Here is a 57,671-nt window from a genome sequence, read left to right on the forward strand (position 1 = left end):
CGGACTACAGCATCTTGAAAGACGAATAAGAAGATTATCAATACCTTTAACAATTACCCCAGATTCAGTGACCTTCTTCGGAGAAGGAGAATTCATTTCTGTATGAATTTTCTCTAAAGCCTCTTCTTGATCACGAATTTTACGCATCTTTTCAGCTAAACGATTAACTACCTGCTGTGCGGTAATACCATTAAAACCGACAGCAGCATACAAATCCTCTTCACCGGCAAAAGCATATTTTTCACATACACGCTTAATGTTTTCAGGGGTTAGTACCTCTTTGACATCAAATTCCTGTGCCTTTATTTCCTTTTCAACTTGCTCTTTTCCTTTTTGGATATTTTCATCTCTCAGCTGTTTTTTGAAGAACTGCTTGATTTTATTTTTTGCTTGAGAGGACTGAGCAATGTTAATCCAATCTCGGCTAGGACCAAATGATTGCTTAGAGGTTAGCACTTCAACAATATCACCAGTTTTTAGCTTTGTATCTAGTGGCACCATCTTCCCGTTAACCTTGGCACCAATCGTCTTATTCCCGACTTCTGAGTGAACTCGATATGCAAAGTCAATCGGTACAGAACTAGCAGGAAGCTCGATCACGTCTCCTTTTGGTGTGAAAACATATACCATATCAGAGAATAAATCAAACTTTAATGATTCCATAAATTCCTCTGCATTAGAGGACTCTTGCTGGAACTCCAAAATTTCTCTAAACCAGGATAGCCTTGTATCCACTGTTTGAGTGCCAGAGTCAATCTTCTTCCCTTCCTTATAGGCCCAGTGAGCAGCAACCCCATATTCAGCAATATTATGCATTTCTTCTGTACGAATCTGGACTTCTAGCGGTTCACCATTAGGTCCTATCACAGTAGTATGGAGAGATTGATAAAGATTCTGTTTCGGCATTGCAATATAATCTTTAAATCTTCCTGGCATTGGTTTCCAAAGGGTATGAATGACACCTAGTACTGCATAGCAATCCTTAATACTATTCACGATAATTCTCATGGCAAGTAAATCATAGATTTCATTGAATTGCTTATTTTGTACTGCCATTTTGCGGTAGATGCTATAGATATGCTTTGGTCGACCAGAAATATCAGCATCTATTTCCATTTCATTCAGCTGCTTCTTAATATCGGTCATCACATCATTTAAGTATGACTCCCGCTCCGTACGTTTTTTCTTCATAAAGTTAACAATACGATAGTATTGCTGTGGATTTAAATAACGTAAAGCAGTATCTTCAAGCTCCCATTTCACAGCAGAAATTCCTAGGCGGTGCGCCAGAGGAGCAAAAATTTCTAGTGTTTCATTCGAAATACGACGTTGTTTTTCTTCTGGAAGGTGCTTAAGCGTCCGCATATTGTGTAAACGGTCGGCAAGTTTAATGAGGATAATGCGAATATCCTGTGCCATAGCAATAAACATTTTTCGATGATTTTCCGCTTGCTGCTCTTCCTTAGACATATATTTAATTTTTCCTAGCTTGGTTACCCCCTCCACAAGTAAGGCAACCTCCTCATTAAACTCTCTTACAATATCTTCTCTAGTGTACTCTGTGTCTTCTACTACATCATGTAAAAATCCAGCAGCAACCGTTTCAGGGTCCATTTGAAGATCGGCAAGAATTCCGGCTACTTGAATGGGATGTAAAATATATGGTTCTCCAGAATTACGAAATTGCTCCCGATGGGCGTGCTCTGCTAATTCATAGGCCTTTTTAACAAAGTCAACATGCTCTTTGTTCATATATCCGGAAACCGTATGAAAAACATCTTCTGCTGTTTTCACCTGATCTTTTGCCATGTCAACTCACCTTGTTTCATTATTTTTCAAAAATAGTATATAAGCTATATTTTATAAAAAAAAAGAGGGACTTGTAAAGTCCACCCTTCTATTGTATTACTAGCTCGAAAGCTTTGTCTCGTAAATTTACGGAAACAACAAACTAGTATTAGCTGTATTGCATTAATGTACGGATATTGTAATTCTTTAATTTCTCTCTACCATTTAGATACGTCAATTCGATAAGAAATGCGCAACCTACTACAACTCCACCAAGTTCTTCTACAAGCTTGATCGTTGCTTCAATCGTTCCGCCAGTAGCTAATAGGTCGTCCACGATTAACACACGTTGACCTGGCTTAACTGCATCTTTATGCATCGTTAAAGTGTCTTTTCCATATTCTAAACCATATTCAGCACGGATTACTTCACGTGGAAGCTTTCCTTCTTTACGAACTGGGGCAAAGCCAATTCCTAGTGCATAAGCCACTGGACAGCCAATGATAAAACCGCGAGCTTCTGGCCCTACAATAATATCTACATTAACTTCCTTTGCATATTCGACTATTTGGTCTGTTGCATATTTATATGCTTCACCATTATCCATAATAGTGGTGATATCTTTAAATCGAATGCCTGGTTTTGGCCAATCCTCTACAATTGTTACATACTTCTTTAAATCCATGTTTGCTCCTCCTCAGGAACGGTTTGCACTGCTATACGCTCTTCAAACCATTGTTTCAACTCTTTGTATGGTGCGTACAAAAGCTTTTGCTCTAGGTCAATCTGCTTTGCACGCATGCGATAGGCCGGTGCCTTTGATAAGTCTTGCTTTTCGACATTCTCATTGACCGCCAACACTCCATTTTCTATTTTAACAAAATTTAACTCAAAAAACACCTTTGACATGAAATTTATTGTTTGCTGATTCCAGCCTGTATGTTTTGCCAGCTGATGAACATGTGTTTTCAAATCAAAGACTCCTCTTTTCTTTAGAAAAGAGTAATACCATTTAAATTGCTCTCTAGTAGGGATTCCTTCAAAATAACTAGAACTATCAACATAAAAATGAGCATAGATTCGCTTCCAAGGGTAGGCTCTTAATAGCTCCGTTAAGTTTTCCTCCGAGGCTGGCATATCTAATAAACAAATATATTGTTGCTCCGACACTTTTAATTGATTAAACATGCAAATTGGTTCAGAAATAACAGATTGGAAATAATCCATCATCTCCTTGTGAAAGCATACAAATACAGTTTCCTCTGTTGGGATGTTTGGCAACCAGCGATTAATTTGTTTAATACCTCGCACGTCAAATAACTGCCAATCGTCTGTTTTGGCATCTTGAATCATCAGCTGTGGTTTTTTTCGGCCGTTCCATTCATTTATTTGCAAGTCTCCAATAAAAGATAGCTTAGCAGATGGGGAGATTTCGTCCGCAAGATTCCCTTTTCCAAAGCCTATTGCATCCAACAATACAGCATCCTGTGAAAGCTCTATTTTCAAGTGATCTTGGTTAGAGCCGATTTTTCGAACAGAGGCTACCTCCACATTCTCTATGCAATACACAGGCTTCGCAAAATCCATTCCAAACGGAGCGAGCTGCTGAATAGCTTGAATAGATTCCGTTGAAATTTCATGCATTTCTACAGGAACATCTATTGTAATAACCGGGATCAGGTGCTCTTCCTCTAAACATTCCATCGCTTGTCTGTTCATTCGAGTTTTAAAAATCTCGACATTTTCTAGCGGCAGGGTCATCCCAGCTGCCATCGGGTGACCACCAAAATGAGGTAGGATATCGCTGTTTTTCGCGAGCTCTTTGTACATATGGAAGCCCTCTATACTACGAGCGGAGCCCTTCGCAATTTGTTTTTCTGTATCGTAGCCCAAGACAATAGCAGGACGATAATATTTTTCTACTAGCTTGGATGCCACAATTCCTAACACACCAGGATTCCAGCCTTCTTTTCCTACCACTATTACACAAGGGCCCTTGACATCATATTCGGTCTCAATCAGTTCCATTGCTTCCTCTGTTATTTGCTTTACAATTACTTGTCTTTCTTTATTTTTGTCCTGGAGTAAACTAGCAATTGCCAACGCCTCATGTGGATCCTCAGAAAGAAACAACTGTACACCCGGTGCAGCCTCTCCTAGTCTCCCAATTGCATTGATTCGTGGTCCAAACATAAACCCGACTGTTTCTTCATTAATGGTGGATACTTCCACCCCACTTACATTTGCCAAGGCCTCTATTGCGATAGAATCAGTTTGGCGCATTTGTTTAACACCTTGTTGAACAAAATATCTATTTTCTTCTGTAAGTGAAACTAAATCTGCAATTGTACCTATTGCAACCAAATAGAATAACTCTTTTGGCATCTCTCCAAGCAAGGCATGTGCTACCTTAAAGGCAACTCCGACTCCGGCTAAATGCTTGAACGGATATTCATCGCTAAGTGCTGGATGAATAATAACATCAGCCTTTGGTAGTTCTTCCCCTGGCTCATGATGATCCGTTACGATGACGTCCATACCAAGACTCTTTGCGAATTCAATTGGCTGATGTCCAGAAATTCCGTTATCCACAGTAATGATTAGTTTTACTCCTTCATCAAATGCCTCTTGAAATAATCTTTCACAAGGTCCATATCCATCTATGAAACGATTTGGAATTTTATATATTACATCAGCCCCTAAAGACTGAAGTGTCTTCATCATCACCGTGGTGCTTGTTATACCATCTGCATCATAATCACCATAGATACATATTTTTTCATTAAGTTCTATTGCAGCATTCACTCTCTGCACCAAATCCTCCATACCTGTTAGTAGGAAAGGATTATGTATATGTTCTTCATTTATAAATAAAAATCGTTTCGCATCTTCTACTTGATGAAAACCTCTTGAAACGAGTACTTTTGCGCACACTCGTGGAATAGAAAGTGCGCTTTCTAATTCATTCACAAGCTGTTCCTCTGGTCGAGAGATTCTCCACCTTTTCTGAGACTGTATCACGCTATCACATCCTTCAATCTATTATAACCTATCCCGTCAAGAACGAAAGCACCTATGATTGGTAAGTTAATTTGCTAGGTTTAATGGATTAAGGTCAAATGTTGATGGCTTTTAATAAACTCCTTTGATCTCCATTGCTGCCGGACGCTTTCCGTGGAGGCCAACAGGATGTTGGTCAGGAAAACGTTGTCACAAGATGTGACGACCTTAGTTTTCCTTCCTTACCTTCACTCCTCTTAGTCTGGATCCTTCCCGCACGGGTGTTCCTTACGCTTTTCTTTCGTCGCAAATAACATTTGCTTTTCCCGCAGGAGTCTGCCACCCTCAATTCCAATCAACTCTCTATAACCAATGAGAATCCCAACATTTTTATATACATCTTCGGTCATATAGGTGTTTTATAGTGCACAAATCTACTTTTTATAGATTGTTCCTAGTCAGTTTTAAAAAAAGTGTAATCTTTTGCATTTATATAGATACCACCAACAAATATTGTAGAAATCGATTTATTTCACTATCATCGTAACCAGGCCTGCGGAATACATTAGCAATACAAGAATAAATATCTTGTACGAGCACCTTCACCTCCTCACATCCCGAATGCAAAATAAAAAACCTGAGCGCACCTAAGTGAACCCAGATTTTCTACTTATTAAACTACAGGCTCATCTGAACCCCATGTTTTTTCTTCTTTTTTCACATCAATTCCACCAGATTTACGTAGCTGTTTAACCTTTAGGTCATACCATAGCTGTGCACCGATGAATATAGATGAGTAAGTTCCTGCAATTAAGCCGATCAACAATGCAATAGAGAAATTGCGAATGCCTTCTGCACCAAATAGTAATAAAGCAACTACCACAAAGATGACTGTTAAAACAGTATTTACAGAGCGTCCTAACGTTTGACGTAGTGATTTATTCACAACCTCAGCAAGCTCAGCTTCGGATGTAATAACCTTACTTCGATGTAGATTTTCTCGTATACGGTCAAATGTAACAATCGTATCATTAATTGAGTAACCAACAATGGTTAGAACTGCTGCAATAAAGGTTATATCTACCTCTAGTCTCAAAATACTGAAGATGGCAACCATTAGGAAGGCATCATGCAGTAAGGATACGACGGATGCTAGTCCCATTCTCCACTCAAATCTAAATGCTACATAAATAACAATACCTATTGCAGCAAATAGCAATGCATACATTGCATTTTGAGCTAATTCACGACCAACTGTAGGAGAGACTGTATTTATACTTGGCTCAACACCAAATTCAGCCTTTAATTCTTCTTTTAAAGTATTGATTTCTTCTTGGCTAAAATCTTCTTTATATCGAACTACAGCGGTTTCGCTTTCATCTCCAGAGATAACAATATCTTCAGAAGGATGCCCGATACTTTCAATCTTTTCAGCAACAATACTTTGAGTTAAAGCTTGCTCAGATTGAATTTGGACACGTGTTCCTTGTGAAAAGTCAATCCCTAGATTTAGCTTGAATACACTTAGAATAATGATTCCAGCTACCGTTAAAACGATGGAAGCAATGTAGAAGATTTTTCTACTATGCACAAAATCGAAGCGATCGAATTTCGTTGTTAGGTCAAGTGTATCTACCTCGTCTTCAACTGGGTGCATCTTCTTCTTCGGTATACCAAACCAGCCAGGCTTGTTATCAAAGTATCCACTATTCACTAATAGACTTAGTAAAATACGAGATGCCCAAACTGCTGTAATAAATATTACCAAAATACTTATAATCAATAACGTAGCAAACCCTCTTACTGAGCTTGTACCAAAGTAGAAAAGAACAACCGCTGCAAGTAAGGTAGTAATATTTGCATCTAAAATTGCAGTGAAAGATGATTTAGCACCTGTATCAAAGGCTTTCTTCACTGACTTACCTACTCTAAGCTCTTCTCTTATTCTTTCATAGGTTAGGATATTCGCATCGACTGCCATACCTACCCCAAGAACAATCGCTGCAATACCAGGTAATGTTAGTACTCCGTTAATCCAATCAAAAATCAATAGAATCAAGTAAATATAAACACTTAAAGAGATAACTGCTACTACTCCAGGTAGGCGATAATAGAAAATCATAAAGATAAAGATTGCCGCTACCCCGATGATACTAGCTAATACGGTACTATCTAAAGCCTGTTCGCCAAACTGAGCTCCAACAGAAGTCGAATAAATTTCTGTTAATTTGACAGGTAATGCCCCTGCATTTAAAATTCCTGCTAAGCTTTTTGTTTCTTCTACTGTAAAGGAACCAGAAATTTCTACACTGTCTGAATTGATTGTTTGACTAACAGTTGGATTAGAGATAAATTTTTGTTCTTCTGGAGGTTTTACCACTTCTGCAGCGTAAGAATCTACACCTTCTTCAAAATCCAGCCAGATAATTAACACGTTGTCTGGAAATGGTCTTGATGAAATCTCGGAAGTAATTTGTCCAAACTTATTGGCATCCTTCAATTGGAGTGTTACAATTGGCTGACCGTTTTGGTTAAACTCCGCCTTTGCTCCACCCTCTTTTAAATCATTTCCATCTAACATAACGACATCGTTAGAATCTCGGAAAGTTAAGTTAGCTTGGGTAGACAGAAGCTCTCTAGCTGAGTTTTGGTCTTCTACTCCCGCCAGCTGAACTCGGATACGATTTCCATCCTCGATTTGTATACTAGGTTCGCTTACACCGATAGAATTGACCCTACTATTTAATGCTTCCGCAGTATCCGTTACAATATCGTCGGTAATTTCAGGGCTTTCTTCATTTAGTTGATCAACCTCGTATAAAACCTCAAAGCCTCCCTGCAAATCAAGTCCTAATTTAATATTGTTTAGAACTCCACCAACTGTCGGACTAATCGTTCCAGCAAACACTACGATGAGTAATAAAAACGCGACTATGCGTCCTCTAGTTTTCATATGTACTATTTCCTCCTATGATAACGCTAAAGACCTTTGTTCAAGGACAGTTAGTGTTGATAATACCTCTCTATTTTTCCATAAAGCAACAAGTTAATTATGAAACAGGAAAGGCTTACTGTCAAATGGCTATTCTATTCCTTTTCCTCTTCTGCTTCCGCTTTTTTAGGATTTAACAAAACCTGTAATTCCTCATGATTAATTTCTGCGAACCAATTTGATGACCTATAATTCTCAATCTGCTCAAAGGTCATGTATTCAGCAGGGGTTAAAGACATGATATCGTTCACGATTTGATGTAAAGAAATAGAACTAACCTCTTTTTTGCGCCATTTCTTGTGCACAAGATATTTCCATAGGTCCATTTCATTTACGGTGTCATACTGATAAACTTTAAACTCGTTCTTTTTACTTTCTAATGCTGGCAGTACGTGGGTATAAATATCATTGTGTAAGTTTTCCAAAATACCGCACCTCTTTATAGAATAATGTACTTAGCAATCTCATATTGTTATTGTAAACGAAGTTCCTGTATTTGAGAAGGAAGTGTTTATTTGTCAACTTTTTTAAGAGGCTCAATGGTTTTAATGGTTGCCATTTTTTTGTCCAAGTTCTTAGGTTTTATTTATCGTATGCAATTTGTTCGACTTACAGGGGAAGAAGCAGTTGGTATCTATAGTGCTGCCTATCCAGCATTTATCTTCTTCCTATCTATTATTCAACTAGGTATTCCAATTGCCATCGCTAAAATTATTGCTGAGCTTCGGACAAGGAATGCAGTAAACCAGTATTTTTCGGTTATTCGAACATCCATTATTGTAACCGTCATCACCCTGATTGTTTTTACACCAATTTTTATCTTGGTAACACCTCTCATCTCAAGCAGCCTACTTAAAAATGAAGCAATCACCATGACACTATATATATCTATTGCTATTATTCCAATCGCAGCTGCTGGAGGAATCTTAAAGGGCTTCTTTCAAGGGATTGCTCGACTAGAAGAAACCGCAATTGCTCAATTGATGGAACAGGTTGTAAGAATTGTATTAATCACTTTTGCTTTACCTTTCTTTTTGACCTCTTCTACGCCACAGGAAGCGGCTGCATATGCTATGCTCCTGGCATTAATTGCGGAAGCGGTTGCGTTTATTTATTTGAAATGGAAGTATGACAAGTGGAAAAAAAAGCAAACCCATACGAAACCAAGCAAATCCTATCCTCTAACCCCAATGATGTCTATTGCATTACCATCCTCAGGGAGTAAGCTTTTTGGATCTTTTACATGGTTTTTAGAACCAATTATTTTCATCAAGGCATTGGCCATAACTGGGATGACAGCTGTAGCAGCAACGACACTCTACGGAGTAATTTCAGGAGTACTTATCCCATTACTACTATTTCCGTCCTTCATTTCCGCAGCTCTCTCGATTGTGCTGATTCCAGCGGTAAGTGATGCCTATGCAAGGAATAATTTTGTGCTATTGAAGGAAAGAATTCATTTATCCTTAAAATTCTCCACGCTTACTGGGTGTTTCGCTGCGACTGTCTTTTATCTTCATGGCGGGGATCTAGTGTCTGCTCTTTTTCATGTAGAGAATGTTGACACTTACATGAGAATCTTAGCTCCAATCTTTTTCTTTTATTACATTCAAAGTCCGCTATTCTCAATCTTGCAGGCTTTAAATAGCTCAAACACTGCTTTTTTAAACTCTCTTTATGGTGGAATCGGCAAGCTGCTCCTATTATTTTTCTTAGCGTCTCAGCCAGCCATCCAAGAAAAAGGAGCAATCGTTGCGATTGGATTTGGAGTACTTATTACATCCTTCTTACATATCGCTTCCTTGAAGGAAAAAAAAGAAGCGCAAATCGGCTTCTCGTTTTTCGCTCTACCTTATGCTGTTTTCTTGCTTACGATCATTGGAAGACCCCTGCTTTATCAAATCGGACAACAGCCACTAATAATTGATTGCCTCATTACGCTAGTAATCTTAATAATCGGCCTCGCTCTTTTTGGTCAAATAAAACGCAAAGAACTTCGCATCATATTTAATATCGCAAAAACAACGAAAAATAAATTTTAATGCTCTAATTTCAACTGAATATACAACTCATCATTCTCATAGCTGCAGTAAAAAATATTTTCTACATTCTGCACAAGCTTTTTCTCTAGCTCTTCTCTAAGCCATTTTTCGCTCTTTCCAATAATTCTTAAATGGTTTTGCTGGATGTCCCCATCTAGGATTAAAGGGTAAACGTATTGCTCTTCCTCCTTCTTGAAGACGGAAAGATTTCCAGAAGGCTCTAAAAAAGCAGTTTCTACTGACTGAATGGATCCTACTTGCTGTTCTCTCAGCTGTTGCAGCAAGTCATCTAGATTATAACGTTGCTTTCTCATTTCCTTTTCCATGATGACGCCATTCTTTATAATCAGAGAAGCATTACTTTCCAGCAGGTCTCTAAATCTTTTGTATTTCATCGTCAGATAGGAAACTGATACTTGAATAATTAGTAGGATAACCATTGGAATAATTGCCTGGATGAAATCTGTTTCTGGGTCATCCAAAGAAAAGCTAGCTATTTCAGCAATTAATAGGAAAACTACCAAATCAAATATACTAAGCTCTCCAACCTCTCGCTTGCCCATTAGACGAAAGATGACTAATATTAACCAATATAATATAAAGGTTCTACCAATAATTATAAGTATATCCATCATAGGACTCACCTCTAGCATAGTGTTCCCAATGAAAAAGAACTTACTCATAAAGAGTAAGTTCTTTTTTTAGTTGCTTATTCAGTAATAACTCGTCCAATTGCGACACGCTCAAATTGCAAGCGAGTACCATCAGCAACAGTCACATACACCGTTGTATCGTCGATAGCATCTATTGTACCGTGTAGACCACCAACAGTGATTACTTTGTCTCCACGTTTTAAGCTATTTTGCATTTCTGCAGTTGCTTTTTGACGTTTTTGTGCTGGTCTAATAATAAAGAACCACATTACCGCAAACATAGCGATAATAGGCAACAATCCCACTAGTGTTTCCATGAATAATATTTCCCTCCTTTTTACTCTCTATACAGTATACAAGAATCAAAAGTTTTTTGCATTCGGTTTATTATAACCATACTCTTCAAAAAATTCTTCTTTAAAGTCTAATAAGCGGTCTTCTCGAATTGCTTGACGTACATTTTCCATTAATTTCATCAAGAAATGAAGGTTATGATACGATGCTAAGCGCAATCCGAATGTCTCATCTGCCTTAAATAAATGGCGTAAATAAGCACGTGAATAATTTTTACAAGTATAGCAATCACATTTCTCATCAATCGGACCAAAGTCACGAGCATAAGCTGCTCCCTTTATAACAAGACGTCCCTTATGTGTGAAGAAAGTGCCGTTTCGAGCAATACGAGTTGGTAGTACACAATCGAACATATCCACTCCACGTATAGAGCCATCTATTAAGGAGTCTGGTGACCCTACTCCCATTAGATATCGTGGCTTGTTTTCAGGCATTAACGGAGTAGTAAAATCAAGCACTCGATTCATGACATCCTTTGGCTCACCAACAGATAAACCTCCAATCGCGTATCCTGGAAAATCAAGAGAAATTAAATCACTTGCAGATTGTCTGCGAAGCTCCTCATACTCTCCCCCTTGAATAATTCCGAATAGCCCCTGTTTTTCCGTATTTGTATGAGCAGTCAAGCATCGCTCTGCCCATCGTGAGGTACGTTCTACTGATGCTTTCATGTATTCAAAGCTTGCTGGATAAGGTGGGCATTCATCAAATGCCATCATGATGTCCGAGCCCAATGCATTTTGGATTTCCATTGATTTTTCAGGACTTAAAAAGAGCTTGTCTCCATTTAAATGGTTACGAAAATGTACTCCCTCTTCTTCGATTCTACGCATATCACTTAAACTAAAGACCTGGAAGCCACCGGAATCTGTTAAGATTGCTCGATCCCAATTCATGAATTTATGAAGACCGCCAGCTTCTTTTATAATGTCGTGACCTGGGCGAAGCCATAGATGATAAGTGTTACTTAGTATAATCCCAGCCTTCATCTCTTTAATTTCCTCAGGAGCCATCGTTTTAACTGTTGCCTGTGTACCCACTGGCATAAATGTAGGCGTTTCAAAAGATCCATGTGGTGTATGCACAATCCCTAGACGCGCTCCAGTTTGCTTATCTTTTTTAATCAATTCATATGTTATAGCAGTCATTTAATAATTCCTTCCTTTTATAAACATTGCATCTCCAAAGCTAAAGAAACGATAACGTAAATTCACTGCTTCTTTATATGCATCTAAAATAAAACCTCTCGATGTTAGAGCACTAACCAGCATCACAAGCGTGGATTTAGGAAGATGGAAATTAGTAATCATCCCATCTATACAAGAAAATTCATAGCCAGGATAAATAAAAATAGACGTCCAGCCACTATCCTCTTGTAGTTCTCCATTAAACTTGCTAGCAACCGTTTCTAAAGTTCGTGTAGAGGTTGTCCCAACGGCTACAACCTTTCCACCGTTTTTCTTTACATTATTAATAAGGTCTGCCGTTTCTTTCGTTATACGATAGAATTCTGCATGCATTTCATGGTCATCTATAGAATCTACGCTTACTGGACGGAAGGTTCCTAGACCTACATGCAAGGTCACAAAAGCAAGCTTCACTCCCTTTGCCTGAATCTTTTCAAGCAGATCTTTTGTAAAATGAAGTCCCGCAGTTGGCGCTGCAGCGGATCCCTGCTCTTTGGCATATACCGTTTGATAACGATCCTTATTCTCGAGCTTTTCATGGATATAAGGAGGAAGTGGCATTTCTCCTAGCTTATCCAAAATTTCAAAAAACACACCGGAATATTCAAATCGAAGAATTCTCCCTCCGTGCTCCTTCACACCAATACATTCAGCAACGAGAAGACCTTCACCAAAAACAATTCTTGTGCCGATTTTTACTCGTTTTGCTGGTTTGACAAGCGTCTCCCATTCGTCTCCCTCTAGTTGGGTTAGCAACAATACCTCAATATTGGCACCAGTATCCTCCTTAACCCCCATCAAACGAGCAGGCATTACCTTCGTGTCATTTAGGACAAGGCAATCTCCCTCATGTAGCTCATCAATAATGGAAGCAAAAGTGGTATGGGACAGCTGGTTATTTGGGTAATCAGCCACAAGTAGTCGACTGCTTGTTCTATCCTGTAAAGGTGTTTGTGCTATTAATTCTTCTGGTAATTCAAAATCAAAATCTTCTACTCGCACATTAAGACCTTCCTTTTTTATTCATTTCATCTAACAATGGTATTCCTAAATGTTCGTATGCTAGTGGTGTCACAATCCTACCTCTAGGAGAACGTTGGATAAAGCCGATTTGAAGAAGATATGGCTCATACACATCCTCTATCGTGGTGGATTCTTCACCAATACTAGCAGCAATGGTATCTAGGCCTACTGGGCCGCCTCTAAATCTTTCAATCATCGAAATAAGCAGCTTATGGTCTATATGATCAATTCCCTTTGGGTCCACTTGAAGCAGTTCTAGAGCTTCGTTAGCAATCGGTAACGTTATATTCCCGTTTCCTCTTACCTGCGCATAGTCACGGACCCTCTTTAGTAGCCTGTTTGCAATACGCGGCGTCCCTCTAGACCGTCTGGCTATTTCACCTGCAGATTCGTAGTCGATGGATGCATTGAATAGCTCTGCACTTCTTTTTACTATAGAGGTTAATGCTTCCTCTTCATAATAATCCAGTCTCAGGAGGACACCAAATCTATCCCTTAGCGGAGCAGATAAAGAGCCGGCTCTCGTAGTAGCGCCAATTAGCGTAAAAGGTGGTAAATCCAATCGAACACTTCTAGCAGAAGGTCCTTTTCCTACCACAATATCTAAGCAAAAGTCCTCCATTGCAGGATATAAAACTTCTTCAATGGATCTGTTCAAGCGATGAATTTCATCTATAAATAATACATCACCAGGCTCCAGCGAGCTAAGAATAGCAGCTAAATCACCAGGCCGTTCTATTGCTGGACCACTAGTCATTCGAATTTGAACATTCATTTCATTTGCAATAACTGCAGCAAGTGTCGTCTTACCAAGACCAGGCGGGCCATATAATAGACAATGGTCTAGACTCTCACTTCTCATTCGTGCAGCTTCTATAAAAATGGCCAAGTTATGTTTAATTTTATCCTGTCCAATATATTGAGATAATAATTGAGGACGAAGCGACTGTTCAAAAGGCTCATCGTAATGAGAAGCCTCGCTTGATATAACCCTTTCTGACATACACAGTCCCTCCTCTCCTTATTTGCCGGAAAATAATAGCTGTAAGGCCTTTTTCATATATGCATCCGTAGTAGTTAAATCCTTGCTGTCTTTTAGGGTAGAGCGAATTTTAGAGAGCTCTCGCTCGGAATAGCCCAAGGCTGCAAGTGCAAGCATCGCTTCCTCTAGTTCATGATCGGACTCCTCTGAGAACAACGATGGCTCCACCTCTGTATAGTCTAATAATTCTATATCGATTAAGTCGTTTAGCTTTCCCTTTAAGTCAAGTATCATTTGACGAGCAGTCTTCTTTCCGACACCTGGAAATTTCACTAAAAAGGCTTCGTCTTCCCTCTCAATTGCTTGGATAACATGATTTGGTTCCCCACTCGCCAAAATAGCGAGAGCACCTTTAGGTCCAATTCCTGACACTAAGATTAACTTACGAAAAAGCTCTCTTTGTGGAAGTGTTGGAAAGCCCATTAACTGGTGTGCATCCTCTCTCACATGCAAATGGGTAAAAATCTGAATCACTTCTTCGCCTTTATGAAAAACAAAGGGGTTTGGGGTATATATTTGATAGCCGATCCCTTGCTGCTCTATTACCACATATTCTGGCGTCACTCTGGTGACCTGTCCTTTTATGTAATCATACATCTCAGTTTCTCCTCCATAATCTATCATTATTATAGCATATATACAAAGAAGGGACCTTCTGAAAAGTCATTTCCAGAGCCCCTTTGCTACAAGGATATTGCATTTCATGCGACATCTTAGGAATCTGCTACAAAACAAATATCAGCCAAAGAAAGAAGGGTGTTCCATAAGTATTCTACTTATGAGACACCCATTCTTATAATTTACTTAAATTATAGCACAACTTTGGCCAATTTGTTATAGCCTTCGTTGTATAAGGAACCAGTTGCTCAATAAACTTGTATTTCCTTTCTTCTGGCAGCGCAAAAGCATATAGCCATTCTCTAAAAATCTCATTTGGATACATAATGGCTTCCTTATATTTTGCGATAACCTCTTCCAAGGAAGGAAATTCTTCGATTATCTTGTCGACTTGATAGTCCAAGTCAGGTAGCACTCGATGAATCCAAAGAATATTTTCTATTTCACGCGGACCAAGGACTGCAAGATCAAAATCAATAATCTTATAAGAAAAATCATTCGTCAAAAAGTTATGGTGTACAACGTCTCCATGCAGGAGTGTTTGCTTTGCACTATCGAATTGCTGGATATTGGCCAAGGCAATTTCTCCATACATAATAAGGGTCTGGGTTAACTGATACCCTAAATGGATTTCCAGAAACCCAGAAATACTTTTTACCCTCATAAGCCTTCCTTGCCATTTATTCACTAAATCAAAGGGCTGTAAGTACCCACTATCCTCCCAATTGATTATAGAAGAAGACTGATGGAGCCTATCTAAGATGTTATAGACTCCCATTCGATCCTCTACATTTTTATAATTAACGGAACGGGTACTTTTAAACCATGGCTGGATAATAAAATCATCTTGAGTAGAGGGGACGATTGGCAAAACAAAAGGATCCTCTAGCTGTTGAAGCTCATAATGAATGAAACGAATCTTTTCGGCTTGCTCTAATAAAGGATACTTTTTTACAGAATACACACCATTTTCATTCTTCCATTTCCATACATTCTTTTTTATCTGCTTCGTGTATGTTTTCACTTAAGTTAGATTCTTAATAAGGGTATGGGTTGTATGGATGAACGGGATAATGGGATGTATGGTGGCAGCCGCAGCCTTGATGGGCATGGAATTGTGGCATCGGTTGCATGTATGAATGGTTATATACAGGCTCTCCATACATCGGGTACTGCTGATGACCACAATGTCCACAAAAACCGTGTGGTGCATAATACATTGGTCCTGTAAACATTGGTTGTTCACATGACTCATAATGCTTATGATAAATAGCAGATGACGGTTCATCTAACATAGGCGCAACCATTTGCTCTTTCACTTCTTCCTTCGGCGGCTGAACATTATAAGTATAATTTTCCTCGAAGTTTACATGAATATCGATGCCAGTGGATTCATCTAGCTTCCAGCCTTTCGGGGAAGGCATTTTTTCCACTTCAGGTTTATGCATCATGTGGAATGGTATGATATATGGTTGAATCGGCTGTACCGGGGGTGCTTGATAGATCGGCTGATGGTGGATATGAATAGGTTGTGGTGCTGGCATTGGCGTTGGCATTGGTGTTGGCATTGGAATTGGTACAGGCTGGATTGGCTGTGCTTTTGGCTGTTCCTTCATCGGCTGAGCTTTTATTGGCTGCTCCTTGGAAGGTGTAGTAGCTGGTGCCGTATATTGCTTCGCTTTCGGTGGCAGAGAACCATAATGAGGTGCCGCCCCCATATCTTTTTTTACTGGACGCCCATCTGAATATGGGTGTCCCATGGATGTTTCATTCGTCTTCATGTCTGGAATAAAAATTTTCATTCCCGGTACAATATAATCTGGGTTTGCAAGATGTGCATTTAGCTTTTTTACTTCATCAAAAGAAACTCCATATTCTCTAGATATTTTCCACAATGTATCACCTTTTTTGACAATATGAACTTGCAAAGTCTTCCTCCCTTCGTTCTCCTTTACATTATGTCTATCGTTAAAATTTGGTCACAGATTTTCAAACATTGACCCATCCCTTCATGATAAACTTATGAATAACCATTATATCGTTATGCAAGTTTGGAGGACTTTTGTGATGAAAAAGTTAAAAGGGGAAGAAAGAAGAAGCTGGCTTTATACGTATCTAAAAGAACAATCACAGCCTGTCACCGGTGCAGAGCTAGCAAAATTAGCGAATGTTAGTAGACAGGTAATCGTGAATGATATTACCCTCTTAAAGGCCACAAACCACCCTATCGTGGCAACTAGCCAAGGGTATATCTTACTGCCAAGCCAGGAAAATAATTACGTACAACGGAAGGTAGCATGTACTCACCAGCCCCACGAAACAGAGGACGAGCTTTTCACGCTGGTTGATGAGGGTGTAACCGTAGAAAAAGTAATGATTGAGCATCCTGTTTACGGAGAAATAACTTCTCCCATCATGGTTTCCAATCGACAGGATGTCGAATTGTTTTTAAAGAAAATAAAAGAGACGGAGGCAGCCTTTCTGTTAGAGTTAACCTCTGGCATCCATCTACATCTTTTATCTGCTCCATCCGAGGCAATCCTAGAAAGAGGAATAGACGCTATCCGAAAAAAAGGCTATTTGCTTGAGGACTAGAGTAGGAGTGATTTGACAGTGTATCTCTGTCTTCCACTTAAACACCAGTGATTCTTGCAAACGAACAAATCGATTCATTAGAAAAGGTCTTCAGGAGACGGCTCGTTACTACTGAAAAGGTAGCTAGTATAGTATAAGCCATGCGATAGTCCAAATTATAAATAAAAAGGGGGTCCCATAAGCTTACTACTCATGGGGCACCCCTTTATTTGTTTCATATGTATAATAGGATCCTAACGATTTAACCTCGCATCCTAACGCCTTCAACTCTTCTAGCGCTCCCACCATCATTGGCTTTTCTTCATCCTCAAGCACATCTATTATGAAAAAATATTGACCCAGCCCTGTCTTTAAAGGTCTAGATTCAATTTTACTCAGGTTCAGCTGTCTCCAAGCAAATACAGATAATACTTGATGAAGGGCTCCTGATCGATCATCCTTCGGAAGGTTAATCATTACCGTCGTTTTTATTTGTCCCGTATGTCCGGGAGTCACTACTTTATCCTTGCTCTTAGAAAGAACAAAAAAACGAGTATGATTAAAATGAAAATCGTGTATGTTCGGCTGTACGATAGTCAATCCATACTCCGTTGCTGCTGAAGCATTACCTATTGCAGCAATACAAAGCTCTTCATTTTCCGAAACATATTTCGCTGCAGCTGCAGTGGAGGAAGACTGCTCCAATGGAACCTTACCGCATCGATTATATAAATATTTGTGACACTGAGCCAAAGCGTGTGGATGAGAATATATCTGTGTAATTTGCTCCCATCTATCCTTGTTTTTTAGATGCACCATTAAGTGCTGCTCAATAGGAGCTAAAATTTCTGCAATCACCGATACTTCCACTTCATGAAACAAATAGTCGATGGTCAATGGGACTGTACCTTCTAATGCATTTTCTAGTGGCACCACTGCTATATCAACAGTTCCGTTACTAACAGACTCAATACATTCTGGAATTGTTCTCATAGGAATTAGCTCTTCTTGTTGAAATAAAAACTTAGAGGCTAGATGTGTAAAGGAAGCCTCTGGTCCTAAGTATGAAACTTGTTGAGTAGACAAAATACCCTCTCCTTAAATAGCTCCTGAGCTGATTACTTCTGCAGACTCCACAAAATCCAAACGCTTCATTTCGCTCATGAATTCATCTAGCTCTTTGTTCATGGCTGTGACATCTAATGATAACGTAACACTTGCCCTACCCTGGATCGGTATCGTCTGATGAATCGTTAAAACATTGCAAGCTGATTCTGCAACCAAGGAGAGGAGCCTTGCAAGCGTTCCCTCTCTATCCTCAAGCTGCAAAAATACAGTTAAGATTTTTTCTTGAACAATCGAATGGAACGGAAAAACCGCATCACGATATTTATAAAAGGCACTTCGAGACAAGTCTACCTGCTTTACCGCGTCCCATATCGAGGATACCCTCCCTGATTGTAGCAATTGCTTAGCATCAAGTGTTTTTTGCATTGCTTCGGTTAGCACGTCTTCTCTCACTAGAAAAAAACGTTGACTCGTAACATCCTTCATCCGGCTCTCCTCTTTCCTTATTCGATAAATTCAAATTCAAATTGTAGCAGGCGTACGGTGTCTCCATCCTTCGCACCTCTTGCACGTAAAGCATCATCTACTCCCATGCCGCGAAGCTGTCTAGAGAATCTTCTAATAGAGTCTTCTCTGCTAAAGTCAGTCATTTTAAATAAACGTTCTACTGATCCACCAGAAAGCACATATGCACCGTCATCGTCTCTTGTGATGACAAAATCATCTTTTTCCGCTTCATGCTTATACATAACTGCGGTTTGTGACTCTTCCTCTGTTACATGCTCTAGCGGGAATTCAGGTGCTGCCTCTAGCTCGTCTGCAATGGCAAAAAGAAGCTCATTTAGTCCCTGACGAGATATCGCAGAGATAGGGAATATTTTAAGATTAGAAGATACCTTCTTCTTAAATTCCGCTAAGTTTTCTTCCGCCTCCGGCATGTCCATTTTGTTTGCAACGATTAGCTGAGGTCTTTCAGTCAATCGAAGATTATATTGCTTTAGCTCTTCGTTGATTGTTACATAGTCCTCGTATGGGTCTCTGCCCTCCATACCAGACATATCAATCACATGCACAATAACTCTTGTACGTTCTATATGACGTAAGAATTGATGACCAAGCCCTACACCTTGGTGTGCACCTTCTATTAACCCTGGAAGGTCTGCCATAACAAAGCTTCGGTGATCCTCTGTTTCCACCATTCCTAGATTAGGAACAATCGTGGTAAAGTGGTATGAGGCAATTTTCGGTTTAGCTGCAGAAACTACAGACAACAAAGTAGATTTCCCTACACTTGGGAACCCAACTAGCCCTACATCTGCCAGTACTTTAAGCTCAAGTGTAACGTTTAGCTCTGCACCAGGCTCCCCTTTTTCAGACAGCTCAGGCGCTGGGTTCGCAGGTGTAGCAAATCGTGAATTTCCTCGTCCGCCGCGTCCACCTTTTGCAATGACAGCCTTTTGACCATGTTCTACAAGGTCTGCGATAACTTGTCCTGTTTCTTCGTTAATAACTACCGTGCCAGGCGGAACCTTTACTACTAAGTCATCAGCATTTGCACCATGCATGTTTTTACTAGATCCATGAACACCACGATCTGCTTTAAAATGGCGCTTATAACGGAAGTCCATTAGTGTACGAAGACCTTCATCTACAACAAAGACTACATCTCCGCCTTTTCCTCCATCTCCACCAGCTGGTCCACCCATGGGTACATATTTTTCACGACGGAAACCAACCATTCCATCTCCGCCGTCTCCACCCTTCACATAAATCTTCACGTGATCGACAAACATTTACTTCACTCCAATCTTTCTTTTGCAATAATGTTAAATTGCAAACGTCCTTCTTTATTTTGTATATATTCAATCGATGCAAACTGCGTTGATGGTGAAAACCAATCATAGGAGCTCCATTCTCCTATCATTTCTACCTGAATACGCAGGCTCTCTTCTATAAATATAGAAACAGTTAATTTTTGCTCTTGATATCCAGTCAAATGAGTATAAATAGACTGTACAAATTGCTCTAGTATCTCATAAATCTCCTGATCGTCTTCTGGCGTTGCCTTAAAATCTCTTAAAGAGGTTTCCACTTCGACAGTAATAAGATTAAACCTGATAGGAAATGTTTGCAGCCATTCATTTGTCAGGAACAAACCGATATTATTAATATCAAAGAATTGGGAGCATTTTTGTGCATAACTCCGGATTAAACTTTTGGCTTCCTCCTGTTTTCCCATATCAATATTTAATTGAATTAAATGCATATTATTCAAAAAATCATGCATGGAATGACGAAGTACTTTATTGATTGTAATAGTTTTATCAGTCATATTATTATACACACTCCACCGTTTGCTATCCTCTAATAAGTATAACAGGTAAGCGAACATTTTGCTTTGCTGCAATATATACTTTTTCCTATTTATTCATTTATCCTTCACTCATTGGGTATTGCTGCAAAACTTTTCCACAAAAAAAGGACTGCATAAATGCAGTCCTTTTGAATTCGCAAATTAAGCTTCTTGAGCTACAGGATATACACTTACTTTTTTCTTGTCACGGCCATAACGCTCAAAGCGTACTACGCCATCAACTTTAGCGAAAAGTGTGTCATCTCCACCACGTCCAACGTTTTCACCTGGATGAATTTTAGTTCCGCGTTGACGGTATAAAATGGATCCACCAGAAACGAATTGTCCATCAGCACGTTTAGCGCCAAGACGTTTGGATTGTGAGTCACGACCGTTTTTAGTCGAACCTACTCCTTTTTTCGAAGCGAAAAACTGAAGATCTAATCTTAACATATGTTCCACCTCCTACTTTTTGAAGGTAATTTTTATATACTTCCCATAATCCTGCTCAATCGTTTGTAAAGAGACAATCATAGATTCTAAAATTAACTGTATGTTTGCAGCTTTTTCAGAGTCTTCAATACTAGGCACTTCAACGTATAAATACCCTCCGTTACCCTTTTGCTTAATGATAGGAGTGATACCAGTCAATGCTATAACAGCATTTACAGCACCAAATGACACAGCAGATGCACCAGCACAAACTAAATCTTTCCCATGTTCAGCAAAGTCAGCATGTCCTTTCATTTCAAAAGAATGAATAAGACCTGATTGATCTCTTGTCACTGTCACTTTAATCATCTTATAAGCTAATAGATTCTACTACTAATTTAGTGTATGGTTGACGGTGACCTTGCTTTTTACGATAGTTCTTTTTCGCTTTGTATTTGAAAACGATGATTTTTTTAGCTTTGCCGTTTTTCACAACTTTCGCTGTTACTTTTGCACCTTCCACGAATGGAGCGCCTACTTTTACATCATCTCCACCTACGAATAAAACTTTATCAAAAGTAACAACTTCATCAGCATTTACATCTAATTTTTCAATGTAGATTTCTTGCCCTTGTTCTACTTTGATTTGTTTACCACCAGTTTCAATAATTGCGTACATACCTGCACCTCCTCTTAGACTAAGACTCGCCTTCTTAAAGGTGATTCGTTACCGAATACTTAAACCTTTTCAGAGCGGTTGTAGCAACGGGTGCTGCTACAAACAATAACATTAAAATATTACCACACTTAACTAATGAGAGTCAAGTGCTTTTCGTCAATCTATCAAAAGCTAGCTTATATCTTCTATAACGCCAAAAATTCAAGTTCTGAAGTAAGATATAAAAAAACAAAATGCTAAGAAAAAGAGCCTTTGGGAAGTGAAATAAACTCACGTAAAAGAGCAAAAAACTAACCAATATAGAAAAGCTAATAATTTCAATATACCAGGCTGGAAAAAGGGCAGAAAGAAGTCTCCCACCATCAAGTGGATAAATGGGAAGTAAGTTTATCGTAAGAATTGCCAGCTGGGTATAGGTAACGAGCTCAGATTGTGGAAAGGAGGCCCAAAGGCTAATAAGCAAAATGAGAACAGTAAAAAAGGGACCTCCTAGTATCACAATCAACTGGTCCCCTTTCTTCCATTTGGAAAATTGTTCAATTTGAATTTCCCCGCCATAAGGAAGGATGGTACACTTTCTCACCTTACCCCCTACCAGTTTAGCTCCAAATAAGTGTCCAAGCTCATGGAAGATTAGAGAGCCAAAGATTATTGCATAGAATGCAATCTCTCCTTCTAAAAGGAAAAAAAGTAGAAAAGGAATCATGATCGGGTGTATACGAAAAAACTGCTTACTCATAATTAGCCGTTAACCATTGCACGATATCGTTTGTTTCTAATATCTCTCCATCCTTCTCTACCTGCATATATAGGACATTGTCTTTTACAGAGGCAAAGAGCTCTCCTGCATTTACAGTCGTATATGGCAGCTGATAAAACTCATCCACAAAGCCATAAGTAACCGTCTCTCCCGAGTCGTATAAAACGGAAAGTGTTTTACCAGTTTTCTTTGTATAGCCCGTGTAAATAATCAGTCCATCATTCGTAGCCCCAATTTCCATATATGACTCCAAAGAGAGGATTGCTCCTTTATCAAACGGTTGGATCGTCGTATATTCAATTGCAGGAATATCCAGAACAGGCCCACTTACACTGACCAAATCCTCCTCCGGTGCTACCCATGATTTTACTTTTGCATACATTTCAGAAGGCTTCTGAGGAGCCATAAGCATAGTAGTATAATCGCTAGATAGCGTATCATTGCTTTCAAGCTTGTACCATGTAATAAAGAAAATGACGAAGATGATCGCTAGAAACCATTTCTTTTTTGATAGCATATAACATTCCCCCTAAGAAAAATGTATGATACTACTTGCAGTTCTATGTCCAAAAAAAGCTCACGAAAAAGTTTTTAGGTAGTTTCAGTCTTCTTGGATAGATAGTTATTGTTGGGATAAAGCGAATGAAAGGACTCTTATAAAGTCTGATTGTTTTTTTAGTTTGCATCTTCGGTTCTCCGCTGCGTCGGACGCTTGGCAACCAACTTTTTCTTATATGTCATCCCCACCTTGTGGCGAAGAACCATAAATTTTGTAATATGAATCCCAAGAAGGATATTCCCCACCAAGAAAGCATTGATTTGTGAGACCGAACAAACAATTTTTATTTACTTTTATTAACAATTGCTATGCGTTAGTGATAGTTTTTTATGTATTGGTCTTTAAACAATTTTTAATCACTGTGTTAGATAGGGCTAACAAAAACGCTTCCCATAGCCTTATCAATTCCAGTTTCTTAGACAAAATCTCAAGATCCCAGCAAAAAAAAAAGTAGCACAAACCACGGTCTTGGTTGTGCTACTAATGTTATGTTTATATTATTTAGAGAAAATAGATTTGATTTTTGATATAACTCCCTTTTTAGGGGTATCCATGGACATTAATGGTACGGATTCTCCTAAAATACGTCTTGCTATATTCCGGTAGCCTAATGCAGCTCGGTTGGTTGGATCCATCACTACAGGCTCTCCTTTATTAGACGAAGAAATGACATTTTCATCGTCCGCCACAATACCTAGCAAGTCAATGGAGAGATGAGTAGTAATCTCATTAATATCTAATGCGTCGCCCTTTAACATAAGGTGCTGACGAATACGATTGATAATAAGTTTTGGTGGATCAATTGCTTCCTCTTGCTCCAGTAAGCCAATAATTCTATCCGCGTCTCGAACGGCTGATATCTCCGGAGTCGTAACGACGATTGCCTTATCTGCTCCAGCAATGGCATTTTTATATCCTTGCTCAATTCCAGCAGGACAATCGATCAGCACATAGTCATAATCGCGCTTAAGCTCTGTCACAAGATTCTTCATCTGCTCAGGTGTGACTGCGTTTTTATCCGTCGTTTGAGCAGCCGGCAACAAGTAAAGTTTGTCCTCAAAGCGCTTATCCTTTACAAGCGCTTGATGAATCTTACAGCGACCTTCTACTACATCTACCAAATCATAAATAATTCTATTTTCCAGGCCAAGCACAACATCAAGATTTCGTAAGCCGATATCGGTATCCATCAAGCACACTTTTTTGCCTTGTAAAGCCAATGCAGTACCAAGGTTAGCAGTGGTAGTCGTCTTACCGACTCCTCCTTTTCCTGAGGTTATAACAATTGCTTCTCCCACATTAGCTTCCTCCTTTAAATGATGATAGATTTGGTCTTATTAATCTAAGTTCCTGCAAACGATCTATTGCGATAGATCCATTTGTATGTAAGTAAGCACATTCCATTTCTGGTTGTTCAGACAAAACACTTAGCTCATCTGTCATCGTTTCTATGACATTATCAATAATAAGATGTGTCGCCTCTAGCCAGGATGCTGCAATGACAGCCTCTCTATTACCATTAGAGCCAGCATGAGCAATCCCTTTTAATCTACCCAGGACAAATACGTTTCCGCCAGCGACAACTCTGCCATTTGGATTTACATCACCAATGACCACAAGATCGCCTTCTGCAGTAACGACTTGTCCTGACCTTACAATTCCTACATATGTTTCTGATTGATTTTCCAACAGCTTTCGGTTACATTCCTCGACGGTCATTACCTCGCTTTGAATTTTCGATACTCGAAGGTGTTCCGTCTTTTGCACACAATTAATAATTTCTTTTTTCTGTTCATCGTTGCAATATCGATAACCTAGCTGTAAAAGTACTTCGGCCTGTCCTTCAAAACCATCATCAGAAACTTTTTTCGTTAGTTCTTCTAAAAGCTCTGCATATGAACACTGATCGTCTAAACGTAATACAAGGCCTTCTTTCGTTCCTTTAATCGATATTAACTGCTTTTTTGTCAATCAAGTCACCTCAGATCCACCATTTAACGACTAGCATGCTAGGAAAGCGATGCTTTTTGATTAAAACGGTATAGAAGAAGATATTTAAACGCCCACCCAAACATTAGGATAAACACTAAATTGGCGATCATAGTAGGGATGAGATGATAGCTCGAAAAGCTTGCTAATGTCATTACCTTAATACCAATAAATGTATAGAAGAAAAATAACAATGTCTCTACAGCTGCTACTAACAAAAGTGCCAAGATAGTTGCTACCAACAAATGCTGGTGGATGAATTTAATAATAAAACTAGCAACTAAACACATTAACGGGTAAATAAAAGAATATAATCCAATAATATCAATGAAAAAGACATCATACAAGAGTCCAAAAAACAAACCGTACAACATTGCACGTTTTCTATCATAATAAATCGAGACAAATATTAAGTAGATAATCAAAAACCTGGGAACTAGCGTATATGTCTCTCCATTAAGCTCGATGGGAGAAAAAAGCCCAAAAATCGGTTCCATATAAAATAATAGAACCGAAATGATGACAATGACATATCTAATCATGATTCATCCCCTGCGCCTTCTCCTAAGTCAGCTTCTGTGTTTCCTCCATCTGCTCCATCCACCGAATGAATAGTGCGTTTCGCAACAATTACATGATCTAAAGAAGAAAAACTTGCTGCTGGCTTAATATAAGCGAGCTTTGTAAGGCCGTAATCATCTGTAGTCACCTCGGTAACCTCTCCAATTAGGATGCCCTTTGGAAAGATTCCTCCTAATCCAGAAGTAATAACCTTTTGGCCTTTTTTAACTTCATAATCTGAATCGATTCGCTTCATAATTAATTCTCTTCTTGTTTGATCATATCCTTCAATCAAACCAAACACTTCCTCTGAATCAGTAATTACAGCTGAAACACGATAATTTGGATTCTGAGTAGACATTAGCTGCACGGTCGCACTATAAGGTGTAGTCAATGTAACCTTGCCTATCAAACCTTTTGCAGTCATAACTGCCATGTTCTGTTCCACACCGTGTATTTCCCCACGGTCAATAATTATCTTTTCTTCCCACTGATCAGGGTTTCTTGCGATGACCGTAGCCTGAATAGACTCATAATCTCTTATGTCATCCTCTTTCTCTACGATATCCTTCAGTTTTTCATTTTCTTGCTTCAGGTCATTTACCTTCGCTTGAAGAGATGCATAATCCTCCAACCTTGCTTTTAACTTTGTATTTTCCTCATATGTATGAAGCAGAGACTCTACATCGTTAAAAATACCAGTAACATATTGAGTCGGCTTGGAAAACATAGATTGTCCAAAGCCGACTACGTCTTTAATTAATTGTTCAGGCAAAGATGCATGATTTCGGTCTCGCAAAGAAAAGCCGATGAGTGCCACAAGAAAAATCATCCCTACAAGTAGCAAGATTAATCGCTTATTTGAAAAAAATTGTGGCATAGCTCGCTTTCTCCCTACTATTTAGATTGTTGGCGTTTTAATAATGACATATGATCCAACGCCTTACCAGTCCCGATAGCCACACAGTCAAGTGGATTCTCAGCAATGAAAACTGGCATATTTGTTTGATCACTAATAACCTTGTCTAAATTTCTAAGCAGTGCTCCACCGCCAGTAAGCATGATTCCACGCTCCATCACGTCAGCAGAAAGCTCAGGCGGAGTTTGCTCCAAAGTTTTCTTCACGCCATCAATGATTGCTGCAATAGACTCCTTTAGCGCATTCGCGATTTCTTTAGAAGAAATATCAATAGTTTTCGGTAAACCAGTCACTAAATCGCGACCACGTATATCCATCATTTCTTCCTTATCAGTCACTCGAGCAGATCCAATTTCCATCTTGATCGCTTCTGCCGTTCTTTCCCCAATAGTTAGGTTGTACGTTTTGCGAACATAGCTTGTAATCGCCATATCCATCGCATCTCCACCTACTCGTACAGATTCACTCGTTACAACGCCACCAAGAGAGATGACAGCAACCTCGGTTGTCCCTCCACCAATATCAACGACCATACTACCGGTAGGTTCCCAAACTGGTAAATTCGCACCGATAGCAGCAGCAAAAGGCTCTTCAATTGTCAGCGCTTCTCTAGCTCCCGCTTGCTTTGCTGCATCAATTACAGCACGCTGTTCCACAGAAGTGATTCCAAACGGTACACAAATCATGACATTCGGCTTACTCCAAGACATACCTGATGCTTTCATGGCATTCTTCAAATAGTACTCAATCATGGCAGAGGTTGTGTCGAAATCTGCAATTACGCCATCCTTCATTGGACGAATTGCGACAATAGAGCCTGGTGTACGACCTATCATATTTTTCGCATCGTTTCCGACAGCTACAATATCACCATTTTGAACATTCTTCGCTACAACCGAAGGCTCTCTTAGCACAATACCTTTTCCTTTAATGAAAACAAGCGTATTTGCTGTTCCTAAATCTATACCTACATCTCTTGATCCAAATCCAAACACAATTTTTACTCCCTTTCTTCCAATACAAATATCAACTACTGTCTCAGTAATACCATTCATTATAACGGAAAGAGAGAAAAAAGCACAGTGTCACATATACCCCTTTTCTTTTAAGCTGATAAATTGATGGTCTCCGATGATAACATGATCAAGCAACTCAATACCCATGAGCTTTCCTGCTTCTAGTAAGCGTTTAGTCACATCAATGTCTTCAGCGGATGGAGTAGGATTACCAGAAGGATGATTATGCGCACAAATAATGGAAGCAGCGGAACGTTTTACAGCTTCACGAAATATTTCTCTTGGATGGACGATAGAGGCATTCAAGGAGCCTATGAAGATCGTTTGTTTGTGGAGAATCTGATTTTTTACGTTTAAGAATAAAACGACAAAATGCTCTTGTTGGAGGGAAACCATATCCGGCATTAAGTAAGAGGCTGCATCTTTTGGGGATTTAATGGTGAATTTTTCATTTGTCTGCTGCTGTGCAAGTCTTCTACCTAGCTCCACGGCAGCTAATAACTGCACCGCTTTTGCTTCTCCAATGCCCTTCACAGACATCATTTCTTCCAGCGTTGCATTTTTTAGCTCCTGGATATGCTCAAAGAAAGTGAGTACACGATTTGCAAGGTGTAGAACAGACTCCTGCTTTGTTCCTGTACGCAGAAGAATGGCGATCAGCTCCTGATTAGAGAGACTTTCAGGCCCTTGCCTGATAAGTCTCTCCCTAGGTCTATCTGCTGAATGCACATCTCGAATCATCAAAGTTGGAGGAAGCTGCACGGTCATCGCATTCCCTCCCCGTCTAATTCAAAGACTCTCATATCAAGAAGAATATGGAATAACCTACTTAAAGGAAGACCGACTACGTTATTGTAATCTCCCTCAATCCGCTGTACTAATAGCCCTCCCATGCTTTGTATTCCATAGGCACCAGCCTTATCAAGCGGATCACCAGTCGCTACATAAGCATCTATTAATTCATCGGTGAGCTCATGAAAAGTCACATATGTAGTTTCGGAAAATCCAACATCAGTTCCCATCCCTTTAATGGAGACACCAGTAATCACCCGATGCGTTTTTCCGGATAGCCTTCTAAGATATTCCTTTGCCTGGTGTTCATTTTTAGGCTTAGATAATAAATAATCATCTAAGAATACAGTAGTATCAGCTGCAATAACGATTGATTCTGGATGCTCGTTTGCAACATGCTCTCCCTTTTTCTTTGCAATGATTAGCGCAAGAGCTTCAGGTGTCGCTTTTCCAGCTATCTCTTCATCTACACCAGATACCTGAATCGTAAACGGGATATTCAGTTTACTTAGAAGCTCTTCTCTCCTTGGAGACTGACTCGCTAAAATAATTGGCACATTTGCTTTTATCATCATACATTCCTCCCTTATATATGTAAGCATACAGAAGAAAGGAGAAAATGGAAATTGGTTAAAAAATAAAACAACAAGATTTTCACGTCTTTTTGCCTTTAGAAACTTAATTTTATACAATTGTTCTTCTCTAGATAGTGAGTAAAAAGGTGTAGCCTAAGAACGGATGGAGCGTCGGAAAACGTTGATAGGGCTTGAACGATGCTAGGTAAATCCTCTGGATATTCCTCTTTATTAGACAGTGAATCAAAATAATTTTTAGAGATTGTTTCTTCATTTAGAGTTGTAAACATTTTTTGAACCTGTGAGCTTTCACAGCTACTGGTGGAAACATAAAAAGTCTTAATAAAGGAAGGGAGTTCCTCTTGTTGAATCACCGCAACCTCATTCACAAACACATCGCTCCATACATAGAACTTTCCTTCAATTTGGACAATCCCCGCCTTCGTTAAAGACGGCTCTGCAGACATAAAGGAAATAGCACTTTCCTTCGTCGTGAACATTCCATATTGCCGCGCCTTAAACGCCAAATTTGGCTCTGCTGCGACATCAATTTTTTCACCCTCTTTGTTATCTTTTGGAGCAGAAACGTCCGTGGACGGCTCATTGTCCTCCTTCTCAGCCACTTCCTTATCACTTGCTAAATTTAACAGGAGACCAAACAACAAAACCCCCACAACACCAATAATCACACCTTGCGCCCCTGCTAGCAGAATCATTTTTTTCGGACTATTTCTTCTTCGTATTGGCACCCGCTTCACCTCGTTTACCTACACCTTATCATCTGGCAAATAAAAAAGGACAAGACCTTTGTCGGCTTGTCCTAAAAAGTTATCTACTTAAACAAACAAATTAACATACCAATCGACAATCAAGCTTCCGTAAAAGTACGTAATAATTGCACCAATTGCAATGGAAGGTCCAAACGGAATCGGCGTTTTTCGTCCTTTTTTCATAATTCGCAACGAAATAAGTCCGAAAACTGTCCCAAAAACGGAAGCAAAGAATAACGTTAGTAAGGTATGAACCGTCCCAAGCACCAAGCCAATCACAAAGAAAAGCTTGATGTCTCCTCCTCCCATGCCGCCCTTCGATACAAGCGCCACAAGTAAAAGCACCGTAAAACCTACAACGGCTCCCAGAGGACTATCCCACCAAGGAGTTAGCGGAGACACAAACCGCATAATAGCTAAAGGCACAAGGAAGAACAACAAAATCTTATCTGGAATCAGCATATAAGCTAAATCAGAAACCGTAATAATCACAAGCAGGGAAATAAACAAAAGTGCCACGATAAACTCTAATGAGAACCCTAGATCCCAATAAGCCAACGCAAATAAAAGGCCGGTCAACAGCTCCATCATCGGATACACCCAACTGATTTTGTTGCCACAACCCTTACACTTTCCCCTTAAGAAAACATACGAAAAAACCGGCACCAATTCCCTAGCCGTCAAATTCCGATCACACGTCTTACAATGTGACGGAGGCCGAACAATCGACTCCTTCATAGGAACACGAAGTCCCACGACATTGAAGAAAGAGCCGAAGATTAGACCGTAAAAAAATATAATGAATGTAATAACTATTTCCACTTAAACACCTAATTTCTAGTAATAAGTTTCAAGTTTGATACTCCGCTTACTGTTATTGATTATGGAAAAAGGTAGTTAATTGTATAGTCTCTAAAGTATATGCAGTTTCCTCTGCTAGAAGTAACTCTTCTTCTCCCGGTGCCGCTAAAGTGACTTGATTCACTCGAATGACACGTTCAAGATTTTCAATTTCTTTTATTAATTCCACTAAATGCTGATAATTTTTAGTTGAGACAGAAAGATTAAAAGTGACTAACTTTAAATTATTAGGTAGATGAACAGTTTCTAGAGAAGACACGGGAGGCTCTTGACTTTCATCTGTTACTTCATCTGTCACTCCAACTGTTTCAGTTTCTTCCGCTAAATCAACAGTATTTTCATTCTCAACGTCCTGTATCTCAACGACATATTGCATACTATAAATTACGCCATCATCATAATTAAATGACTTACGAAGTAATAATATTGGTGGATTTTTTTACTCTGAAGATGACATAAAAATTTTAGGGATAGTTCCAAATATTAACATTGAGGAGGGGAATTTCAGGGAAAAACATTGAATTATATGGAGCTGAATTACTAGGTAATTCTCGACTTAAAATTAACTATGATCCTGAAATTGATAAAATATATAAAAATCTTAAAAGAAAACAACATATAATTTATAGAGTAGAGCCACCTATTATTATGGATAGAGAAGTATAAATTAGGATGAATAATGGGTAGAGATAATTTCCAAACTGCTTTTCTTCCTACATTATAGTTTAATCTTATAAATCTAATATAATCTTCCCAAGAAGTGATTGAAACGTCGGATTCATACATATTCTGTTTCATCACTTTTGTTTTGTCCTATGCCCTTCAATAAGGATACCAACAAATATTATAGTGCCTTGAAAATATTGCCTTCCAGATAATTAAAAGCCTTGGTCCTTTCGATCAAGGCTTTCTCTTTATATTCATTTCACATACTCCGCAACCTTATTCCTACCCGCTTGCTTGGCACCGATATATAGAGCGCGGTCGGCGTTTCGGATTAAGGATGTGCCTTCGTCACTGTCGTCCGGTGCGCTGGATACGCCAATGCTTGCAGTAATGAATATTATTTCTTCGGTAATTATTTCGGATAGGTCCTTTTGAACGGTAAATGGGGTATGCTCTATTTTGTAGCGAAGCTGTTCAGCTAGATTGATTGCTTGGATCTTCGTATAGTCTGGTAGAATGACAACGAATTCCTCACCGCCATATCTTCCTACTGTTCCCTCATTTCCTATTTCCTCCTTCAAAATGTTTGCAAATTTATGGAGGATTAGGTTTCCACTATGATGTCCATACGTATCATTCACAGATTTAAACTTATCGATATCTAACATGATCAAAGAGACAGACCTATATACCCCTAAAGACAACTTATTCATATCTGTTTCTAGCTGTCTATCAAGATAACGATAATTATGTAGCTTCGTCAGCTCACAAATTTCACTCTTCGCTACTTGTTCACGTACAAATCTTGCTTTTTCTAAAGAAACCGCAAAATAGGAACAAAGCAAGTGAACAATATTTAGTTGATAGGATTCAAAGGCATATTTATGTCTAGATGCTAATACGAGAATTCCTTCAATCTTACTATTGCGATAAATAGGAACCGTCATAACACTTTGGATATTTAGTCCGAGAAACGGAGGTCTCATAAACATCCACTCTGTCTGCTTGTTATATAACGCCGGCGAGGCCTTTTCATATGCTCGTCCGATCAGACTATATTTAATTTCTTCATGGGAACAAAAAATTTCTTTTTTCTCCTCGTACTCTATCGCCCGAAGAACGATAAACTTATCCTTTACAACATCGATAATATAGGCACTATCTATAGGAAACATTTTCGTTATTCTTTCCATAAATAAGTCCATAATTTCTTTTGAAGAAAGCTGCTCTGCTAGCTCATGCCCGAACTCACTAGCTCTCGTTAAATCGGCATTCACTCTTTCTGAGTCGTTATACATTCTGATCAATAAAGTGATAATAAAAAATGGGATACCTAAAAGCAAGATAGAAATATATCCAAGCTGTCCTTCTAGCATATATAAACTAATGCCGAATGGTAAGGTAATCAATAAATAGATGAGATCCCACAAAAAATCTTTCGTTAAAAACAGTGGTTTTAGGCCTGTTACTACTTCACGAAGATAAAGAAGAACATGGTTTAATATAATATTTAGCAAACCATATACAATACCAAATATAATAACGCTCTTAATATCTTTCGTTCCGAGCTCAAAGTCTAACAGTAAAGCAAACAAACCAGATACTACCGAGATAAGGAAAAACATAAAGGAGCTATAGTATACCTTATATTTAGTATCGTTCGTTATTTTCATATGATAGATCAGTGGTAGGATTGCAATCTGCATGGCAATTAATTCAGCGAGCACCCCATATTTCATAATAATAGCAAGGGTAACCCACTGTGTAAGGAACATGGTAGAGCCACCAATAAAGAAAGGGAACAAGGTCGTTAATAACCCTAGTACGATAAAGGATAAGTATATCCCCCAATCAATCGGCTTACTAGGGAAGTAGGAATACACAAACAAGACCCCTAATGGAACAACTAAAAGCCACAGGTAAAATATATTTTTTTTAGCTTTAACTGAAATATCCATAGGCCTATCCATCCCTTCCTCCGCTATTTACTATTACTTTTTACACTGTTGCTATTGAAAAATTATAACACGAATTCTCCGAATAATTAAAATTACCAATTACCTGTTTATTTTTCTAATCTCGGAAATTAAATAAAGAGAACCCGTGACTATAGTAATGTGATTTTTTTCCATATTTTTTAAATCTATCTCGTCTATATCCTTCGTTATAACCTTTTTACTGTGTATACAGTGTTTATATAATACTTCGGGAGAAAGTGCCCGCTCGTGCTTAAATTCAACGAATTCAAAGCTATCAGCCACTTCTTCTAGCTTTCGGAGAATCGATACATATTCTTTATCCTTAAGCATTCCTACAATAAAACGAATTGTTTGATTTGAAAACTTAGCTTTAATTGTTTCTACTAGGGCTTCCACACTTGCAATATTGTGCGCCCCATCCATATAAACGTTATCACTCACTTGCTCCATCCTACCCAATAAGGACGCATTTCCCACTGCTCTTCGTACCTTTTGTTCTTCTAGTTCGAAGCCTGCTTCTAATAAAGCAGTGATGCTTAAAGCTATATTAGAAAATTGATGACTGCCTAGCATACTAGGCTTTAATTCGGCAAACTGATAATCATTATAAATGAATGAATGTTCATTTATTGTTATATCTTTCGAAAGCTCTATTAGGTTAGCTTTTTTTTCCATAACTTCTCTTAAAATTATCACTTTAGCATCGTCTGGCAAATTTCCTATAATTACTTTGCTATTCTCTTTTATAATTCCTGCTTTATGCCAAGCAATCTTTTCGATTGTATCTCCTAGAAAGTTTGTATGATCGATGGAAATGCTTGGGATCACCCCTATGGACTGCGCAAACACATTTGTACTGTCAAATCTTCCACCCATCCCAGCTTCTATCAAAAGCACATCTAGGTTTTGCTCCTCGAAGACTAGAAATGCTACGACTGTCAGTAATTCAAATTCAGTCAGCTTTCCGCTTAGACCAGCTGCTTGAATTTTTTGAAAGGCTCTATCCATTTGTTCTTCTGTTACGTTTTTCCCATTAATCTGAATCTGATCATGCACATCTACCAGGCAAGGTGATGTAAATGCGCCATATGTATATCCATGCTCTTTAGCAAGCTCCTTCATAAATGTGATGGTGGAGCCTTTTCCATTTGTACCAGCAACATGAATGATCCTCTGTTTATCTTGTGGATTTTGCAGCTTTTCTAGTGCCGCTAAAATACTATCAAGACCTGGTTTAATAATTGTTTCACTCCCTACATTCCATTTTTTCTTATAGCTGTTAAATTTTTTTATTTCCAAGTCATTCACCCTATTCCCGTTGATTCACTTTCGTGCTAAACTTCTTGTGAACACATTATAACACGCACTCGTGGAGGTCATTCATAATATGCAAACATGTTGGATCATTTACAACGGTAGTCTTACACATGACAAATTTCTTGATCAAGCTCTCCTCCTAAAAGAAGCGGCTGAAAAGCAAGGAATTGAAGTGCTCCTTGTAAAAAATTATGAGCTACTTATCAATATTCATGAAAAACTGTCAGTAAGGCCAGACTTTGTCGTTTTCTTAGACAAAGATATCTTGCTAGCACGATACTTGAAGCAACAGGGTATCCCTGTATTTAATGATCCAGATGTAATCGAAATATGCGACAATAAGGCAAAGCAATATCTAGCTCTTTCCAATGCGGCTGTCCCGATGCCTCTAACAATTATTGCGCCAAAGGTATATCCGGAGTTCACGATTCAACATACTGGCTACTATGAACAAGTGCTTCAAACACTGCAGCTCCCGCTTATTATTAAAGAGGCACATGGTTCCTTTGGGATGAAGGTATACCTAATCGAAACGAGAGAGCAATTCTTCGAAAAGGTGGAAGAGCTCAAAGGGATTGAATATGTCTTCCAGCAATTTATTGAGTCAAGCAGAGGAAGAGATATCCGAGTAAATGTAGTTGGAGGTCAGGTAGTTGCTTGTATGCATCGTCATTCGGAAACTGATTTCCGTGCAAATATCACAAACGGTGGAACAGCCTCCCGTGTTGAGTTAACAGAGCGACAAAAAGAGGTTGCGATACAGGCCGCTCAGGCTCTAAACGCTGAGTTTGCAGGGGTAGATCTTTTATTTGGAGAAAATGAGGAGCCTTTAGTTTGTGAAGTAAACGGGGTTGCCCATATCCGAAATATTTTTAACGTAACTGGTATTAATGTAGGAGATGCAATGATTTCTTATATTCTATCAAAAATAGGGGCCTTTTCTGTATGAAAGGTCTGTTAATATATGAGCCTCAAGAAATAATAAGAAACCAAAGCTTTATTGATCGATTAATAAATGCAGGAAAAAATAACGGGCTTGATATGCAGGTAATGGATGATCAACAGAATCATTACCCACCTGCAGATTTTATCTTTTTTCGCTCCAGGAACGCTAAACTTTCCAAGGAGCTTGCGAAAAAAGGTGTCCCTTTGTTTAATCGTGCGCAGGTAAATGAAATTGCCAATGATAAATACAAAGCACTTCAATTTGTTCAGCTTCTAGGGATTTCGACAGTCCCTACTCAAATCGTAAAAGAAGCTTCGGAGCTTACTACTTTTCCTGTGGTCCTTAAGACAATTGATGGACATGGCGGGATGCAGGTGGAATTGTTTGAAAATGAAGAGGCTGCAAAGCAGTTTATAGAAAAATATAAAGAGCAAACTGTTATCGCGCAGCAATATATTGAAACCAACGCAACCGATGTGCGAGTATTTATGCTTGGAACAGAGGTAATTGGTGCAGTAAAGCGAATAGGAGCTCCCAATAGCTTTAAATCTAATTATACGCTAGGTGGGACTGTAGAAAAGTATGAGCTAGATGCTGCCGAGATTGCGGATGTCCAAAAAATCGCACGTGCCTTAAAGAGCGATTATATTGGAATGGACTTTCTTTTATTGCCAAATGGTGGTTGGATTTTCAATGAATTAGAGGATCCTGTTGGAGCACGTTCTTTTTTCCAGACGACCCAAACGGATATTGCTATCCCGATTATGAATTATATAAAGAAGCAGCTAATGCAAAAAGAGTGATCCTCAATGGGAATCACTCTTTTTTTTATACCTATTACCTGTATTCATATAGATTATGCCAACAAAAATAATAAAGAAGAAAAGCGCTGTCCCAATATGGAATACACCCATCTGATCAGTAGCAGCTCCTACGACCCAAAAAATCATACTAAAGCTGAGGGCAAACATTAATTTCCCCATCGCTTTACATACAGCTTTTACATCGTATTTCTCCTGCTCCTCCTTTGGCATCGTATTAAAGCCAGCAATTAGCATGGCACCCTTACCAAGGGAAAAATATATACCGAGCATATTAAATAAAACAACAATACCCAGCATCACCCATGCAGGCGTATTCATGTTTCTCACCCCTTAATCGTTTAACCATTCAATTATTCTATTTTATTATACATTTACCAATAATTACAGACAAAGGATGAAAAAAAGAGCAGCACACAGCTGCTCTTCCACCTTACAGATTATTTAATTCTTCGAGACGTTTCAACACAGTTGCATGCTTTTCTAGGTAATCTTGTTCCTTTGCACGCTCCTCTGCTACTACAGCCTCAGGTGCTTTAGCTACAAAGCGTTCGTTGGAAAGCTTGCCTTGTACAAGCTTGATTTCCTTCGTCCATTTTTCCAATTCTTTTTCCAGGCGAGCTTTTTCAGCATCGATATCAATCAAGCCTTGAAGTGGTAGATAAAGAATTGCGCCAGTAACAACCGCCGACATGGATTGACCTGGATCTGCCAGATTTAATCCTACTACTAGAGGCTCTGGATTACAGAATCTTTCTAGGTATTTCGCATTTTCCTCTAGAATTGCATGTGTCTGTTCATCATGAGCAGAAATATATAAAGGAACCTTTTTGCTCATTGGCGTTTGTACCTCGGAGCGAATGTTACGAACAGAACGAATAATTTCTGCTAGCAGCTTCATACCATTAGCTTTTTCATGGTCAGTGAATGCCTCGTTCACAGTTGGCCATGCAGCTTGCGTAATGGACTCCCCTTCATGCGGAAGGTTTTGCCAGATTTCTTCTGTAATGAATGGCATGAATGGGTGTAATAAACGCATCGTATTGTCTAATACGTAAGCAAGCACGGAGCGAGTTGTTAGCTTCGCTTCTTCATCGTCTCCATTTAACGGAAGCTTCGCCATTTCGATATACCAGTCACAGAAGTCATCCCAGATGAAGTTATAAAGGGCACGACCCACTTCTCCAAATTCATAGCGCTCAGATAATCTTGTTACCTGCTCAATTGTTTCATTTAGACGAGTGAGGATCCATGCATCCGCTACGGATTTTTTACCCTCTAGATTGATTTCTTCATATTTCAATCCATCCATGTTCATCAACGCAAATCGAGAAGCGTTCCAGATTTTATTCGCAAAGTTCCAAACAGCTTCTACCTTCTCCACAGAGAAACGAAGATCTTGGCCTGGTGAAGTACCTGTGCTCAAGAAATAACGTAACGAGTCAGCACCATACTTGTCGATTACATCCATCGGGTCGATTCCATTTCCTAGAGACTTAGACATTTTGCGTCCGTCTTCTGCGCGAACCAAGCCATGGATTAACACATCCTCAAATGGGCGTGTACCTGTAAATTCGATTCCTTGGAATATCATACGGGACACCCAGAATAAGATAATATCATAGCCTGTTACCAGCGTACTTGTTGGATAATAACGTTTATAAAGCTCGTTCTCTTCATCCGGCCAGCCAAGAGTAGAGAAAGGCCATAATGCTGACGAGAACCAAGTATCTAATACATCTTCATCCTGCTTCCAGTTTTCCAGATCCTTTGGTTCTTCTAGTCCAACGTATACTTCTCCAGTCTCTTTATGATACCAAGCTGGAATACGATGCCCCCACCATAGCTGACGAGAAATACACCAGTCATGAATATTCTCCATCCAGCGAAGATATGTTTTTCCGAAACGCTCAGGAACAAAGTTTACTTTTCCTTCCGTCTCTTGCAGCTTGATCGCCTCTTCTGCAAGTGGCTGCATTTTAACGAACCATTGAGTTGATAAATATGGTTCTACTACTGCATCGCTTCGCTCAGAGTGACCTACGGAATGCATATGCTCCTCGATTTTAAATAAAACCCCTGCCTCTTGAAGATCCTTCACAATCTGCTTACGGCATTCGAAGCGGTCCATTCCTTCGTATTTTCCAGCGTTTTCATTCATGGAACCATCTTCATTCATTACAAGCACTTGTTCTAAATTGTGACGAGCTCCGATTTCAAAGTCATTTGGGTCATGAGCAGGAGTAATCTTTACAGCCCCGCTACCAAATTCCATATCCACATAATCGTCCGCAACGATTGGAATCTCTCTTCCTACGATTGGCAGCGTTACTGTTTTGCCAATTAAATGCTTATAGCGCTCATCTTCTGGATGAACGGCTACCGCTGTATCCCCAAGCATTGTCTCAGGTCTAGTAGTTGCAACTTCAATCGTTCCAGTACCATCAGAGAGTGGGTAGTGCATATGATAGAATGCACCCTGTACATCCTTATGGATTACTTCAATGTCGGAAAGAGCTGTTTTCGTCGTAGGATCCCAGTTGATAATTCGCTTTCCTCTATAAATAAGGCCTTTATTATATAATTTTACAAAAACCTCTTTTACTGCATTGGATAGCCCTTCGTCTAAGGTAAAGCGTTCACGAGAATAGTCTAGACCGAGCCCAAGCTTAGCCCATTGTTCACGGATATGGCCTGCATATTCTTCCTTCCACTTCCATGTTTCTTCCACAAATTTTTCACGGCCTAAGTCATAGCGTGAAACATTGTTTGCACGAAGCTTCTCTTCAACCTTTGCTTGTGTTGCAATCCCTGCATGGTCCATTCCTGGTAACCAAAGAGCGTCATACCCCTGCATGCGCTTCATACGAATCAGGATATCTTGTAGTGTTGTATCCCATGCATGCCCAAGGTGAAGCTTTCCGGTAACGTTAGGCGGTGGGATTACAATGGTATATGGCTCCTTATCACTTTCCGGTTGAGCCTCAAAGAACTTACCTTTTAGCCACCACTCGTAGCGCCCCTTTTCAATAGACTGCGGATCGTACTTGGTTGACATCGTTGTTTCATTTGTCATGTTGGTTTCCTCCCGTTTCTGAAAATAAAAAAACTCCTCTCATCACTAAAGGACGAAGGAGTTTGTTTCGCGGTACCACCTTTATTCGCAGATGCAGAAATGCACATCACGCTCTCAATTAGATAACGGCTTCAAACCGGCTATTACTACTACTAGTTCACAATAGCTGCTCTTGGGCTACCTTCAAATGGTGGCTAACAGAAACATTTCAGCAGGCTGTTTCCTTTCTTTCGAGAGCCAAGTCATTTTACTCTTCCCATTCATAGCATCAAATATTTGGTTGTACCTATTGTATAAGATGATATTATATGCCGTCAAGCATTGGATTGTGAAAGGAGGTAAAACAAATGAAAAGAGGATACAATCCGTATTTCCTACCGTATTGGCTTCGGACGATTCGCTTCTATCTAAAAGGTATCATTATACCCATCGCCGGCTTTCAATTACTACGAGTGATTTTCGCACCAACGAGCTGGGATTTTATCCTACTAGTATTTTTATTTCTTCTTTGTTATTTATTCTCGAAAGATATTATTTGATGGATATACAACCTTAGAGTAGCCGTCTTCCAGGCTATGAATAAATTCGAGCTCCGAGTCTGCAAAAGCGGGGCTCTCTAATTTTGTTTCTGTTAATCTTATTTTAGCTTCTTCCTGTGGCATTTGCGGTGGTGCTTCCTGTGGTATTAGAGCTGGTGCTTCCTCCACTAAATCGTAAGTGGCATGGTTTATGGACTCAAATATTTTTACAGAAGAAGACTCGAAAAAAGTAGGAGTGCTATCAGGCTTAGGCTCTACTTGCTCAGGCTTGCTAGTCTCATATTCCAGCTTAACTGACCAGGTAATCTCTAATCCTTTCTCCTCTGTCTTTGATTCTATTTCTTTCAAACTAACTACCGGCTCACTGTGAGACTGGATACGTTCATCGATTATTTCATACATGGGAACTGCATATTCAAAATAACCGACTTCTCCATCGAGATCCAAATCGTCAATTTGAGTAAAATCACTCGGTGTATAGCTAGCAACCTTTTCCCTATCAAACTCCACATGACAAGTTACGTGATAAATACCTTGTAATTCCACAGTATCCTCAACCTGTCTATGAATATATTGTGGGGTCACATTTAACGATTTTACTCCTTTAAGCATGCCAAAACTTTCCGGAAAACAAAACTGCTCCTTAACATTCCAGCTTCTTACTCCCATACTCTCTCCTCCTTCTTATAGGACAAATTATGATAGCGCGAGGGAAATTATGATGAAAATAAAAAGCTGCTAGCGCTTGAGCAAGCAAAATGATAAGGATAGGAGATGGTATTGTGAAGAGTGTTTGCTTAACGGTAAGACCAATAAAGTTATCGTCAAGATCAACTAGCTAATTGCTAAGACTCGGCCATTCATCATTGAGATCAAGCAAGTATTAGTCAAGATCAAACCTAATCGTTAAGACCAGTAAATTTATCGTCAAGATCAATTAGATAATCGTTAAGACTCGGCCATTCATCGCTAAGATCAAGCAACTAATCGTAAAGACCAGACCCTTAATCACAAAGACATCCACCGACCTGCTAGACACCCTGCCCCCTATCCAAACCTCCACCACATAAAAAAGCCAAACGCTTCACTGTCTAGGACAGTCAGGCGTTTGGCATAAGTGGTAGGGCTCCCCCTACCATTTTCTCAATTATTTTGCTAATTTCTCGAATACTGTATGGAAGGCTTGTACCGTTTTTGCGATATGCTCCTCTGTATGAGCCGTAGATAAGAACATTCCTTCAAATTGAGATGGAGGTAAGTAAATTCCTTCCTCTGCCATCAGGCGATAATACTTCGCAAAAAACTCTAAATCAGAGGTCTTAGCTACGTCATAGCTTGTAACATGCTCATTTGTGAAGAAGAAGCCAATCATAGAACCTGCACGATTTACTGTATGAGGGATGTTGTACTTGCTTGCTGCTTCTTTAAAGCCAGCCTCTAGCATGTCCCCTAGCTTTATAAAGTGCTTATAAGAATCCTCTGTCAATTGAGAAAGAGTTTCATAGCCTGCAGTCATCGCAAGTGGATTTCCGGATAATGTACCCGCTTGGTATACAGTACCTGCAGGCGCGACCATTTCCATGATTTCACGTTTACCTCCAAATGCACCGACTGGAAGACCTCCGCCGATTACTTTACCAAGGCAAGTTAAGTCCGGAGTCACTCCAAAGTAGCCTTGTGCACAATTGTAACCTACACGGAAGCCAGTCATTACCTCATCAAAAATTAATACGGTACCATTCTTTTCAGTTAACTCTCTTAGTTCCTCTAGGAAACCAGCTACAGGTGGTACTACGCCCATGTTTCCTGCAACGGGCTCCACGATTACAGCTGCTAAATCGTCACCAAAGTTTTCAAATACATAGCGAACACCTTCAATATCATTATAGGCTACTGTAATCGTATTTTTCGCAACTGATTCTGGAACCCCCGGGCTGTCAGGTAAGCCTAGTGTAGCAACGCCTGAACCAGCTTTAATTAATAAGCTGTCTCCATGCCCATGATAGCAGCCTTCAAATTTTAAGATTTTATTTCTACCGGTATATCCACGTGCTAGACGAAGAGCACTCATCGTAGCTTCAGTTCCAGAAGAAACCATGCGGACCATTTCGATAGAAGGAACACGATCAATTACGAGCTGCGCTAGTTCGTTCTCGATCAAAGTAGAAGCTCCGAAGCTTGTTCCGCTTTCCGCAACTGCTTGGATCGCTTTCACTACGTTTGGCTCAGAGTGTCCGAGGATCAGTGGACCCCATGATAACACGTAATCGATATATTCATTTCCGTCGATATCGGTTAACATAGCACCTTTCCCGCTTTTCATGAAAATTGGATCCATATCCACCGATTTAAATGCACGAACAGGGCTATTAACTCCTCCTGGCATTAATTCCTTTGCAACTGCAAATGCTTTTTTTGATTGTTCATATGATTTTTCCATTATTTTTCCTCCAGCCAACGTGCCACATCTTTCGCATGGTACGTTAAAATAATGTCTGCTCCTGCTCTCTTCATACCTGTTAGCGTTTCAAGCACGATATCCTTTTCATTCACCCAACCATTAATAGCAGCAGCCTTTACCATTGCATACTCTCCACTTACATTATAAGCGACGATTGGTAAATCAAAGTTATTCTTCACGTCGCGAATGATATCTAAATAGGAAAGCGCAGGCTTTACAATTAAGAAATCTGCTCCCTCTTCCACATCAGAGGTTGCTTCTCGCATCGCTTCCATACGGTTTGAATAATCCATTTGATACGTTTTGCGGTCTCCAAATTTTGGCGCACCGTCTGCTGCCTCACGGAAAGGACCATAATAGGCAGATGCGTACTTCACTGCATAGCTCATGATTGGGATATGTGGAAAGCCTGCTTTATCTAAGCCAGCTCGAATGGCTGCTACAAAGCCGTCCATCATGTTGGAAGGTGCAATAATATCTGCTCCCGCTTTCGCTTGGCTAACTGCTGTTTTTGCAAGTAAATCTAAAGAAGGATCATTTAAAATGCGTTCATTCTCATCCACAACCCCACAATGTCCGTGATCTGTAAATTCGCATAAGCAAGTATCAGCAATCACTACTAAATCTGGGTGACGTTCTTTAATTAAACGAATCCCTTTTTGGACAATCCCATGATCATGGTAAGCCTGTGACCCTACTGCATCTTTCTCTGCTGGGATTCCAAATAGAATGACAGACGGAATGCCTAAACTTACTACTTCATCCACTTCTTCCCCAAGACGATCTAAAGAAAATTGGAATACTCCAGGCATTGAGGATACTGGATTTTTAATATTTTCCCCATCTATCACGAAAATCGGATAGATCAGGTCCTCTTTATGTAGGTATGTCTCTTTTACCATTGATCGAATACCAGCTGTATGTCTTAATCGACGATGACGCTGAAAGTGTAATTCTTTCATCATTCTCTTCCTTTCCATTCAGCGAGCTTCTTTATTAGCTCTAATAGTGTATACGTATCGGGCATCACTTGAACAGATATCCCTAACGTAGTCAAGTAATCTCTCGTTACATGTCCGATGGCACAGACAGTAAATAAAGTATAATTGATTTCTTTCCCTATCGTCTCATGAAAGGCCCTTGCGGTAGAAGGACTGGTAAATAGGATAGAGCAGCTCTTACCACTACCTAGTATTTCTTGGACTCTATGAACGTTTTCCTTCATCGTTACAGTCTCATAGACCGTCCATTCCTCTACGTAATGGGGAAGTTGTTGAGAGATTGTCTCCTTTGCAAGATTTCCTCTTAAAAACAAGCACTTTGCCGTTGTCGGTGCTATTTTCGGAAACTCCTGAACAAATACATCCGCACTATAAATAGATGGTGTAAAGTGAACAGGAAAGCCCTTCCTTTCAAGAGCAGCCTTTGTTTTCTCACCAACAGCAGCAAATTTAACTTGAAAATCTGACGGAGACATCCCAAACCGCTCTATTTTATTTATAAAGGCATGAACGCTGCTTTGACTAGTGAAGATAAACCAATCCCATGTATTGCCATTCATTAAATGTTCGTGGTCACATTCATCTGCAATCTCCTTAGTTGTGATAAAAGGAGAGACGATTGGTATACCACCAAGCTTTACAGTAAGATCTATTGGTTCCTCTGTTCGAACTATCCCAGTAAAAATAACGTATTCATCTAAAAGTGGAAGCTTAGACATCCATCTCAGCCTTCACTTTTTGAATTAAGTCATAGGCTCCTTGCTCTGTAAGTATACGTGCTGCTTCTTTCCCAACTTCCTCAGGGTTCGTTCCAGAAACAACCTCTTTATAGATAACAGAAGCATCTGGCGCAGCTACTAGACCAGTTAATGTAATCCCCGATTCTGATACAGTTGCATGTCCAGCGATTGGTACCTGACAGCCACCATCCATTGCAGCTAAAAAGGCACGCTCTGCCGCTACAGCATCCCATGTATCCTTATCTGTTAATTTATGAATCTCTGTTAGTAGCTCCTTATCGTCTTCCCGACATTCAATTCCTAAAGAACCTTGACCTACTGCCGGTACACAATCTTCTACAGAAAGGTACTCCGTAATTACATCCTCGCTCCACCCTAGACGTTTAAGTCCAGCTGCCGCTAAGATAATAGCATCGTATTCTCCATCTTTTAGCTTTTGATATCTCGTTTCCACATTGCCTCGAATCCATTTTATTTCAATATCAGGACGCATTGTCAACAGCTGTGCACTTCTACGAAGACTGCTTGTCCCTACAATCGCACCTGCTGGTAAATCCATGAATTTTACATGATTTTTAGAAATGAACACATCACGCTCATCCACACGCTTTGGCGTACATCCCATCGTAAGACCTGGAGGTAAGACAGAAGGCATATCCTTCATGCTGTGAACCGCAAAATCTATTTCCTTATTAAGAAGTGCTTGTTCGATTTCTTTTACAAACAGCCCTTTCCCACCAACCTTAGAAAGCGTGACATCTAAGATTATATCTCCCTTTGTCACAATTTCTTTTATTTCAAATTCAAACGGTGCTCCTTTATCCTTCATTTGTTGAATAAACCATTTTGTTTGTGTTAATGCCAATTTACTTCTTCTAGAACCTACGATAATCTTACGCATAAAATCGCTACCTTTCTTAATACCAAAAATGGAATTGTGATAATTGACTACCCAATAAAAAATTTATCAAGACAAACAGGAAAGCATACACATGGATCCACGCATAATTAGTCCCTGTAAATCTAGCTCTTTTTCGCAAGAAAAGAACCGCGATATAAATGACTAATAAAATAAAAGAATTCACAATCTTAAAATCAAAAATGGAGAATTCATTCAGCGATATATAAGCCCATTGCAGTCCAAGGATTAAACTAACGAACAACAGAGGAATTCCTGTGACTACTGACATTGTCATTCCAGATTCCGCTTTACTTAACGAAGGTAGCCGTGAAAATTGCTTCGTCCATTTCTTCCTCTTTAGTACTCTATATAATAGTAAGTATAAAATAGAGAAAACAAACGATAAAGCAAAAGCTGCATATGCTAAAAAAGCAAAGGTAATATGGATGAATAAAAGCTCTGATCTTAGAGAATCTCTCACAGCAGATTGTTCCAATTGACCAGGTGCAAAGGTATGAATCGTCATAAAAATAAAACCAATAATATTTAGGAAGAAGCCGGGCAGCTCTAGTTTAAATATAAGCTGAACGACCAGCGCCAGCAAGATAATCAACCAGGCATAAAAATAGATTCCCTCGAACAAGGAGAGGATCGGAAATCGCTTCATTTCGATAATATACATGATGAGAAAAACGGTTTGTAATATCCACACAATAGCAAGGAGACCTACTGCTAAACGCTGTGCACGCCTATCTTTACTTAGGTAGTCAATAAAATAGAAAACAAGGCTAACAGATTGAAGGATGACCATAATCTCGTGTAGCCTTGTCATCGCCAAATCAGCCATATTATTTCTCCCCTTAAGCATAAAAAGAGACGTTCGTATATCTAGTAGTCACCATCAGATACAAACGCCTCCTTTTGCTTAATTAAATGATAAGTCCTTTTTTAATGCTTTGTTATCCACTAGGGATTGATTTATGTTTATTTTTGTTTTGTCATGCTGTAATTCAAATTCTCTTCTTACTTCTTCCTCTATTCCGAAAATTTGTTGGAATAGTCTTAGCTGTTCTGCAGAGTTATTCGAAGTTGATAACTCCTTCACCTGTAGAATAGGCTCTTTTAGGAGCTGATTTACAATTGATTTCGTATGCTTGCTTAAAATCTTTCTCTCTCGTTCAGTGAGATCCGGCATTTTATTTTCTATAGACGCCATTGTTTCTACTTGTATTCGGTTAGCTTTTTGACGAAGTGCTGAAATAATTGGAACTACTCCTAGGGTAGTGACCCAATCATTAAACTGGGCAATTTCCTCATCTATCATCTTACTAATTTGGGCTGCCGCACGTTCTCGTTCAGCAAGGTTTGCTTCTACAATCCCTTGTAAATCATCTATATCATATAAAAATACGTTTGGCAAATCACCAATACGCGGGTCTAAATCGCGAGGTACTGCTATATCCACCATGAATAATGGCTTTCCTTTGCGTAGACGCTCCACAAATTGCATCAATTCCAGATCAATAACAAAATCTGTTGATCCTGTAGAGCTAATTAGAATATCCGCTTCTAGTAAAGCGCATTGTAGCTCATCCATAGGCTTAGCATTTCCAGCAAATTTTGCAGCTAGCAGTTTGGCCTTCTCGTAAGTTCGGTTAATGACCGTAATCTTACCTGCTCCACTGCCATGAAGATTCTGAATGGCAAGCTCCCCCATTTTTCCAGCACCTAAAATTACTACATGCTTATGGTTTAAAGAACCGAATATCTTCTTTCCAAGCTCCACTGCTGCATAAGATACAGATACAGCATTTTCTCCAATTGCAGTTTCCGCATGTGCCCTTTTTGCAAATGTGACTGCTTGTTTAAATAACTGGTTAAAAATTGTACCTGTTGTGCCGTATTCTTGACCGTTTAAAAAGCTTTTTTTTACTTGGCCTAAGATTTGCGTTTCCCCAAGTACCATCGAATCTATTCCAGCTGTAACATGAAACAGGTGCTTGTTCGCGTGGTCATCCTCATGGATAAATAAATATCTAGACAGTTCTTCCATTGGTATTTCAAACCAATTAGCTAGAAACTGCTTAACGTAGTACTTGCCTGTATGCAATTGGTCCACGGTTGCATAAATCTCTGTGCGGTTACACGTAGAGACAATTACATTTTCCAGTATACTTTTCTGCTCTTGTAGTGCCTGCATAGCATTTGGAAGCTCGTCCTCTATAAACGAAAGCTTTTCTCGAATCTCTACTGGAGCAGTTCGATAATTGACACCCACCACGATTGTATGCATGGAATCATGTCACCCTTTCACGTTCATTTCATTATTCCTATTATAGCATAGGTTATTAATACCAAATTTTTTATTTGTGACTAAGATATGAACTATTAGATTAGAATTATTATAAAATAATGATAACAAAATACATTCAGTAATACAAACGTTCTAACTGCTTTTTAAAATGTTTAACTATTTACGCATTTCTGTATAATTAGGTGGATTAAACATAATAGATATAAGACTTGTTTTGAGTATTTTATATGTTGGTTATAAATCTAATGTTGGAGTAGTGCCACACATAAAGACTGTCAATCTCCGTTAATGGCGGACGCTTTCCGCGGAGACCAACAGGATGTTGGTCAGGAAAACGTTGTCACACGATGTGACGACTTTAGTTTTCCTTCCTCTAGTGGATTTTCCGCTCGGTGCTCCTGTCGCTACGCTTTCGTCGCAAATGAATTTCGCTGTTTCCGCAGGAGTCTGCCGCCATCCACTCCGATTAATGTACAAATAACCTTCCTATAAATTTTTTCTAGTCAATACAAGTTTATAGAAAAGGGTGTGTTTGTACTTTTTTATTATCAAATTGTTTGAATATCCAATCGTTATTGTAGAACCTATCAATTTATTACACCGTAGATTCACTTGCAAATGAACATAAAAAAACCAATTAGGAGTATCATTCCCTAATTGGTTTTTTATAACCCTTCGAGAAGAAAGGTATTCTACTAAATTCTACTTTCTATCTCTGCCCATGCAGCATCCTTACCTAAGCCGGTTTCGGAAGAAAAGACGATTAATGGGTCCTCTTTCTCCATCTGAAGACCTTCTCTTACGATTTTCTTATGCTTATCCCATTTACCTTTCGCTATCTTATCAGCCTTTGTAGCAATGACGATACAAGGGATATTATAATGCTTTAGGAAATCGTACATCATTTCATCATCTGTTGTCGGCGGATGACGCAAGTCAATAATTAGAATAACAGCCTTTAAAACACTGCGAGAGGTAAAATAGGTTTCAATCATTTTACCCCATGCAGCTCTTTCTGATTTAGAAACCTTGGCATAGCCATAACCAGGTACATCCACAAATAGCAGGTCTTCCTCCAGCTTATAGAAATTAAGCGTTTGAGTCTTCCCAGGCTTTGAGGAAATCCTAGCCATACTTTTTCTACCAATCATCTTGTTGATGAACGAGGACTTCCCGACATTGGAACGTCCTGCCAAAGCAAACTCCGGAAGCCCTCCTTCTGGATATTGGTCTTGGCGTACTGCACTTATTAGTAACTCTACATTATTTATCTTCATTGTTTTGCCTCCTCTAAGGCTAGTTGAAGCACTTCCTCAGCATCGGAAACAAAATGGAATGTTAATACTTCACGAACGCTTTCTGGTATATCTTCAATATCCCGCTCATTATCCTTTGGACAAATGATCGTTGTCAATCCTGCTCGATGGGCACTTAATGTTTTCTCCTTTAACCCACCTATCGGTAAAACTCGTCCTCTAAGTGTTACCTCTCCCGTCATTCCTACCTCACGTTTAATCGCACGTCCTGTTAAGGCAGATACAAGCGCTGTAACAATCGTGATACCCGCAGAAGGTCCATCCTTTGGAACAGCTCCTTCTGGAACGTGTATATGAATGTCATGATTTTCATGAAAGGTCGAATCAATTCCAAGCTCTGTAGCCCTTGACCTCACATAAGAGAGAGCAGTCTGTGCCGATTCCTTCATTACATCTCCGAGCTTCCCAGTCAGTTGTAGCTTACCTGATCCTTTAGATAAGGAGACTTCAATCTGAAGAGTGTCTCCACCTACTGTCGTATAAGCTAGTCCTGTAGCAACCCCTACTTGATTTTCCGTTTCTGCCTGTCCATATCTGTACTTGTGTTTTCCAATCAAGCCTTCTAAGTTGTTGGAGGAAACAGTTACTCGTTTCTTTTCTCCAGAGACAATTTGCAATGCAGCTTTTCTGCAAATATTAGCAAGTACACGCTCGAGACTTCTTACTCCTGCTTCACGTGTATAATAACGAATAACATCCAATATTGCTTCATCTTTTACTTGAAGCTGTGTCTTCTTCAAGCCGTGCTCTTTCAGCTGTTTCGGTAGTAAATGGTTTTTGGCAATAGATTGCTTTTCCATTTCCGTGTAACCAGCAATTGAGATAATTTCCATACGATCTCTTAGAGGTCCAGGAATGGTACTCAAATCGTTTGCTGTTGCAATAAAAAGAACCTTTGATAAATCATAGGTTTCCTCAATATAATGATCACTAAATGAATTATTTTGTTCAGGATCCAATACTTCTAGCATGGCTGCTGATGGATCCCCCCGAAAATCATTCGACATTTTATCAATCTCATCCAATAAAATCAGTGGATTAATCGTGCCTGCTTTTTTCATCCCTTGGATGATGCGTCCTGGCATAGCTCCGACATAGGTACGTCTATGTCCTCTAATTTCCGATTCATCTCGAACGCCACCAAGAGAAATCCTGACAAAATTCCTTCCAAGGGATTCAGCGATTGATTTTGCAAGAGAAGTTTTCCCAACTCCAGGAGGTCCTGCTAAACAAAGGATAGGGCCCCGAAGAGACTTTGTTAGCTGGCGAACTGCAAGATATTCTAGCACGCGTTCCTTAACGGATTCTAGACCATGATGATCACGGTCGAGGATTTGTTCAGAGCGCTTAATATCTAGCTGATCCTTTGTTTCCTTCGTCCATGGAAGTGACAGAATCCAATCGATATAGTTACGTATAACACCGCTTTCAGGTGATTGAGTAGGAAGTTTTTCGTAGCGATCAAGCTCCTTGAGTACATTTTTCTTTGTATTTTCAGGAAGCCCTGCTTGTTCAATTCTTCTCCTAAGCTCTGCAACCTCTCCGGTCTTCCCTTCCTTGTCACCAAGCTCTGTTTGGATAGCTTTCATTTGCTCACGCAAATAAAATTCCTTTTGGGTTCTTTCCATTGCATTCTTTACTCGTGTGTGAATTTTCTTTTCTAATATCAATATTTCTTGCTCATTATAAAGCTGAGCGATCAATGTTTCGAGACGCTCTTTGACATCCACAATTTCAAGTAATTTTTGCTTATCTGAAATTTTTAAAGGTAGACTAGAGGCAACCATATCTGCAAGCCTACCTGGCTCATCAATATTCGCCACCGATTTATAGCTATCCTCTGTTAGGTGCTTAGAAGATCTCGTGAATTTTTCGAAATTAAGCAGTAAAGATCTAGTAAGAGCTTTCGTCTCCTGGTCTCCTTCTAGGACTTCCTCATATGCCTTTACAGTGACCTCATCGTAGGTCTCCGTCTCCCGATAATCAATGAATTCTGCTCGCTGTATACCTTCTACAAGGACACGCATCGTCCCATTTGGCAGCTTTATAATCTGCTTGATATGCGCAAGGATACCCATCGAGTAGATATCTTCTTCAGATGGCTGTTCCACTTCTATCTCTTTTTGAGCAGTGAGAAATAATTTTTCTTCTCTTTTCATCGCTTCGTTTAATGCAGCAATCGACCTTTCACGACCGATATCTATATGAAGAATCATGGTAGGGAAAATAAAAAGACCTCTTAAAGGTAACAAGGGATAATAGTTTTTATTTGCCATTCGGGATATCACCTCCGTATTATTGTGTCCGAAAGCAAACAGTATCATACAAATAACAGCCCCTCTACAGGAGCTTCAAAGAAAAATAGCTGACATCCTGCTTGCGTGCATGACGCAGTGGAAGCCAGCTGTTCAAATGGCTGAAATTTAAGCCGATGTTTTTTTGTTATCTGTATCTTTTACTTCGGTACCGTCAGCTAATAACAGTCTTGGTCTTTTACCGTTCGTAAGAGTTTCCTTTGTAATGATACATTCTACAATGTCCTCACGAGAAGGAAGCTCATACATCACATCTAGCATCGTATTTTCAATGATAGAGCGAAGACCACGTGCACCTGTTTTTCGCTCGATGGCTTCTTTCGCAATTTCAACTAATGCCTCGTCTTCAAACGTCAATTTCACGTTATCTAACTCAATCATTTTTTGATATTGCTTTACTAGTGCATTCTTTGGTTCTGTTAAGATACGTACCAATGCTTCATTATCTAATTGCTCCAGACTTGCAAGTACAGGTAAACGACCAATGAACTCTGGTATTAAACCAAATTTCAATAAATCCTCTGGAATGAGATTAGAAAGCATTGACTTAGATTGTAAAGCTGCTTTGTTTGGGTCTGCTCCAAATCCTATAACCTTTTCTCCAAGACGACGCTTGATGATTTGTTCTATACCATCAAATGCTCCACCAACGATAAACAGAATATTAGTTGTATCTATTTGAATAAACTCTTGATGTGGATGCTTACGACCACCTTGTGGAGGAACGCTCGCTACTGTACCTTCTAGAATTTTCAGAAGTGCTTGTTGTACACCTTCACCTGAAACATCACGTGTAATCGATGGATTTTCAGACTTACGTGCCACTTTATCGATTTCATCTATATAGATAATTCCTTTTTCTGCTTTTTCAATGTCGTAATCTGCCGCTTGAATTAGCTTTAAAAGAATGTTTTCTACGTCTTCTCCAACATATCCAGCTTCCGTTAAGGAAGTTGCATCTGCTATAGCAAAAGGAACGTTTAGGATACGTGCTAATGTTTGTGCCAGTAACGTTTTCCCACTACCTGTTGGCCCAATTAGCACGATATTAGATTTAGATAACTCTACCTCATCTATTACGCTATTTGAATTGATACGTTTGTAGTGATTATAAACAGCCACAGCAAGGGATTTTTTTGCTCTTTCTTGCCCAATTACGTACTCATCTAAGATAGCTAAGATTTCTTTTGGTTTAGGAACTTCTTTGAACTCTACTTCTTCTTCTGTACCAAGCTCTTCTTCTACAATTTCTGAACAAAGATCGATACACTCATCACAAATATATACACCTGGTCCAGCAACAAGTTTTCGAACTTGTTCTTGTGGCTTGCCACAAAAAGAACATTTTAAGTTCCCTTTTTCATCATTGAATTTGAACAAAATATTCACCCCTATTCAAGCCATTATCTTACAAGATTCTATTCCGAGAATCAAATAAAAAGTTTAAGTATATTTTTTTATCTAGAAACATCTATGTATGGTATAAAACAAGGCACAGATCAAATCTGTACCTTGTTCTATTATAACGCTATGTTTTCAATTAAGAAATTTTTGCGTTATCTACTAAGAATTCAACTGTTTTTTGGAAACGAAGGTCATTTGCAAGTACCTCAGTACCACCAAGAACTCGTTTAATGTCATCAGCAGACATGTTGAATTGAGCACTCATTTTTTCAAGTTCAGCGTTCACATCTTCTTCAGACGCTTGAAGATTTTCTGCATTAGCAATCGCTTCTAAAGTTAAAGAAACCTTTACACGATTTTTTGCATCTTCAGCCATTTGTGCACGAAGAGCCGCTTCATCTTGACCAGAGAATTGGTAGTAAAGATCCAAGTTCATTCCTTGTTGCTCTAAACGTTGACCGAATTCTTGTAGCATACGATCAGTTTCTGTTTCAATCATTGCTTCTGGAATGTCGATTGTTGCATTGTTTGCTGCAGCTTCTACTAGTTCATCACGTAAGCTTTGTGCAGCTTGTTGTTTTTTCTCTTCAGCTGTTCTTTCTTTTAACTTTTCACGTAATGCGTCGATTCCTTCTACCTCAGGATCGATTTCTTTTGCAAATTCATCGTTAAGCTCAGGAAGTTCTTTTCCTTTTACTTCTTTTACTGTTACTTTGAAAGTTGCAGCTTTTCCAGCAAGCTCAGCAGCGTGATATTCTTCTGGGAATGTTACTTCTACATCTTTTGATTCTCCAGCCTTCACACCAACTAATTGCTCTTCAAAGCCAGGGATGAATGAGTTAGAACCAATTTCTAGTGGATAGTCAGATCCAGCTCCACCTTCAAAAGCAACATCATCCACGAAACCTTCGAAATCGATAACTGCTGTATCTCCTTCAACGATTGCATCTTCTTTCACTACTAGTTCAGCTAAACGAGTTTGTTGGCTTTTTAATTGCTCTTCAATTTCTTCGTCAGTAACTGTTTCATCTAGTTTTGTCACTTCAAGACCTTTGTAGTCTCCTAAAGTTACTTCTGGTTTTACAACAACTTTCGCAGTAAAAACAAGAGGCTGACCTTTTTCCATAGTTACGATGTCGATTTCTGGACGATCTACTGGCTCAATTCCAGCTTCTTCGACAGCAGAAGCATATGCTTCTGGAAGAATGAAATCAAGTGCGTCTTGGTATAAGGATTCCACTCCATACATTTTTTCAAACATTTGACGAGGCATTTTTCCTTTACGGAAACCTGGTGCATTAATTTGCTTTACTACTTTTTTGAATGCTTGATCTAGTCCATTGTTCACTACGTCAGCAGCTACTTCGACTGTTAAAAGACCGTTATTTCCTTCTTGTTTTTCCCATTTAACTGACATATATTCTACCTCCAAAAATGATTTACAATAATTTAGTAGCCTGATAAAGAATTGAAAAGGCTTAGTTCATACTAATTATATTGACAACTTGTATATTATAGCATAACTAAAGAGAGTTTCAACACTATTGATTATTTGGTGCTTGAAGCGAGAGTTCTATTTTCCATATAAAATCGAGTAAAGGAGTAGATACATTTGGTTCTCCCATAAATAAGCTTTCCACAAATGTGGAATATGCATCTGCTATTTCCTCATCCTCATAGCCTTTCCAGTTTAGCGGAAAAAGTGCGTAAGCATGTCGATGGATAAGCTCTGCTGTCAATGCTTGTTGAGACGGATCCTTTGCTAGCTTTTCTTGTACCAATTGAGTGATATGCTCCATTCGATCAACTGCTGTATTAACTGGTGGCTTAGCAGGAGAAATACTCATCTGTTGCCCATATTTGTTAACTTTCACTTCTTCCAGAACCCCTGCACTACCAAGAAGTAAAAGAGCAAGCGTTTGAATGGTAGGTGGTACCATCTCACTCTCAGCAATCAACTTAATTTCTTTAATAGCGTCAGATATATTCTGATAAAAGGCCTGTTGCAGGATTTGCTCCTGCTGAACAAAGGGGAGACTGATAAAATGCTCATATTCAATCTTATCTTTTTCTATTTTTTCCACTTCTTCTACTTCTCCCTCAGGCATCAGCGGACTTTGTTCCCCCGCTAACCGACCGCTAAGCTCAAGCAGTTGCTGAAAGTTGGTCTTACGCTCATTAGAGAACTCATATTCAGATAATATGTAAGATATCGTTTCATTTAAAGCGGTATATTCCTTCAAATCAAGTAGGATGGTTAGGTAAAGCTCGACAATTTGCTCAAAAGCAGGGGATTTCCCCTCTAATAGCTCCTCACAAATTTCTCTTGCCTCTTGAGTTCTTCTTGTTTCCAATAAAGTCAGGATATATACACTCAAAATCATATCATCAAGCTTTACAAATTTCTTTGCCTCATCAAAGCATGCAGCTGCTTTTATATAATTATTCTTTTCTGCAAAAGCCAAACCTTCCGTTATCAATGTTTCTACCATGCCAGGGAACACGATAACCTTATCATTTGTCTGCAGGTAATGATTTTTTTTCTTCATGAAACCTAACCGCCTCTTTGTTCTATGTATGATGATGATAGTATATCATTTTCTATTTATTTTCTCACTTTTAAATGTGATTTTTTGTAAAAAATGAAAGAAAAATAAAAAGAGATATTCCAATATCGCTTTTTTCTGGAATATCCTAATAGGAGTCATTGTTTTTTGCTATCATCTCTTCTTTCATTATTCTTCTCACTGTTCAGCTTTTTAATACTTTGCAGCTGTGGTGTATTCGGTATATCCTATGTGTTTTTCTTTATTCTTTTCCCTGTATAGCTACTAATTAAACTTTATAGTATTCTTTGCAAGTAATAGGTTCATTTCTATTTTATAATAACTTTCTTATAACTAATCTCTGTCCCTTCATATATAATTGATGAATCAAAAAATGTACGATTAAAAGGTAGAATTTATTTTATGAATCTTAGGTTCTCCGCTGTGTCGGACGCTTTCCGCGGGCCAACAGGATGTTGGTCAGGAAAACGTTGTCACACGATGTGACGTTCTTAGTTTTCCGTCCTTAAAATGAGCCATAGCCGAACGCTAACGCGTGCCGTTGCTATGTCTCACCTGTCTCCATCCTCCCGCAGGAGTCGCCCACACTGCTCCGAACCCATTCGTGTACACTTCTAAAAATAGTTTTTAATTAATAGTTTTTAAAAGAATAGAACCTTTCAAGAAAGGAATAGTTTTATCCCATCCTCCTCTAACAATGTCAGGAAAAGAGGTTGTCCACATGGTTGGGCGTTTTCCGGAGTCCAACAGGATTCTGGTCAGGAATACGTTGTCACAAGACGTGAGGTACTTAATTTTTCCTACCCTAAGTTAAGCCATTGACATATTTCTTTTAAGGATCCCAGCATATTAAACTGATACATAACAAGAGGTAAAGTTAATTTGTTCTTTTACTATTTTCGGATGATTCTAAAGACTGTTCGGCTTTCCTCCATCTCTACTAAAAAAGTAGTACAAACCATAGCCTTGGTTTGTACTACTTTCGTGTATTTCATATGATTTTTCATAACTTCTAAGCAATTTGCATTGCTTCTTGCTCACGAAGCTTTTGAAATAATAGTAAGTCTCTTTGGTAAGACGCTATATATGTGGAAAGGCTATGTTGTTTGACTGCTTGAAAGGTCATCTCATCTGCAATAGCAAAATGTTTATTAAGCTTCTCTGCATTCTCCCATGCAGTCTCTTCAAAAACTAAATTCATATCATGCTCCTCAATCAGCATAGCGAGAAGTGCTAGGTTCGTATAAAGTTCTTTTATAGAATAACTATTTTTCATTTCAAAGATTTCATAAGTACGATCTATAGTAGCCATCAAATTATCTCTATCTATGGCATGGCCAAGCTCATGGATTGTTAGTATTTCAATATAAGTTTCGAGGGTAATAGGAAATGACATTTCTTCTTTTGCTTCTATTAAACGCTTTTCATCAAAGCTTAAATAATGCCCTATGAAGTTATAGCTCATATTTACTCCGGATCGGTCTTTTCTAATCTCAACATCCATTTCAACTGTATCCATTGTCGAGCTAATTATCTGCTGTATATTCTGAGTAGTTACCACTTGGTTCATTCAGTTATTCAGTTTCTCCTCTTTAAGGTAGTTGTCTACCATTTTTTTCACACAAGAGAAACTATATAACAAAAAAAGGAAGAAAACAAGATTTTTGCACGAGAAATACCCAAAGCCGAAATCTCGACTTTGGGTATTTCAAAACTTTTTATTTGTCTTCTAATTAGTATAAATTAATTGTTAGAGCGTCGGCTACGGCTGCTCGCTTCTCCGCCTTTGCGACCTGCTTCTTCACGGCTCATTTTGCCGTTGTTACCATTACCGGTATTGCTAGAGTTACCGGTATTGCTCCGTGCTTCTCCACCCTTGCGACCAATTTCTTCATAGAAATCTTGGCCATGGTTACTAGAAGTTGATTCCCCGCCTTTACGGCCGATTTCTTCATAGAAGTCTTGTCCATGATTTTTGGAGGTTGCTTCCCCACCTTTACGTCCCGCTTCTTCAAATGACAGCTTGCCGTTGTTGTTTCTGCGATTGTTTTGGTTGTTTGCCATGTTACATTCCTCCTTACATGTTTTAGTGAGCTTTTCTATCGCTCACGTAGTCTTTATATTCCCAGCAAAGATTATCTAAAACATAAGATGACCAAATTGAAGCTTAAGCCCTAATCAGTTACATTGTCATGATATTTTTTAGCTTTTCTAAGACAGATTGAAACTGCTCCGGCTCAATATCTTGTCGAAAGTGACGAAAAGGATCTCCTATTGTTTGTATCCTATCTATTACTGCCGGAATGGTAAAGAGCTCTGGATGTAACCCCTCCTTCACCTCTTCCCAAAGCAAAGGAGTGGCAATTAAGCCTCGATCATTTCCTCGGGTTGAATACGGTGCAATAATTGTCTTCCCTTCATGGTGCTGCACGTAATCTAGATAAAGCTTATTATTCCTATTCTTTTTCAACCTCTCTGTGGTAAACCAATTAGGCTCCTGCTCCACAAGAAAATCACATATAAATTTAGTGAAAATACGAGTTTGTTCATAGGAATACGTATTTTCCGGAAGTGGTATGTACAGCTGCAATCCTTTACCTCCGGAAGTCTTCACGTAGGAGGGCAGCTGAAACTGATCAAATATCGCTTTCATTCGAATTGCCGCTTCGATTGCTAGTGAAAATTCCTCTACAGATGGAGG

Annotated in this window: 56 protein-coding genes and 2 other annotated features (2 of these 58 only partly in view); of the genes, 5 read left to right on the plus strand and 51 right to left on the minus strand. The window is 39.1% G+C overall.

The features are described 5' to 3' along the window. The 5 genes from AC1VU3_RS09630 to AC1VU3_RS09650 form a co-directional block, all read right to left on the minus strand. Positions 1–1,809, minus strand: the 5' portion of a protein-coding gene (locus AC1VU3_RS09630) for a RelA/SpoT family protein (RefSeq protein WP_482983362.1). It extends 384 nt beyond the left edge of the window; the window shows 1,809 of its 2,193 coding nt (coding positions 1–1,809); its start codon is at positions 1,807–1,809; its stop codon lies beyond the left edge, outside the window. 148 nt (positions 1,810–1,957) lie between these two features. Continuing rightward, positions 1,958–2,473: an adenine phosphoribosyltransferase gene (locus AC1VU3_RS09635; RefSeq protein WP_480387526.1), complete on the minus strand. Its 516-nt coding sequence runs from the start codon at positions 2,471–2,473 to the stop codon at positions 1,958–1,960. Then, positions 2,464–4,809: a single-stranded-DNA-specific exonuclease RecJ gene (gene recJ / locus AC1VU3_RS09640; RefSeq protein WP_480387525.1), complete on the minus strand. Its 2,346-nt coding sequence runs from the start codon at positions 4,807–4,809 to the stop codon at positions 2,464–2,466. The genes AC1VU3_RS09635 and recJ overlap by 10 nt, the downstream gene beginning before the upstream one ends. 652 nt (positions 4,810–5,461) lie before the next feature. Next, the gene (gene secDF / locus AC1VU3_RS09645) at positions 5,462–7,741 is read right to left on the minus strand and encodes a protein translocase subunit SecDF (protein ID WP_480387524.1); all 2,280 of its coding nucleotides are present in this window, start codon (positions 7,739–7,741) and stop codon (positions 5,462–5,464) included. A 134-nt stretch (positions 7,742–7,875) separates the two neighbouring features. Then, positions 7,876–8,205, minus strand: coding sequence for a post-transcriptional regulator (locus tag AC1VU3_RS09650; RefSeq protein WP_480387523.1), 330 nt, complete (start codon positions 8,203–8,205; stop codon positions 7,876–7,878). A 90-nt stretch (positions 8,206–8,295) separates the two neighbouring features. On the opposite strand from AC1VU3_RS09650, the gene AC1VU3_RS09655 reads away from it, so the two are divergent. Further along, the gene (locus tag AC1VU3_RS09655; RefSeq protein WP_480387522.1) at positions 8,296–9,822 is read left to right on the plus strand and encodes an oligosaccharide flippase family protein; all 1,527 of its coding nucleotides are present in this window, start codon (positions 8,296–8,298) and stop codon (positions 9,820–9,822) included. On the opposite strand, the gene AC1VU3_RS09660 is transcribed toward AC1VU3_RS09655, so the two are convergent. The 8 genes from AC1VU3_RS09660 to AC1VU3_RS09695 form a co-directional block, all read right to left on the minus strand. Then, positions 9,819–10,457, minus strand: a complete 639-nt coding sequence (locus AC1VU3_RS09660) for a DUF421 domain-containing protein (RefSeq protein WP_480387521.1) — start codon at positions 10,455–10,457, stop codon at positions 9,819–9,821. The genes AC1VU3_RS09655 and AC1VU3_RS09660 overlap by 4 nt on opposite strands. Before the next feature lie 74 nt (positions 10,458–10,531). After that, positions 10,532–10,792: a preprotein translocase subunit YajC gene (gene yajC, locus AC1VU3_RS09665; RefSeq protein ID WP_480387520.1), complete on the minus strand. Its 261-nt coding sequence runs from the start codon at positions 10,790–10,792 to the stop codon at positions 10,532–10,534. A gap of 45 nt (positions 10,793–10,837) precedes the next feature. Next, positions 10,838–11,977: a tRNA guanosine(34) transglycosylase Tgt gene (gene tgt / locus AC1VU3_RS09670; RefSeq protein ID WP_480387519.1), complete on the minus strand. Its 1,140-nt coding sequence runs from the start codon at positions 11,975–11,977 to the stop codon at positions 10,838–10,840. Next, entirely contained in the window at positions 11,978–13,018 is a 1,041-nt protein-coding gene (gene queA, locus AC1VU3_RS09675; RefSeq protein ID WP_480387518.1) for a tRNA preQ1(34) S-adenosylmethionine ribosyltransferase-isomerase QueA, read from the minus strand. Between the two features lies 1 nt (position 13,019). Then, positions 13,020–14,042 carry a Holliday junction branch migration DNA helicase RuvB gene (gene ruvB, locus AC1VU3_RS09680; RefSeq protein WP_480387517.1) on the minus strand — a complete coding sequence of 341 codons (1,023 nt, stop codon included), beginning with the start codon at positions 14,040–14,042 and terminating at the stop codon, positions 13,020–13,022. 18 nt (positions 14,043–14,060) lie between these two features. Then, entirely contained in the window at positions 14,061–14,678 is a 618-nt protein-coding gene (ruvA, locus tag AC1VU3_RS09685) for a Holliday junction branch migration protein RuvA (protein WP_480387516.1), read from the minus strand. A gap of 196 nt (positions 14,679–14,874) precedes the next feature. Next, a complete protein-coding gene (locus tag AC1VU3_RS09690) occupies positions 14,875–15,723 on the minus strand; it encodes a phosphotransferase (protein WP_480387515.1) in 849 nt (282 codons plus the stop codon). A gap of 13 nt (positions 15,724–15,736) precedes the next feature. Continuing rightward, entirely contained in the window at positions 15,737–16,627 is an 891-nt protein-coding gene (locus AC1VU3_RS09695) for a LysM peptidoglycan-binding domain-containing protein (protein WP_480387514.1), read from the minus strand. Between the two features lie 139 nt (positions 16,628–16,766). Here AC1VU3_RS09695 and AC1VU3_RS09700 point away from each other — a divergent pair, with 139 nt between their 5' ends. After that, on the plus strand, positions 16,767–17,294 hold the full coding sequence (locus tag AC1VU3_RS09700) for a 3H domain-containing protein (RefSeq protein ID WP_480387513.1): 528 nt from the start codon (positions 16,767–16,769) through the stop codon (positions 17,292–17,294). 186 nt (positions 17,295–17,480) lie between these two features. Here AC1VU3_RS09700 and pheA read toward each other — a convergent pair whose 3' ends face one another. The 21 genes from pheA to AC1VU3_RS09805 all read right to left on the minus strand — a co-directional run bounded on the left by pheA (position 17,481) and on the right by AC1VU3_RS09805 (position 34,551). Continuing rightward, positions 17,481–18,359 carry a prephenate dehydratase gene (gene pheA, locus AC1VU3_RS09705; RefSeq protein WP_482983363.1) on the minus strand — a complete coding sequence of 293 codons (879 nt, stop codon included), beginning with the start codon at positions 18,357–18,359 and terminating at the stop codon, positions 17,481–17,483. A gap of 12 nt (positions 18,360–18,371) precedes the next feature. Then, a complete protein-coding gene (locus AC1VU3_RS09710) occupies positions 18,372–18,827 on the minus strand; it encodes an ACT domain-containing protein (protein ID WP_480387511.1) in 456 nt (151 codons plus the stop codon). Positions 18,828–18,844: 17 nt separating this feature from the next. Beyond that, on the minus strand, positions 18,845–20,134 hold the full coding sequence (gene obgE / locus AC1VU3_RS09715; RefSeq protein WP_482983364.1) for a GTPase ObgE: 1,290 nt from the start codon (positions 20,132–20,134) through the stop codon (positions 18,845–18,847). Between the two features lie 5 nt (positions 20,135–20,139). Beyond that, positions 20,140–20,673: a Spo0B domain-containing protein gene (locus AC1VU3_RS09720; RefSeq protein WP_482983365.1), complete on the minus strand. Its 534-nt coding sequence runs from the start codon at positions 20,671–20,673 to the stop codon at positions 20,140–20,142. Between the two features lie 183 nt (positions 20,674–20,856). Continuing rightward, positions 20,857–21,147, minus strand: a complete 291-nt coding sequence (gene rpmA, locus AC1VU3_RS09725) for a 50S ribosomal protein L27 (RefSeq protein ID WP_480387508.1) — start codon at positions 21,145–21,147, stop codon at positions 20,857–20,859. Positions 21,148–21,159: 12 nt separating this feature from the next. Continuing rightward, positions 21,160–21,495, minus strand: a complete 336-nt coding sequence (locus AC1VU3_RS09730) for a ribosomal-processing cysteine protease Prp (protein WP_482983366.1) — start codon at positions 21,493–21,495, stop codon at positions 21,160–21,162. Between the two features lies 1 nt (position 21,496). Then, complete coding sequence (gene rplU / locus AC1VU3_RS09735) at positions 21,497–21,805, minus strand: 50S ribosomal protein L21 (RefSeq protein WP_142643117.1); 309 nt, start codon at positions 21,803–21,805, stop codon at positions 21,497–21,499. 12 nt (positions 21,806–21,817) lie between these two features. Further along, positions 21,818–21,895: a sequence feature (ribosomal protein L21 leader region), on the minus strand. A gap of 52 nt (positions 21,896–21,947) precedes the next feature. Then, positions 21,948–22,544: a metalloprotease gene (locus tag AC1VU3_RS09740; RefSeq protein WP_482983367.1), complete on the minus strand. Its 597-nt coding sequence runs from the start codon at positions 22,542–22,544 to the stop codon at positions 21,948–21,950. After that, positions 22,537–23,082, minus strand: a complete 546-nt coding sequence (locus tag AC1VU3_RS09745; protein WP_480387506.1) for a hypothetical protein — start codon at positions 23,080–23,082, stop codon at positions 22,537–22,539. The genes AC1VU3_RS09740 and AC1VU3_RS09745 overlap by 8 nt, the downstream gene beginning before the upstream one ends. A gap of 539 nt (positions 23,083–23,621) precedes the next feature. After that, a complete protein-coding gene (minD, locus tag AC1VU3_RS09750) occupies positions 23,622–24,422 on the minus strand; it encodes a septum site-determining protein MinD (protein ID WP_480387505.1) in 801 nt (266 codons plus the stop codon). A gap of 1 nt (position 24,423) precedes the next feature. Further along, on the minus strand, positions 24,424–25,095 hold the full coding sequence (minC, locus tag AC1VU3_RS09755; RefSeq protein WP_480387504.1) for a septum site-determining protein MinC: 672 nt from the start codon (positions 25,093–25,095) through the stop codon (positions 24,424–24,426). Positions 25,096–25,133: 38 nt separating this feature from the next. Continuing rightward, positions 25,134–25,655: a rod shape-determining protein MreD gene (gene mreD, locus AC1VU3_RS09760; protein ID WP_480387503.1), complete on the minus strand. Its 522-nt coding sequence runs from the start codon at positions 25,653–25,655 to the stop codon at positions 25,134–25,136. Then, complete coding sequence (gene mreC / locus AC1VU3_RS09765) at positions 25,652–26,554, minus strand: rod shape-determining protein MreC (RefSeq protein WP_480387502.1); 903 nt, start codon at positions 26,552–26,554, stop codon at positions 25,652–25,654. Before mreC ends, mreD begins: the two co-directional genes overlap by 4 nt. A 17-nt stretch (positions 26,555–26,571) precedes the next feature. Then, the gene (locus tag AC1VU3_RS09770; protein ID WP_480387501.1) at positions 26,572–27,588 is read right to left on the minus strand and encodes a rod shape-determining protein; all 1,017 of its coding nucleotides are present in this window, start codon (positions 27,586–27,588) and stop codon (positions 26,572–26,574) included. A gap of 90 nt (positions 27,589–27,678) precedes the next feature. Beyond that, a complete protein-coding gene (gene radC, locus AC1VU3_RS09775) occupies positions 27,679–28,377 on the minus strand; it encodes a RadC family protein (protein WP_482983368.1) in 699 nt (232 codons plus the stop codon). Continuing rightward, on the minus strand, positions 28,374–28,976 hold the full coding sequence (locus AC1VU3_RS09780) for a Maf family protein (RefSeq protein ID WP_482983369.1): 603 nt from the start codon (positions 28,974–28,976) through the stop codon (positions 28,374–28,376). The genes radC and AC1VU3_RS09780 overlap by 4 nt, the downstream gene beginning before the upstream one ends. A gap of 95 nt (positions 28,977–29,071) precedes the next feature. Next, the gene (locus tag AC1VU3_RS09785) at positions 29,072–29,725 is read right to left on the minus strand and encodes a hypothetical protein (protein WP_480387498.1); all 654 of its coding nucleotides are present in this window, start codon (positions 29,723–29,725) and stop codon (positions 29,072–29,074) included. A gap of 87 nt (positions 29,726–29,812) precedes the next feature. Beyond that, on the minus strand, positions 29,813–30,568 hold the full coding sequence (locus AC1VU3_RS09790) for a prepilin peptidase (RefSeq protein WP_482983370.1): 756 nt from the start codon (positions 30,566–30,568) through the stop codon (positions 29,813–29,815). A gap of 52 nt (positions 30,569–30,620) precedes the next feature. After that, entirely contained in the window at positions 30,621–30,983 is a 363-nt protein-coding gene (locus AC1VU3_RS09795; RefSeq protein WP_482983371.1) for a hypothetical protein, read from the minus strand. Positions 30,984–31,527: 544 nt separating this feature from the next. Then, positions 31,528–33,243 (minus strand): sensor domain-containing diguanylate cyclase, encoded by a 1,716-nt coding sequence (locus AC1VU3_RS09800; RefSeq protein ID WP_482983372.1) that lies wholly within the window; start codon positions 33,241–33,243, stop codon positions 31,528–31,530. Between the two features lie 87 nt (positions 33,244–33,330). Then, positions 33,331–34,551: a bifunctional folylpolyglutamate synthase/dihydrofolate synthase gene (locus AC1VU3_RS09805; protein WP_480387494.1), complete on the minus strand. Its 1,221-nt coding sequence runs from the start codon at positions 34,549–34,551 to the stop codon at positions 33,331–33,333. 88 nt (positions 34,552–34,639) lie between these two features. Between AC1VU3_RS09805 and AC1VU3_RS09810 the strand changes: the two genes are divergently transcribed. Continuing rightward, on the plus strand, positions 34,640–35,518 hold the full coding sequence (locus AC1VU3_RS09810; protein ID WP_480387493.1) for an ATP-grasp domain-containing protein: 879 nt from the start codon (positions 34,640–34,642) through the stop codon (positions 35,516–35,518). Beyond that, positions 35,515–36,318, plus strand: coding sequence for an ATP-grasp domain-containing protein (locus tag AC1VU3_RS09815; RefSeq protein ID WP_480387492.1), 804 nt, complete (start codon positions 35,515–35,517; stop codon positions 36,316–36,318). Before AC1VU3_RS09810 ends, AC1VU3_RS09815 begins: the two co-directional genes overlap by 4 nt. Before the next feature lie 3 nt (positions 36,319–36,321). On the opposite strand, the gene AC1VU3_RS09820 is transcribed toward AC1VU3_RS09815, so the two are convergent. Together AC1VU3_RS09820 and AC1VU3_RS09825 are read right to left on the minus strand one after the other, a co-directional pair. After that, positions 36,322–36,657: a DUF3784 domain-containing protein gene (locus AC1VU3_RS09820; protein WP_480387491.1), complete on the minus strand. Its 336-nt coding sequence runs from the start codon at positions 36,655–36,657 to the stop codon at positions 36,322–36,324. A 112-nt stretch (positions 36,658–36,769) separates the two neighbouring features. After that, positions 36,770–39,412, minus strand: coding sequence for a valine--tRNA ligase (locus AC1VU3_RS09825; RefSeq protein WP_482983373.1), 2,643 nt, complete (start codon positions 39,410–39,412; stop codon positions 36,770–36,772). A 45-nt stretch (positions 39,413–39,457) separates the two neighbouring features. Further along, positions 39,458–39,685 (minus strand) — a binding site (T-box leader). Positions 39,686–39,759: 74 nt separating this feature from the next. Here AC1VU3_RS09825 and AC1VU3_RS09830 point away from each other — a divergent pair. Next, the gene (locus AC1VU3_RS09830; protein WP_480387489.1) at positions 39,760–39,951 is read left to right on the plus strand and encodes a hypothetical protein; all 192 of its coding nucleotides are present in this window, start codon (positions 39,760–39,762) and stop codon (positions 39,949–39,951) included. On the opposite strand, the gene AC1VU3_RS09835 is transcribed toward AC1VU3_RS09830, so the two are convergent. From AC1VU3_RS09835 to AC1VU3_RS09905, 15 genes are all read right to left on the minus strand, one after another. Continuing rightward, the gene (locus AC1VU3_RS09835) at positions 39,928–40,620 is read right to left on the minus strand and encodes a hypothetical protein (protein WP_482983374.1); all 693 of its coding nucleotides are present in this window, start codon (positions 40,618–40,620) and stop codon (positions 39,928–39,930) included. The two genes, AC1VU3_RS09830 and AC1VU3_RS09835, sit on opposite strands and share 24 nt — an antisense overlap. A gap of 478 nt (positions 40,621–41,098) precedes the next feature. After that, positions 41,099–42,391 carry a glutamate-1-semialdehyde 2,1-aminomutase gene (hemL, locus tag AC1VU3_RS09840; RefSeq protein WP_480387487.1) on the minus strand — a complete coding sequence of 431 codons (1,293 nt, stop codon included), beginning with the start codon at positions 42,389–42,391 and terminating at the stop codon, positions 41,099–41,101. Further along, positions 42,391–43,374: a porphobilinogen synthase gene (hemB, locus tag AC1VU3_RS09845; protein WP_482983375.1), complete on the minus strand. Its 984-nt coding sequence runs from the start codon at positions 43,372–43,374 to the stop codon at positions 42,391–42,393. The genes hemL and hemB overlap by 1 nt, the downstream gene beginning before the upstream one ends. After that, the gene (locus AC1VU3_RS09850; protein ID WP_482983376.1) at positions 43,374–44,132 is read right to left on the minus strand and encodes a uroporphyrinogen-III synthase; all 759 of its coding nucleotides are present in this window, start codon (positions 44,130–44,132) and stop codon (positions 43,374–43,376) included. The genes hemB and AC1VU3_RS09850 overlap by 1 nt, the downstream gene beginning before the upstream one ends. Beyond that, positions 44,125–45,054 carry a hydroxymethylbilane synthase gene (hemC, locus tag AC1VU3_RS09855; RefSeq protein WP_482983377.1) on the minus strand — a complete coding sequence of 310 codons (930 nt, stop codon included), beginning with the start codon at positions 45,052–45,054 and terminating at the stop codon, positions 44,125–44,127. Before hemC ends, AC1VU3_RS09850 begins: the two co-directional genes overlap by 8 nt. Before the next feature lie 16 nt (positions 45,055–45,070). Then, complete coding sequence (ccsA, locus tag AC1VU3_RS09860; protein WP_480387483.1) at positions 45,071–45,901, minus strand: cytochrome c biogenesis protein CcsA; 831 nt, start codon at positions 45,899–45,901, stop codon at positions 45,071–45,073. A 78-nt stretch (positions 45,902–45,979) separates the two neighbouring features. Next, a complete protein-coding gene (gene hemA / locus AC1VU3_RS09865; RefSeq protein WP_480387482.1) occupies positions 45,980–47,347 on the minus strand; it encodes a glutamyl-tRNA reductase in 1,368 nt (455 codons plus the stop codon). A gap of 716 nt (positions 47,348–48,063) precedes the next feature. Continuing rightward, a complete protein-coding gene (gene yihA, locus AC1VU3_RS09870) occupies positions 48,064–48,645 on the minus strand; it encodes a ribosome biogenesis GTP-binding protein YihA/YsxC (RefSeq protein ID WP_480387481.1) in 582 nt (193 codons plus the stop codon). After that, positions 48,642–50,960, minus strand: coding sequence for an endopeptidase La (gene lon / locus AC1VU3_RS09875; RefSeq protein WP_482983378.1), 2,319 nt, complete (start codon positions 50,958–50,960; stop codon positions 48,642–48,644). The genes yihA and lon overlap by 4 nt, the downstream gene beginning before the upstream one ends. Positions 50,961–51,107: 147 nt before the next feature. Continuing rightward, positions 51,108–52,379, minus strand: a complete 1,272-nt coding sequence (clpX, locus tag AC1VU3_RS09880; RefSeq protein ID WP_480387479.1) for an ATP-dependent protease ATP-binding subunit ClpX — start codon at positions 52,377–52,379, stop codon at positions 51,108–51,110. Between the two features lie 160 nt (positions 52,380–52,539). Further along, the gene (gene tig / locus AC1VU3_RS09885; RefSeq protein WP_480387478.1) at positions 52,540–53,820 is read right to left on the minus strand and encodes a trigger factor; all 1,281 of its coding nucleotides are present in this window, start codon (positions 53,818–53,820) and stop codon (positions 52,540–52,542) included. A gap of 124 nt (positions 53,821–53,944) precedes the next feature. After that, positions 53,945–54,952, minus strand: a complete 1,008-nt coding sequence (locus AC1VU3_RS09890; protein ID WP_480387477.1) for a hypothetical protein — start codon at positions 54,950–54,952, stop codon at positions 53,945–53,947. Between the two features lie 1,030 nt (positions 54,953–55,982). Continuing rightward, positions 55,983–56,540, minus strand: coding sequence for an integrase (locus tag AC1VU3_RS09895; protein WP_480387476.1), 558 nt, complete (start codon positions 56,538–56,540; stop codon positions 55,983–55,985). Positions 56,541–56,713: 173 nt separating this feature from the next. Continuing rightward, positions 56,714–57,034, minus strand: a complete 321-nt coding sequence (locus AC1VU3_RS09900) for a general stress protein (protein ID WP_480387475.1) — start codon at positions 57,032–57,034, stop codon at positions 56,714–56,716. 118 nt (positions 57,035–57,152) lie between these two features. Then, on the minus strand, positions 57,153–57,671 hold the end of the coding sequence (locus AC1VU3_RS09905) for a DNA ligase D (RefSeq protein WP_482983379.1). Its footprint extends 1,320 nt past the window's final position; the window shows 519 of its 1,839 coding nt (coding positions 1,321–1,839); the start codon falls outside the window, past its right edge; the stop codon is at positions 57,153–57,155.

This window comes from Psychrobacillus sp. Z16_25 (genome assembly GCF_056856695.1).

Bases quoted from the DNA above. Each gene is read 5' to 3' on its own strand.
- AC1VU3_RS09635 (WP_480387526.1), bottom strand. From the start codon at position 2,473: ATGGATTTAAAGAAGTATGTAACAATTGTAGAGGATTGGCCAAAACCA.
- secDF (WP_480387524.1), bottom strand. From the start codon at position 7,741: ATGAAAACTAGAGGACGCATAGTCGCGTTTTTATTACTCATCGTAGTG.
- AC1VU3_RS09660 (WP_480387521.1), bottom strand. From the start codon at position 10,457: ATGATGGATATACTTATAATTATTGGTAGAACCTTTATATTATATTGG.
- yajC (WP_480387520.1), bottom strand. From the start codon at position 10,792: ATGGAAACACTAGTGGGATTGTTGCCTATTATCGCTATGTTTGCGGTA.
- tgt (WP_480387519.1), bottom strand. From the start codon at position 11,977: ATGACTGCTATAACATATGAATTGATTAAAAAAGATAAGCAAACTGGA.
- ruvB (WP_480387517.1), bottom strand. From the start codon at position 14,042: ATGTCAGAAAGGGTTATATCAAGCGAGGCTTCTCATTACGATGAGCCT.
- ruvA (WP_480387516.1), bottom strand. From the start codon at position 14,678: ATGTATGATTACATAAAAGGACAGGTCACCAGAGTGACGCCAGAATAT.
- AC1VU3_RS09700 (WP_480387513.1), top strand. From the start codon at position 16,767: ATGAAAAAGTTAAAAGGGGAAGAAAGAAGAAGCTGGCTTTATACGTAT.
- AC1VU3_RS09710 (WP_480387511.1), bottom strand. From the start codon at position 18,827: ATGAAGGATGTTACGAGTCAACGTTTTTTTCTAGTGAGAGAAGACGTG.
- obgE (WP_482983364.1), bottom strand. From the start codon at position 20,134: ATGTTTGTCGATCACGTGAAGATTTATGTGAAGGGTGGAGACGGCGGA.
- AC1VU3_RS09720 (WP_482983365.1), bottom strand. From the start codon at position 20,673: ATGACTGATAAAACTATTACAATCAATAAAGTACTTCGTCATTCCATG.
- rpmA (WP_480387508.1), bottom strand. From the start codon at position 21,147: ATGTTAAGATTAGATCTTCAGTTTTTCGCTTCGAAAAAAGGAGTAGGT.
- AC1VU3_RS09730 (WP_482983366.1), bottom strand. From the start codon at position 21,495: ATGATTAAAGTGACAGTGACAAGAGATCAATCAGGTCTTATTCATTCT.
- rplU (WP_142643117.1), bottom strand. From the start codon at position 21,805: ATGTACGCAATTATTGAAACTGGTGGTAAACAAATCAAAGTAGAACAA.
- AC1VU3_RS09740 (WP_482983367.1), bottom strand. From the start codon at position 22,544: ATGAGTAAGCAGTTTTTTCGTATACACCCGATCATGATTCCTTTTCTA.
- AC1VU3_RS09745 (WP_480387506.1), bottom strand. From the start codon at position 23,082: ATGCTATCAAAAAAGAAATGGTTTCTAGCGATCATCTTCGTCATTTTC.
- mreD (WP_480387503.1), bottom strand. From the start codon at position 25,655: ATGATTAGATATGTCATTGTCATCATTTCGGTTCTATTATTTTATATG.
- mreC (WP_480387502.1), bottom strand. From the start codon at position 26,554: ATGCCACAATTTTTTTCAAATAAGCGATTAATCTTGCTACTTGTAGGG.
- radC (WP_482983368.1), bottom strand. From the start codon at position 28,377: ATGACCGTGCAGCTTCCTCCAACTTTGATGATTCGAGATGTGCATTCA.
- AC1VU3_RS09780 (WP_482983369.1), bottom strand. From the start codon at position 28,976: ATGATGATAAAAGCAAATGTGCCAATTATTTTAGCGAGTCAGTCTCCA.
- AC1VU3_RS09795 (WP_482983371.1), bottom strand. From the start codon at position 30,983: ATGCAATATGTCGTTGAGATACAGGACGTTGAGAATGAAAATACTGTT.
- AC1VU3_RS09800 (WP_482983372.1), bottom strand. From the start codon at position 33,243: ATGGATAGGCCTATGGATATTTCAGTTAAAGCTAAAAAAAATATATTT.
- AC1VU3_RS09810 (WP_480387493.1), top strand. From the start codon at position 34,640: ATGCAAACATGTTGGATCATTTACAACGGTAGTCTTACACATGACAAA.
- AC1VU3_RS09815 (WP_480387492.1), top strand. From the start codon at position 35,515: ATGAAAGGTCTGTTAATATATGAGCCTCAAGAAATAATAAGAAACCAA.
- AC1VU3_RS09820 (WP_480387491.1), bottom strand. From the start codon at position 36,657: ATGAATACGCCTGCATGGGTGATGCTGGGTATTGTTGTTTTATTTAAT.
- AC1VU3_RS09825 (WP_482983373.1), bottom strand. From the start codon at position 39,412: ATGACAAATGAAACAACGATGTCAACCAAGTACGATCCGCAGTCTATT.
- AC1VU3_RS09830 (WP_480387489.1), top strand. From the start codon at position 39,760: ATGAAAAGAGGATACAATCCGTATTTCCTACCGTATTGGCTTCGGACG.
- AC1VU3_RS09835 (WP_482983374.1), bottom strand. From the start codon at position 40,620: ATGGGAGTAAGAAGCTGGAATGTTAAGGAGCAGTTTTGTTTTCCGGAA.
- hemL (WP_480387487.1), bottom strand. From the start codon at position 42,391: ATGGAAAAATCATATGAACAATCAAAAAAAGCATTTGCAGTTGCAAAG.
- hemB (WP_482983375.1), bottom strand. From the start codon at position 43,374: ATGAAAGAATTACACTTTCAGCGTCATCGTCGATTAAGACATACAGCT.
- AC1VU3_RS09850 (WP_482983376.1), bottom strand. From the start codon at position 44,132: ATGTCTAAGCTTCCACTTTTAGATGAATACGTTATTTTTACTGGGATA.
- hemC (WP_482983377.1), bottom strand. From the start codon at position 45,054: ATGCGTAAGATTATCGTAGGTTCTAGAAGAAGTAAATTGGCATTAACA.
- ccsA (WP_480387483.1), bottom strand. From the start codon at position 45,901: ATGGCTGATTTGGCGATGACAAGGCTACACGAGATTATGGTCATCCTT.
- hemA (WP_480387482.1), bottom strand. From the start codon at position 47,347: ATGCATACAATCGTGGTGGGTGTCAATTATCGAACTGCTCCAGTAGAG.
- yihA (WP_480387481.1), bottom strand. From the start codon at position 48,645: ATGAAGATAAATAATGTAGAGTTACTAATAAGTGCAGTACGCCAAGAC.
- lon (WP_482983378.1), bottom strand. From the start codon at position 50,960: ATGGCAAATAAAAACTATTATCCCTTGTTACCTTTAAGAGGTCTTTTT.
- tig (WP_480387478.1), bottom strand. From the start codon at position 53,820: ATGTCAGTTAAATGGGAAAAACAAGAAGGAAATAACGGTCTTTTAACA.
- AC1VU3_RS09890 (WP_480387477.1), bottom strand. From the start codon at position 54,952: ATGAAGAAAAAAAATCATTACCTGCAGACAAATGATAAGGTTATCGTG.
- AC1VU3_RS09895 (WP_480387476.1), bottom strand. From the start codon at position 56,540: ATGAACCAAGTGGTAACTACTCAGAATATACAGCAGATAATTAGCTCG.
- AC1VU3_RS09900 (WP_480387475.1), bottom strand. From the start codon at position 57,034: ATGGCAAACAACCAAAACAATCGCAGAAACAACAACGGCAAGCTGTCA.